A 57,671-nucleotide genomic window follows, 5' to 3' on the forward strand; every position below is an offset into this window, starting at 1 on the left:
TGGCCTATAACTTACTTCGGTTCTTAATGTGCCAAATGGCCTACGACCAAAACAAGGTAATGCCTTACCAGATAGGCTTTAAACAAGCTTCGTTGTTCTTAATAGGACAGTTACAACTCCTTCCTGCCGTCGCACCTGGAAGAATCCCGGAGGTGATGAACTATATCCTAGATATGGCTGAGAGTTTTACGTTGCCAGAAAGGCGAGATAGGAGCTATCCAAGAGCGGTAAAAAGAAGGCCCAGTCGCTATGCGACTAGGCCTTCTAAAAGGTGTTAGCTTCTTAACTTACAAGCATTAAGCTTTTGCTCTGTTTTTTTATTTTTAGCGGATCGTACTGTCCACATGTCCCAAGTCGCGATCTGGCGCGATAATATCTCGCACTTTCTGCTTAAGAACTTTCGCTTCTGGAAAGCCGCCATCACGCTTACGCTCCCAAATTTGAACTTCGTTACAATAGATCTCAAATCGCCCACCGGTGTCTGGGTGTAGACGGATCGTTTCCACTTCTTCGCTAAAAGTGTGCAGCAGTTCTTGGGTCATCCAAGTGGCGCGCAGCATCCAGTTACACTGACGGCAATAGTAAATGTCGATGGTCGGTTTTTGCATATTCATCCCTGTTATCATGATTAAAAAAGGAGGCTTGCGCCTCCTTTGAATACTTCATATCTGAACTAAGTTAGTTTGAAAATAGGATTGAAGAACCTTGGTTTAAACTGGTCAGCAGCAGTGTGTTCTCGTTTACAATATCGATACGGCGACTTTGCTGCGCTTCCATTTTCAGAAATTGCTTAATCATCGCAAGTTGCTCATGAGTAAACTCATCAGATTGTGCGGTTGCTGTGTCTTTAAACTCGCGTGGCGAAATCAGAAGATAGTTATCACTGATTGTCCACGTGCCCATTTCAGAAATTTTAATCAGCGTGTGAGTCTCTGGATCGTCACCAAAAAGACGCATCGAAGACTCACGAATATACTCACCGCCTGGTAAGTACTTCACGTTTGCTGACATTTCTAGACGGCTCAATGGACCGATATCCGTATCTGGATAATGCCTTGCGGCAATAATGCCAACCATGTTCGATTGCCATTCGTTGGAGGTCAGCACTTGCTCCAGCTTGAGATCGCTTCCCCAATATAGCCAGGCACTCAACGCAGTTGAGATTGCCAGTAAGATAGCGGCGTATTTCATTTTCATCGGTTACGACTCCTTACTGGCACACTTTAGACAAATCAGACTGTTCAGTGAAGATACGCATTGTGCTGTTCTCACTTGAATGATCGACAGTGTGAATGAAGTTGAGAGCGATTTGATCGGTTTGATCGCCAGTGACAATCACTTGTGCCGGTAGCATGTCACCAGTGTGTGTTTCCACGTATTTCGCTACGCATTGCTCAATTTTTGGCAACCAGCTTGTCACGTCAGGGTGACTTTCTGGCGTCACAATTTGAACTTCATTGACTACGCTCAGTGGTTTAAAGGTCGATTGTGCAGGGTTGGTGACCATTAAGACTACTATCGGTAACAAGATAGCTACCGCAATCATCGCCCAAACACTGGGTGGTGTTTTTGGTTTTTGTGCGATAGCAACAGTGGCTGCTGTTGGTGCAGTTGCAATAGTTACTGCTTCCAGTTTATCTGCTGGAAGTTCGGCAACCGGTGCTTCATCTAGTGTGTCAGAGGACGCTTTGGGTGCAGAGCGTTCAACGGCTGAGATCAACTGGTAGCCACGTTTCGGCACCGTTTTGACAAACTGCGGAGATTTTGTTGGATCTTTTAGCATTTTACGCAGCGTAGAGATAGCTTGCGTAAGGCTAGAGTCGTCAACCTCGAAGCCTTGTTCACGCCAAACGAAATCATGCAGTTCGTTTCGAGTGATTACTTCATTCGGTCTTTCAGCAAGTAGAAGTAGGATGCGACTTTCATTACTACCAAGACGAACGACTTCATCGTTATTGGTTTGGTCGACCAACGAATTGCTGTTTGGGTCAAAAATGTACCTCTGGCCGAGTATAAACTTAGTGCCTATGTTACTCATTGCATTCTTCTTTTTAATGCCGCAACGCGACGAAACAGATATTCAGGCGCTGCATGTCTTCAGAGCCAATTATAGAATTTTAGGATTTTTTTATAGTCAGGTGCAGTAGGATAATAAAAACAAATCAAAAAAACAGTATTTTTATTTATCTTTACCTTGAATTTACAATCTTCATCCTCATCTCTTTAATCAACTAATCGTAGCGATATCGAGTATGACTTTAGCGAAACTCGGTATGAAATGTGTAAATGGAGATAGCATGAGCACCGTTGAGACTAAGAACAAAGAGACCCGTGGCTTTCAGTCTGAGGTAAAGCAACTTCTTCACCTTATGATCCACTCTCTGTATTCAAACAAAGAAATTTTTCTAAGAGAGCTGATTTCAAACGCATCAGACGCCGCCGACAAGCTGCGTTTTCAAGCCCTATCTAATACAGAGCTATATCAAGGCGATGCTGACCTGGGCGTTAAGTTATCGTTTGATGAAAAGAACAATACTTTGACCGTTTCGGACAACGGTATTGGTATGACTCGTGACGATGTGATTGAGCATCTTGGAACGATCGCTAAATCTGGAACCAAAGAGTTTTTTGCCAAACTGTCTGAAGAGCAGAGTAAGGACTCACAGCTTATTGGCCAGTTTGGTGTTGGTTTCTACTCTGCCTTTATTGTGGCTGATGCAGTGACCGTGCGCACTCGTGCTGCAGGCACGTCAGCGGATCAAGCTGTGCAATGGCACTCTGCTGGTGAAGGTGATTACACCATCGAAGACATCACCAAAGAGACTCGCGGTACGGACATCGTGCTTCACATGCGTGAAGAAGGTAAAGAGTTCCTATCAGAATGGCGCCTGCGTGATGTTATCAGTAAGTACTCTGATCATATCGGTATTCCAGTGTCTATCTGGACCCTTGAGCGTGACGAAGAAGGTAAAGAGACCGACCAAGGTAAGTGGGAGCAAATCAATAAAGCTCAAGCGCTTTGGACTCGTAATAAATCTGATATCAAAGACGAAGAATATCAAGAGTTCTACAAACACGTTTCTCACGATTTCGCGGATCCACTGGTGTGGAGCCACAACCGTGTTGAAGGCAAAAACGACTACACCAGCCTGCTTTACATCCCAGCAAAAGCACCATGGGATATGATGAACCGTGACCACAAGAGCGGTCTAAAGCTTTACGTGCAACGCGTGTTTATTATGGATGACGCTGAGCAGTTTATGCCGTCTTACCTGCGTTTTGTGCGCGGTTTGATAGATTCAAATGATCTCCCACTAAACGTTTCTCGCGAAATCCTTCAAGACAACAAAGTGACTCAATCGCTGCGTGGTGCCTGTACTAAGCGCGTGCTCACTATGCTTGAGCGCATGGCGAAGAATGACGAAGAGAAATATCAGTCTTTCTGGAAAGAGTTTGGCCTAGTGCTAAAAGAAGGTCCTGCCGAAGACATGGCGAACAAAGAGAAAATCGCTGGTCTAATGCGCTTTGCTTCGACGGAAGTGGATTCAGCTGAGCAGACGATTTCTCTAGCGTCTTATGTTGAGCGCATGAAAGAAGGCCAAGATAAGATCTATTATCTAACAGCAGACAGCTACGCAGCCGCGAAGAATAGCCCTCACCTTGAGCAGTTTAAAGCGAAAGGCATTGAAGTTGTCTTGATGTATGACCGTATCGACGAATGGCTAATGAACTACCTCACTGAGTTTGATGGTAAGCAGTTCCAGTCAATCACTAAAGCGGGTCTTGATCTGAGCAAGTTCGAAGGCGAAGAAGAGAAAGAGAAGCAAAAAGAGACGGAAGAAGAGTTCAAGTCAGTGGTTGAGCGCACGCAAACTTACCTAGGTGAGCGCGTTAAAGAAGTTCGCACCACGTTCAAGCTAGCAAGCACACCAGCGGTAGTCGTCACTGATGATTTCGAAATGGGTACACAAATGGCGAAGCTGCTAGAAGCGGCGGGTCAAGAAGTACCAGAGGTGAAGTACATCTTTGAGATTAACCCTGAGCATGAGCTGGTTAAGCGCATGGCAGATGAAGCCGATGAAGAAGCATTCGGCCGTTGGGTTGAAGTGCTACTTGGTCAAGCGATGCTCGCAGAGCGTGGCTCAATGACCGACCCTTCGCAATTCTTGGGTGCGATCAACAAGCTTTTGGCTAAAGTCTAATTCCCTTGCAGAGTTTGACACCCTAGTCTAATTCAAGAGCTCGAGGATTCGAGCTCTTGTTTTCCCAGGGCTAAACGCACACTTTTAGGTAACTTTAGAGTGCAAAGCAGGATCTTTAGACACTTTTGGCGTCAAGCAAGCGATTTCTATGATAGAATGCGCGCCAAGTAAAAGATTCAACTATTTTTGAATAAACCGTTTATACCGAAACGTATCGCAGCAAACATGCCCATTGGGCATCAAAGCAGTAGGCTTCGGTATAAATCTTTTTTTATATAAGAGGACAAGTCATGCGCATCATTCTTTTAGGTGCTCCAGGTGCAGGTAAAGGCACACAAGCTCAATTCATCATGGAAAAATATGGTATCCCACAAATTTCTACTGGTGACATGCTACGTGCAGCAATCAAAGCAGGCACTGAGCTTGGTAAGAAAGCGAAAGCAGTTATCGATGCAGGTCAACTTGTATCTGACGACATCATTCTTGGTCTAATCAAAGAGCGTATCGCTCAAGACGATTGCGAGAAAGGTTTCCTACTTGACGGCTTCCCACGCACGATCCCTCAGGCTGATGGCCTAAAAGAGATGGGCGTAGATGTAGACTACGTGATCGAATTTGACGTTGCTGACGACGTAATCGTAGAGCGTATGGCTGGCCGTCGTGCTCACCTAGCTTCTGGTCGTACTTACCACGTTGTTTACAACCCACCTAAAGTGGAAGGTAAAGATGACGTAACAGGTGAAGACCTAGTGGTACGTGATGACGACAAAGAAGAAACCGTTCGTGCTCGTCTAGGTGTATACCACGATCAAACTGCACCACTAATCTCTTACTACGGTAAAGAAGCAGAAGCAGGCAGCACTAAGTACCTAAAATTTGACGGTACTAAGCAAGTGGCTGACGTTAGCGCAGACATCGAAAAAGCACTGTCTTAATCGACATTTGTGAATTCGCTAAAAAAACGACCTTTCGAGGTCGTTTTTTTTGATCCAAGAAAAGCGCACATAGGTATATAATTCGCTTAGAAATACTATTAAAAACAAAGGAAGTCTATGAGCGATTCGTCAAAAATGGGTGTGTTGTTGGTTAACCTTGGCACGCCAGATGAACCGACAGCAAAAGGGGTGAGACGCTTTTTAGAGCAGTTTCTGCACGATCATCGCGTCGTAGATATGACCCGCTGGATTTGGTGTCCGGTGCTGCACGGTATCATTCTTCCTATTCGCTCTCCTAAGGTCGCTAAAGCTTATCAATCGGTATGGATGGACGAGGGCTCACCGCTGATGGTGTACTCTAAGCGTCAGGCCGATAAGCTGGCTCAATCAATCAACCTCCCTGTTGAACTTGGCATGAGTTACGGCAATCCATCGCTGCAAAGCGGGATCACTAAACTGCTCGACCAAGGTGTAGAAAAGATAGTGGTACTGCCGCTTTATCCGCAGTACTCGGGCACCACAACAGCAGCCGCGTTTGATGGTATCGCGAAGGTGTGTAAGTCGATTTCAACCTTACCGGCCTTTTCTATGATTCGTGACTATCACGATCATCCAATGTACATCAAAGCGCTCGCTGACAAGGTCAGAGTTCACTGGGAGCAAAATGGCCGTGCTGATTACCTGTTATGTTCCTACCACGGCATACCAAAGCGCTATGCAGACAACGGGGATGTGTACCCACTGCATTGTCAGGCAACCACTGACCTGCTGCGCCAAGAGCTCGGTTTGGATGAATCGCAGATGGGAATGAGCTATCAATCGATATTCGGTCGTGAAGAGTGGCTGCAGCCATACACTGACAAAACCCTAGAGAAGATGCCAGGCGAGGGTATCAAAACCATCGATGTTATGACGCCAGCATTCTCGGTCGACTGTTTGGAAACTCTGGAAGAAATCGCTATAGAGGCCAAAGAGACCTTTATTGAAGCTGGAGGTGAGCGCTTTAGTTACATCGAGTGTCTTAACGACTCAGATGCCCATGTCGCCATGATGGCAGAGTTGGTGAACAACGCTTAGCGCGTCAAATTAAACGAGTTTAAACAAATAAGGCCAGTCATGTTGACTGGCCTTTGTCATTTCTATTCGATCCAACGAATAAACAATTAAGCGATTTGAGCTTGCTGCTCTTCTACTTGTTCTGCATTGCTCACTGAGCTTTGCTCTGCGCCGTGCATCCATTTTACTAAGGTGTTAGCAAACAACAGTAGGATAACGCCACAGATAACAGCTGTGATAGCGATACCACTAAAGATTGCCATAGCACCTAGCTCGCCTACGTGTGAGCCGACTACACCTGCGACGTAGTTCGCAATGGCGTTGAAACCAAACCATGCACCCATCATCAAAGATGCAAGGCGCAGTGGCGCAAGCTTAGTCACCAGTGATAGACCAATTGGAGATAGACACAGTTCACCTAGTGTGTGGAAGAAGAATGCGCCGACTAACCATAGCATTGAGGTTTTAACGCTGGTGTCGCCACCTTGCTCAAGTACGGCGCCAACCATGCAAAGGAAGCCTACTGCAAGGAAAAACAGTGCAAGTGCAAATTTAACCGGAGAGTTTGGTTCACGCTTGCCCAGTTTCACCCAGATAGCGGCAAGTACTGGTGCAAGAGTGATGATGAAAAATGGGTTTAGAGACTGGAACCAGGCTGCTGGTACTTCAAAGTCGCCAATCATGCGATCGGTGTACTGCTGGGTGTAGATGTTCATCAAACCACCCGCTTGCTCGAAGCCCGCCCAGAAAACGATAACGAACAGACCCATAATTAGGATAACCTTCAAGCGATCCATCTCTTCTCGAGTGAGTGGTGCTTTAGTTTTTGATGGGTTCAGTTCACGAGCACGTGCAGCTGCAGGTACGTTACCAATGTCGCCTAGCCATGAGTTTGCCATGGTCATTTGCATTATTAGGCTGATTACCATGCCGACACCTGCCACGATAAAACCTGCTGACCAACCGAACGAGTTGGTTGCTGAGCCAACAACGATACCCGCTAATAGTGCACCGAGGTTGATACCCATGTAGAAGATAGTGAATGCGCCATCACGACGGTTGTCGCCTTCAGCGTAAAGGTCACCTACCATGGTCGAAATGTTTGGCTTAAACATACCGTTACCAGCAATAAGCAGTGCTAGACCACCGTAGAACATCTCGGCACTTGGTGCACCAGATGCCGCAGCAGCTAACACAAACTGGCCTGCAGCCATTAGTACGCCACCGATGATGATGGACTTACGTTGACCTAGGTAGTTGTCGGCAATGTAACCACCGATAAGCGGAGTGATGTAAACAAGTCCAGTATAGATACCATAGAGATCTAGAGCATCTTTAGTAGACCAGCCCATACCACCATTGATTGTGGTGTCTGTTAGGAACAAAACTAATATTGCGCGCATAGCATAATATGAGAAACGTTCCCAAAGTTCGGTACCGAACAGTAGGAATAGGCCGCGAGGGTGGCCGAAGATGTTGCGTTGTGCTGTCATAAGTTTTACTAATTTTTATCATCAAAGAATTTAATGTGCCAAATGGTATACATGACAATATTAATGTCCGCAAGGGGCGTATTTTGTGGAGTTTGTGGAATAAATGTTTAACACAATGAAATGTAAGAAAATTTTTCAGCAATGGTACGTAATCTTCGTGCTGCAATCTAACTTTTCATTTTTACCGTTCACCATCTATTCGGATTTTTCATCGGTTTGATCGCAGACAAGAGAGGGTTATACGGGCACAGTGTTGGGTTTAGTGGTACGATGCAGACAAACAAAAACATCGAATAATCAAATTAAATAGTTAAATCGAACAGTTAAAATGAAACGTTGGTATTTGCTTTATTGTAAGCGCGGTGAACAAGGCCGAGCGAAAATGCACCTCGAGAATCAAGGCTTATCCTGCTACTACCCTGAAGTAGAAGTAGAAAAGATCCTCAGAGGAAAAAGACAGAAGGTGAAAGAGCCGCTCTTTCCTTCTTATGTGTTTGTAGAATTTGATTACGAACAAGGTCCATCTTTCACCACAGTGCGCTCTACGCGCGGTGTGGTCGATTTCATCCGTTTTGGCTCTCATCCCAAAGAGGTCGACTCTGCACTTATTGACGAGTTGCAGCTGTTAGCGGAGCTTCCGGATGAACCGGAAACAGACAGCTTACCAAAGCACGGTGAGACAGTTCGCGTAACGGGTGGTCAGTTCGCGGGTATCGAAGCGATTTTCCAAGAAGCTGACGGAGAAGCGCGTTCGATCATGTTAGTGAATATGATAAGTCGCCCGGTTGCCGTGAGCATCGAGAACAAAGATCTGGATATCTAGCGCGCTCAATAACTTAGTGTTTGGGCGTTAGTTGATATAAAAAACCTCAGTACCAAAAGATGGACTGAGGTTTTCTGTTTTGGGGTATTAACCCTTCAGCAACCGAGAATTAGTTGTTGCTGTGAAGCTCGCTGTTCAGTTCAACGGCTGTTTTGTTCGTCAGGCATTCAATCTGACCGGTTACTGAGTTGCGACGGAACAGAAGATCCGGCTTGCCAGCGAGGTCGCGAGCTTTAACAATTTCAACTTCTGCGCCAGACGCGTCCAGCATACGTACTTTAGAACCTGCCGTTACATAAAGACCAGACTCAACAGTACAACGATCGCCTAGTGGGAAACCAAGACCCGCGTTTGCACCTAGTAGTGAGTTTTCGCCGATAGAGACAACAACCGTGCCGCCACCAGATAGCGTACCCATGATAGACGCGCCGCCGCCGATGTCTGAGCCATTACCAACTACAACACCTGCAGAGATACGACCTTCAACCATGCTCACGCCAGTTGTACCCGCGTTGAAGTTGATGAAACCTTCATGCATAACCGTTGTGCCTTCGCCAACGTGAGCACCAAGACGTACGCGAGACGTATCTGCGATACGAACGCCAGTTGGAACCACGTAATCAACCATTTTAGGGAACTTGTCTACGCAATCGACAGTGAGTGTTTCGCCTGCTAGACGTGCTTCGATTTGACGCTCAGCCAGCTCTGGAAGGTCGATTGCACCTTGGTTAGTCCAAGCGATGTTGTGAAGTAGACCGAAGATGCCATCAAGTACTGTACCGTGAGGCTGTACTAGGCGGTTTGAGATAAGTTGCAGTTTTAGGAAGCCTTCTGCAACAGATTGAGGCTTCTCGTCTGTCGCCAGTACAACCAGTACTAGCGGCTGTGAAGAGCTTGCTGCTTTTTCGGCAAATGCGGCGTTTTTTGCATCATCATTGCTAGAGAATGCGGTTGCTAGAGCCGCGCTTTGCGCCGCAGAAATTTCGATAGCTTGGTTGCCTTCCGCATAACCAGATACCTCTGCCACTGCTGCGATAAGCGCATCAGATGGGTTTAGGCGTGGGTGAGGAAAGAATGCTTCGATGATTTTACCGTCGCGGTTTTTGGTTGCAGTACCAAAAGCGATTGAGAATGCTGCCATGACTCTATGTCTCCATGTATAGATTTGTCTCAAAGCCGCAGCGATTGGCGGCGACCTTGACTGATTTGTTAGCAATCATCTTAAAGAGACGTGATGGCAGATGAAAGGGCAAAAACGACAAAAGTCTGTAAAACGATACCCTTTGTCTTTTCAGCGATGTTTTTTCCTAATAAGAAATTTTAGCGGCTTGCATTCGCTTATTCGCTCGCAAATACTTACTCAGGCGCAAAAAGCAAAATAGCCAGTAAAACTCTGCGTTCTACTGGCTATTTGATTTACTTTTGCAATTTTAGCAAGTTAACGCATTAGGCTGCGTCTTCTGCATCTTGCTCTTCAACAGGCTTAACCACTTTTGGCTTTTTTGGCGTTGGCTTGCGCTTCGCACCAAGAGCGTAAAGCACTTCTTCTTTACGCTGTGCAAGATATAGCGATAGCTCTTCTTGCTTCTCTTCATCTTCGATAAGCTTGCTTTCACTTAGCAGAGAAAACAGCTCATCCGCCATATCCAACATTTTGTCATAAGCGTCAGCTTCTGCTTTAGAGGTAAAAGTCATCTTTTCTTCTCCGTTGCGTTCCACCACGTACTTGACGATTACAGCCATGGTTAATCCTCTAGTTAAATTTAAGATTCTAATACTGTCTGTTTATACAGAGGGTCAAAGTTAATGTCCAGTCGAGGGCGCAAAAGTGAGAGCTGTTTGCCTAATTCCTACTCGTATTGCGGCGCGTTTTTTTGGCTATAGTCGTCGCACGCCATTGCTGGCAAAACAAGATAAAGCGTTCCAGTAGGGGGCTTTGGTACTTCTCCTTATGAACCAGCAGCCAAAAGCGGCGTTTCATGTCGAGCGAAACTGATATAGGCACTAAGCGACCATCATCAATGGCGCTTTGTGTCGCTAAAGTCGAGAGGCAGGCCAAGCCAAGATTGGCGGATACGCTGTTAATAATGGCTTCGGTGGTATTGAGCTCAAAGGCTTCATGCCAAATCTCAATTCTGGGGGCAACGGTTCTTAGGAAAAACTCCCTTGTGCCAGAACCTGGTTCTCGTAGAATCCAGTCGCTATTTTCCAAGTCCTCTAGGGTGACACACGATTTTTTAGCAAGAGGATGCTTGGGAGACACCACTATGCACATTTCATCTTCACTAAAAGGGTAGCTATCAAGTTCAGGGTGCAAGGTTTTACCCTCTACTAGGCCGATATCGAGTTGATAGTCGATGAGCTTTTGACAGATCAAAGCGGTGTTGGATATAAACAGTTGCTGGGACTTATGCTGATGCTCGTCGCGAAAATCACTGAGCAGAAATGGTGCGACTTGGTTGCCTACCGTATCACTGGCACCGATACGCAGTACGCCGCGATAACTCTGCTCATCACCAAACAGCGATTCAATATCTCGGCTTCGGCTGAGCAGTTCATCGGCAAGGGGCAGCAGTTTTTGTCCCTCTTGATTGATGACCAAGCGGTTGTTGACCCGATCAAACAGGGCGTGACCTATCTGTTTTTCTAGCTCACTCAGCGACATGCTGACCGCCGCTTTAGAGAGAAAAAGCGTGTCCGAAGCTGCAGTAAGCGTTTGGTGCTGAGTCACCGCAACAAAGACCTTGAGCTGTTTTAACGAGATATGTGGTTTCATGTTCAGTTTAACTTAACGAGTAGATTGAATAATTGAATATATATAAACATAAGCAAGGTTTACAATCACCGCAACTGAAGAATTGAGGTGATTGTGATGATTGCGAGAGTGACAAAAGCACATAACAGAGTAAAAGCGGCGCCAACCCCAATGGCTGGATTGGCTCTAGGTATCGCCAGCCTTGGCTGGAGCTGGGAAAATGCGCTTCCGCTTGATCATGTTGCCCAGTGGACAGGTGCTGCTATTGCCAGTGTGCTACTCATTATCCTTGCCTACAAATACTTGTTCCATAATCACGTATTGCGTCAGGAACTTGCACACCCTGTGGTAGGCAGTGTTGCCCCAACGTTTGCGATGGCAACCATGGTTGTGTCTCACTCAGTCGGTCAATTTGCACCTAATGTTGGTGACGCACTATGGCTTGGCGCTGTGGCGCTGCACATCGTGTTCTTGGCAAGCTTTACTTACCACCGCATGCGCGACTTCGAGTTGCACCACATGGTACCAAGTTGGTTTGTACCACCAGTCGGCATTATCGTTGCGGATGTGGCTTTCTCGGGTAACCCAGATTTAGCATGGATTGCCAACAGTGCTCTAGTATTTGGCCTTGTTGCTTACGCGGTCATGCTGCCAACCATGATTTACCGTTTGGTGTTTACTCATGAGATCCCAGATGCAGCAAAACCAACCATGGCAATTATGGCAGCGCCAGCGAGCTTATCGCTTGCCGGTTACCTAACGGTTGCGTCAGAGCCATCTGCTATCATTATTGCGCTGCTATTCGGTATTGGTGTGTTGATGACACTGTTCATCTACCTTGCGTTTATCAAATTGATGCGCTTGCCATTCAGCCCGGGCTACGCTGCTTTTACCTTCCCAATGGTGATCAGCGCAACGGCGCAATACAAACTCGCGGCTTGGATGAGCGCACAACACGCCCCAGTTGAGATGGTGAAACAGATCACCGCGCTTGCCAATATTGAGCTTGTTGTGGCGACGATTGTTGTTAGCTACGTTGCGATTCGTTACCTCGTTGCTTATTTACCCAAACAAGCAAATATCACGGCGTAAAAGGTCTTAGATACACAGGGACTGTGTTAACCTTGAGGGAGGAAAATTAGCGAAAGGCGCGCCGTCACGTGTTCACCGTTTACCACTCAAATCAGATAGATGTGCTTAAATCCTTGTTGGTTCAGCTCATCAAACTCGACCCTATTGAAAACCCGTTTGAGAAAGAACAAATTCTCGTCCAAAGCCCAGGCATGTCTCAATGGCTGAAAATGGCGTTGGCACAAGAGTTTGGTATTGCGGCCAACATTGACTTCCCACTTCCAGCCACCTTTATATGGGATCGCTTTGTTCAAGTGTTAGATGATGTGCCTGCGCGCAGTGCATTCAACAAAGAAGCGATGACGTGGAAGATCATGCACCTTTTGCCTGAGCACTTAAACGACCCGGACTTTGCGCCGCTCGCCCAATATTTAACCGATGACCAAGATGCATCGAAACGCTATCAACTGGCAGAAAAAATCGCCGATATCTACGATGGATACTTGGTATATCGTCCCGAATGGATAGCCGCGTGGGAAGCCGGTTTACCGGTTTTTGAGCTTGAAGACGAGCAGCCGTGGCAGCCAAAACTTTGGCAAGCACTGTACGATCATACTGTGGCGCTTGGTCAGTCTCCGTATCACCGTGCCAACTTATATGAGCACTTCATTGACGTACTTACCAACAATCAAGATATCAAAGCTCAAGGGCTCAATCAGCTTCCCAAGCGTCTATTCGTGTTTGGTATCTCTTCACTGCCGCCTCGTTATCTCGATGCGTTAAAAGCCCTAGGTGAGCATATTGATGTTCATCTGATGTTTACCAATCCGTGCCGATTCTATTGGGGTGAGGTGCGCGATCGTAAATACTTAGCAAAGCTTGCCGCGGCCAAGCGCAAGCAGCTTAATGATATCGATGCCTTTGCCGACAGCCAGCAGTGGCAAGAAGGCGAGTGGGAGATGGCGCCGCAGCTCAAAGGCGATGTGGAAGCGAACGTAGACGACGAGCTGCATCTCTCTGAAGTGGGCAACAGCTTGCTTGCGTCGATGGGTAAACTCGGCAGGGATAACTTGTATCTATTGTCACAACTTGAATCTAACGAGATTGAAGCCTTTGTTGATGTCGATAGAGCCACCCTGCTTGGCAACCTTCAGGCAGATATTCTTAATCTGGAAGAGCATCAAGATGATGCCTTACTGCTCTCATCAAGCCACAAGCCAGCGATTGCCGCTGAAGATACCTCGCTATCGGTGCATGTTTGTCATAGCCCAATGCGCGAGGTGGAAGTGCTGCACGATAATTTGCTGGCGATGTTCGACCGCAATCCGGAATTGAAGCCGCGTGACATCATCGTCATGGTGGCTGATATCAATGCCTACAGCCCGGCGATTCAAGCGGTGTTCGGCAATGCCTCTGGTGAGCGTTACATTCCGTTCTCTATTTCTGATCGCACGGCCGATAAAGAAAGCCCGCTACTCAACGCCTTTAACCAGCTTTTGCAACTGCCTGACTTACGCTGCACCAGCAGTGAAGTGCTTGAGCTGTTGGAAGTGCCAGCAATCATGGCGCGATTTGATATCAGTGAACAAGAGTTTTCGCTGCTGCGTGCTTGGGTGGAAGAGGCGCAGATCCGCTGGGGCATTGATAACCAAACGGCAAGCGAATTTGATTTGCCTGAATTTGGTCAAAACTCTTGGATGTTTGGTATTTCTCGTATGTTGGCGGGTTATGCGGTGAGTGAGCACGCAGGCCTACTAATGGTCGGCGACGAGAGCATTTCTCCTTACGAGCAAACTCAAGGCATGCAAGCAGAGACTGCCGGTAAACTGGCGCAGTTTATCGATAAGCTGGCGCATTATCGCAAGGTGTTAAATCACACCATGGGTATCGAGCAGTGGCAGCGCGGCATCAATCAATTGGTTGATGACTTTTTTGCCGTGGATATTGAAGGTGAGGTCGTTGTTAAGTCGATTCGCGATACTTTGTCGGCACTTGGCGATCAGTTATTGGATGCGCGATACGACGAGGCACTGGCACCGCGCATCGTGCGTCAGTACTTCATTGATAAGCTTTCTGGCTCACGCGTTAGTCAGCGCTTTTTGGCAGGACAAGTCAATTTTTGTACCCTAATGCCAATGCGCTCTATCCCGTTCAATACCGTGTGCCTGCTTGGTATGAACGACGGTGTATACCCGCGGAGTGTGCCGCCTGAGAGCTTTGACCTCATGGTAGGACGAACCAAGCCAGGCGATCGCTCAAGACGCGACGATGACCGTTATCTATTCCTAGAAGCGCTGCTTTCAGCGCAGCAAAGCCTCTACATCAGTTACGTTGGGCGTTCCATTCAAGACAATACTGAGCGCGTGCCATCGGTGTTGGTTTCAGAGCTTTTAGAATACTGTGAGCAAAACTACTGTTTGCAAGGTGATGAAGCGTTAGACGTTGATAGCTCTGGCGCCAAGCTCACTCAATCACTGCTGCGTGAATACCCTATGGTGCCATTCAGCGCTGCTCACTTTGATGCTACGAGTGCACTACAAAGTTACGCCGCTGAGTGGTTGCCATCGGCGCAGCAAACAACGCTTGAGGCGACGCAAAGCTTATCGCTGCCGTTTAATTTAGAGCCCATTGCCCGAGCGCAAGGTGAAAAGGTCGAATTGGAGTTGACCGAGTTACAGCGCTTCTGGCGCTTGCCGGTGCAGTATCTGTTTAATCGACGTCTGCAAGTTAACTTTGAGGAAAGCCTTCTCGGACTAGAAGATGAAGAGCCATTTGCGCTGAGTGGATTGGAAAGTTTTGGTCTTCGTAAATCTTTATTAGATGCCATGATAGAGGCCAAAGGTCACATTGAAGGCGATAAACTGAACGCATTTAAAGCGGAACAAAAAGCCAAGGGCTATTTGCCCGTCAATGAGTTTGGCGAGCTGGAGTTTGCCGCAAACGTGTCGCAAACCCAAGAGTTGGCGCAGGCTACTGCGCCGTTAGTGAGCCAAGAAGCTGAAGATGTCGAAGTCGACTTGACCTTAGACATTGATGATTGTCATGTCGCGCTGCAAGGCTGGGTAACCGGGTGTTATCAAAGCGGTGTGGTGCGCTATCGAAGCGGTAGGCTGCGCGCTACCGACTATCTCGCCGCATGGATAGATCATCTGTTGGTGGCCGTGGCAGGCAGACAAAGTAAAACTCATATGCTGGCTTACGATAAAAAAGAAGGCGTAGTGCATCGCATTTATCCAGCGCTTAGTGCTGAGAGTGCCAAGGATTATTTAACCCAGCTAGTCAGCTTGTATCTGCAAGGTCTAGATAAGCCGCTTTGCTATTTCCCTGAAACGGCACTGGCGGGTATTGAGGCTAACTACAGCCGCGGCCAGTGGACACCGAGTGATGAAAAAATGCTCAGTAAAATGGCTGGCCGTTTCCAGGGGGGCTTCATGCAGATCGGTGAAGGAGACAACCCTTATATCTCTCGGGTTTGGAATGAATGGAGTGAAGCATTGGCTAGTGAAGCTAAAACACTCGCGCACTTAGTATTGGAAGCGCCGCGAACAATGAGTATCAGTGCAGAAGAGTACTACTCGGCAAGCTCAACGGGCTGAAGCCTTTATCCTTGAGAGCCTTTCTAATCGAAAGAAAGGCCTTTGAAAGGGAGTGGCCGCCAGTCTTAATTATAGTGTGTAGGGAGAGTGCTGGACGGCCGGGGAGGGTCAGAGGGACCCGTATTTCTGAGCGGAATAGTAGAGTGTGAGGGTGATTAATTCCGTGAATGGGATCGCAACTTACATAGTTATTAATTATATCCGATTGTTTTAAATTAGATTTTAAGCGTTAGATCACAGTAGAGTTCAGACATGAAGCCAAATGAGCACTCTTCAGACAACCCATTTTTGGATAGCGATTCGCCACAGTATTCAGAGAATGCGGCAGGCCAAGCGTTAGCTAGTGCATCGGTATCGAAACCGACTGCGCTGAACACCATGACCTTTCCATTGCATGGTGCCCGGCTGATTGAAGCATCCGCGGGTACGGGTAAAACCTTTACTATCGCAGGTCTCTATCTAAGATTGCTGCTCGGTCATGGCAAAGATGGCAGTGGTCATCGTCAACCGCTAACGGTTGACCAGATCTTGGTGGTGACCTTTACCGAAGCGGCGACGGCAGAGCTTCGCGACCGTATTCGCGCCCGTATCCATCAGGCACGTATTGCTTTTGCCCGAGGAGAAAGTGACGATCCGGTTATTCAGCCACTGCTTTTGGAAGTGAGTGATCATCGCTACGCCACAGAAACCTTGCTTCAGGCTGAGCGCCAAATGGATGAAGCGGCGGTATACACCATTCACGGCTTCTGTCAGCGCATGCTGACCCAAAATGCGTTCGAATCAGGCTCTCGTTTTAACAACGAGTTCGTGACGGATGAAAGCCGGTTAAAAGCGCAGGTCGCCGCAGATTTTTGGCGCAGTCAGTTTTATCCGCTAAACCTTGCGATGGCGTCTGAAATCCGCAAAATTTGGGCAACGCCAAGTGCGCTACTAAGTGATATCGGTCGATACCTGACAGGCCCTGCGATCACCTTGCAAGATATTGACTCAGCCACGGATAGCGATGGTCAAGGTGTCGACATTGCCGCTCTACATCAAGCCAATTTAGATACAATTAAAACCCTAAAAGCTAGCTGGTTGGCAGTCAGTGACGACGTGGTGACTTGCATCGCCCAGTCTGATGTGAATAAACGCAGTTACACCAAAAAATCCCTGCCGACTTGGGTGGCAAGCATTACTGAATGGGCTCAGCAAGAGACGCTAGATTACAGCTTACCAAGCGCACTTGAAAAGTTCTCCCAAGCGGTACTGATTGAAAAAACGCCCAAAGGCGAGCCGCCAACGATGGCAAATTTTGCCGAGATTGAAGCCTTTCTAGCCACGCCTCCTGAGCTGAAAACCCCGTTACTCGCAATGGCGATTAAAGCGTGTCGACAGCGATTAGCGTTAGCCAAACAGCAAAAGCAGTGGCTCTCTTTTGATGATCTGCTGACTCAGCTTAGCGCGGCTTTAGAGCTGGAATCCGGCGAGCGCTTAGCCGAAAAAATTCGCAGCCAATTTCCAGTGGCGATGATCGATGAATTCCAAGATACCGATCCACTTCAGTACCAAATATTCAGCTCAGTGTATTTGGATAATCCCGAGTGTGGCTGGTTTATGATTGGCGATCCTAAACAGGCGATTTACGGTTTTCGTGGCGCGGATATCTTCACCTATATCCAAGCCAGAAATCAGGTTGTGGATCACTACACCTTGGGCACCAACTGGCGATCCAGTGAACGTATGGTCAGCAGCGTCAATGCGCTGTTTGAACAGGCAGATTCGCCGTTCTTGTACGACAGCGACATACCCTTTTATCCGGTCAATGCCAGCCCTAAAGCTGGAAAACGTCAGTGGCTACAACATGGTGAGAGTCAACCTGCGCTGCAGTTTTGGCTCCAAGACGCCGATGCGCCTGTCGCTAAAGGTGACTATCAGCAGCATATGGCTGCTGCCACGGCTCAGCACATCAAAACGGTGCTGATGGAATCGCAAACCAAACAGGTAGTGCTTGCCGATGGTGATAGCGAACATCCGGTTGAAGCGGGTGATATTGCTGTGCTGGTTCGAACCGGAAGTGAAGGGCAACTGATCAAACAAGCGCTGGCTGAGCGCGGCATTGCCAGTGTTTATCTGTCGAATCGAGATAGTGTTTTCTCCAGCGCGGTAGCAGAAGATATGCTGCGCCTGCTACAAGCGATTTGGTATCAAGACGATGAACGACTACTAAAAAGTGCGCTCGCCTCAGAGTTGTTTGCGCTACCCGCTGACGTGCTTGATGGCCTGAACAACGATGAGAATTTGTGGGAGCAAGTGATTGCTGAGTTTCGCGATTACCGTCAGTTGTGGCAGTCGCGCGGTGTATTGCCCATGCTGCGCTCGGTGCTGTTTAAGCGAGAAATGTCGAATCGGCTATTGGCTACCGTAGGTGGAGAGCGTTTACTGACCGACTATTTGCATTTGGGTGAGCTATTGCAAGCCGCTAGGCAAGATGTGGAAAGTGACACCGCATTGCTACGTTGGTTTGCCCAGTCTATCGAAGATGCTAAGCAAGGGTTAGGTGCATCCGATGAGCACATTCAGCGTTTGGAGTCGGAGCGAAATCTAGTGCAAATCATCACGATTCATAAGTCGAAAGGCCTTGAATATGATTTGGTTTACTTGCCGTTTGTGGTCAGCTATCGCGAGGCGATGGAAGCGAAATACTATGATGCTACAAATCAGGAATCGGTGCTGGATCTTAGAAAGTCCAAAGCTGCACTGGCTCAGGCAGACAAAGAACGCCTAGCGGAAGACTTACGTCTTATCTATGTAGCGCTGACTCGATCTGTGTATGGCTGTTTTATCGGTATTGCGTCGCTTCGCAACGGCCGCTCTACTAAAGAGCCCACCGGCGTGCACCACAGTGCGCTAGGCTTCTTGGTGCAAAATGGCCAAGAGCTGGGCGTCAGCGAGCTAGAAACCATGCTGAACCAATTAGCTAAATCTTGCAGTGATATTGCCATCACTGCGCCACCAGAGCCCGATGGTGAGTCGTATCGTTTACCGTTAGCATCCACGCCTGAGCTCGGCGCGAAAATTCAGCGTCACACCATTGACCGTGATTGGCGTCTGACGAGCTATTCGGCCTTGGTAAAACAGAGTCACCATGGCAATAGTGATGAGGTGTTTATTGAAGAGTCGGGTTTAGATATCGACTCTTCAGACGAACAGCAGCTTGACCCGCTGTTGGAGCCGGAGAAAACCATCTTCCATTTTCCAAAAGGCGCTCGTCCAGGCACCTTCCTTCACACGGTATTTGAAGAAATCGAGTTTACCGAGCCCGCTGGCTCTGAGCATAACGCAAAGGTCATCGCCGAGCTGCTAGCCAAAGAGCAGTATGACGCAGAGTGGCTGCCAGTGATTGTTTTGCTGGTGGATCAGGTGATGAACACAGCGCTAGACGGTGAGAACCTATATCTTAGAGATAAAAGCCCCGTGCAGCGCTTGGTGGAGATGGAGTTTCTATTGCCGGTAGATGTGCTGGATGCCCCTTCGCTTAATCGAGTGATTCAGCGCCACGACAGCTTATCTGCCAAGGCTCATGAGTTGGGCTTTTATACGGTCAAAGGCATGTTGAAAGGCTTTATTGACTTGGTGTTCGAGCATCAAGGCAAGTACTACGTCCTCGACTGGAAATCGAATCATCTTGGTGAAGATAGCAGCAGTTACCAGCGAGCTCAGCTCGAACATGCCATGGTCGATCATCGCTATGACTTGCAATACCAACTTTATGCGTTGGCGCTGCATCGCTTCTTAAAAACGCGTATTCGCGATTACGACTATGAGCAGCATTTTGGCGGCGTCTACTATCTGTTCTTACGCGGCATTGAGCCGAACTCCGACGCGGGAATTTTCAACGCGCGTCCTACAAAGGCAATGATTGAAAACCTTGATGCGCTTATTTCCGGTGAACTATCGGCGAATGCCATCGATACTGATAACAGTGATACCGGCGACGGAGAGAATCAACAAATGGGGCTTGGATTTTAATGACTGCACAGCGCGCTTTTTCACATTGGATTGCCGATCTGGTTGATAAAAAATGTTTGCGACCGCTGGATCATCAGTTCGCCAAGTTTGTCGCATCTATTGAAACTGAGTTTCCCGATGAAGTGATGTGGCTGGCGGCACTCGCAAGTAGCCAGCTTGGTCAAGGCCACATTTGTGTCAACTTAGATAGTGACTTAGCTGAGCAGGATCTACCACCTTTACCAAGCCTGATTGGACTCTATGGCGCCGCTGCTGCGCCGTTGGAAGATAAGGTCAATCAGGTTAATTGGCAGCAGGTCATGGAAAGTGCGTCAACGATCAGTGTGTTGGCGCCTGGTGCATCCTTAGAAGGCACGGTCACACCTCTAGTCTGGCAGCAAAATCGGCTCTATTTGCAGCGCTATTTTTACTATGAGCAAACCATCGCAGAGCGCCTGTTGTCGATGGCGACGCCGATTGAGTTGCCGAACTCTCAACTTAAGCAAGCGGCGCAGATCCTTGATCAGCTGTTTGCCCGAGAGTATCACTATCTGTACTCGGCAATCGCTTTGATCCCTGCAGAACAAAACAACCAAGTTTCACGACAGCAATTGGTGTGTGATTTCCTAGACGTTGTTGATGATGGCTCGATCGATTGGGATCAGGTGGATCGCATTGTGACGTCAGCGAACTCCGCCAGTGAGCTTCAATTGTTGGATGTTGCAATTCCGCTCACTGCCTGCTTGAACTGGCAAAAGGTAGCGGCTGCGGTAGCGCTCACGCGTCGTTTTGCCGTCATTTCCGGAGGCCCTGGTACCGGTAAAACCACGACAGTCACCAAACTGCTCGCGGCAATGGTGCATCAGGCGAGCGCGCAAGGAGAAACGCCCACCATTAAGTTGGTTGCGCCAACGGGGAAAGCGGCGGCGCGTCTGACTGAATCGATTGGTAAAGCGGTGGATGTCTTGGCGCTGTCACCGGATCTTAAACAGCGCATTCCAACCGATTCGAGTACCCTGCATCGATTGCTTGGTGCCATTCCTGGCCGTGTTGAGTTTAGGCACGATAAAACCAATCCTTTGCATTTGGATGTGTTGGTGCTCGATGAAGCCTCTATGGTCGATTTGCCTATGATGCACCGATTACTCGATGCCCTGCCAAGCCACGCGCGGCTTATCTTATTAGGTGATAAAGATCAGCTCGCCTCAGTAGAAGCGGGTGCGGTGCTATCCGATATCTGTGACTTCTCGTCTCAAGGTTACAGCCAAAAACAAAACGAACGGGTGAAAGCACTCACTCAGTTTGATTGTCAGTTTGGGCGTACTGCCAAGCAGTTGGTATCGCCACTCGCTGATAGTCTTTGCGTTCTGCAAAAAAGCTACCGTTTTGACGCGCGCTCCGGCATTGGCCAACTGGCTAAACAGGTTAACGCTGCAAGTAGCCGAGGCTTCGAACAAGTTTGGATCAAAGGGTTTGAGGATATTGAATGGCTGCCACTCAGTGGTGATAGCTATCAAAAACTGATTGATTCTATGGTGCGGGCTTACAAGCCGTATTTGACCGAATCCAGAGCAGCGTCACCACAAGGTGAATCGTTGCAAAGCGCGGATGCTTTGGTGAATTGGCAGCACGGCGTGGCGCGTCAAGTCTTAGGCCTATTCGCACAAAACCGATTGCTGTGTGCAGTGCGAGAGGGCGATTTTGGCGTGACCGGACTCAACCAGAGAATAGAGTCGCGTCTTAAGCAGCGCGGTTTGATTTCGCGCGGTGAGGAGCTTTGGTATGTGGGCCGACCATTAATGGTGACGAAAAACGATCATGGGCTTGGGCTTTACAACGGTGATATTGGAATTTGTCTATGGGATCATAGTGCGCAAACACCAAGGCTGAAGGTCTTCTTTGAGCTCCCTGATGGCAGCATAAAGTCGGTATTGCCGAGTCGAATGCCAGAGCATGAAACGGCTTATGCCATGACGATTCATAAATCTCAAGGCAGTGAGTTTGCCCATACCTTTATGATATTGCCGGGCGAATTTAGCCCGCTGCTCACCAAAGAGCTGATTTACACCGGAATTACCCGCGCAAAAACTCGTTTCACCTTAGTGGCCGATGGCAAAGTCTTGGGTAAGGGGATACGTCATAAAACGCTGCGTCACAGTGGGCTGTCATTGCGTTTGGCGTAATAGAGGTTGGTTTAATAAATAGTTTTGGGAAAGATAATTGTGTGGCTAAATCGGAAAGTGGCTAAGGGAGAAGCTCTACCGTCCTTGGCAGTACCTATTCTGGTAATAATTTGGTCTGGGAATAATTAGGCCGCGTTAGGCTGGATTAAAGACCTCAGAGTAGGTGATTTGCTTGATCCGATACTGCTGCTGGTAAATCGCCATTAACGATTTGACTTTTTCGGATACAGGAAAAACACAGTGGACGTTGAGTCCCTCTAGGAAGTGGTTTTCCGCCATATCCCAGAAACTTTGAATCGAATTACAAATAACCGTTCGCATAGATGTCACTCTTGAATGTGGTGTTCACCTAGCATTCCTTGCACTGCCCGCCAGCACGTTGCTTTTTGGGAGTCCTGTCACATAAATAGCTGTGATTTGGGTGAATTTTAAACAGGAGTTGACCTTTTGTAAAACGATTTGTGCTAATTCATGACTGCAATCGATTTCATAAATTGAAAGTCGCCATGAATGTTTCTGTAAAAGCTACACCGAGACCGATAGGATCTTTGAGCGCCTTTGTAAATTATAGAGGTCTTGTTTCGCCATCGGCAGCGATTCTACTCCTACTTCGAGAAAACCTTGCTCTCTAAACCAGTGCAGGCTGTGTGTGGTGAGTACGAAAATATGCTCAATCCCCATCATTTTTGATTGCTGCTTCATATGATTCAGGAGCAGGACGCCGCGATTGCCATCGCGATAATCAGGATGGATCGCCACACAAGCCATTTCGGCCATCTTTTCTTGCTGGTAGGGATAAAGTGCTGCGCAGCCAATGACCAGACCATCTTTTTCGATCAAGGTGAACTGGTGGATCTCTTGCTCAAGCTGCTCTCTAGAGCGGCGAACCAGAATCCCTTTTTCTTCCAAAGGTCGAATCAGCTCAAAAATGCCGCCAATATCATCAATGTCAGCCTGTCTGACTTGCTCAGCACTGGCCATTACGATCTGTGTGCCGATACCATCAATAGAGAACAGCTCCTGAATCAGAGCGCCATCGATTTTATAACTAATTAAGTGGCAACGTGGAATCCCTGCACGGCAAGCAGATTGCGCACCGCGTAAGAAACGCAGAGTCCCGCTACTATGGCCTTCATCAGACAGCTCTTTGGCTTCAAGCTGTTCAATCAGTTGATTGACCTCAGAAGGGAACAGCTCAGCGATGGCATTGCCGGCTTCATCGAGCACCCCTTGCTCTGAACAAAAGCCAATTAACTTATCTGCATTTAATTTTATAGCAACTTGGGTCGCCACTTCTTCAGAGAGAAGATTGAAGGTCTCACCGGTTACCGAGCCCGCTACCGGACCGAGTAGAGCGATTGAACCTTGCTCAAGAACGCGATTGATACCCTGAATATCAATGCGGCGTACGCGACCACTGTGGCAGTAGTCTATGCCATCATCAATGCCGAGCGGTTGGGCAATGACAAAGTTGCCACTAATAACATTGAGCTGGTTGCCCGCCATGGGGGTGTTATTCAGGCTCATAGAGAGACGTGCAGTGATATCCAGTTGCAGACGCCCCGTTGCCTGCATCACGTAATCTAAGCACTTTTCTGTCGTGACGCGAATGCCCTTGTGATACGGACAGTGACAATCATTGTGTTCAAGAAGTTGGTTTATTTGCGGCCTTGCGCCATGCACCAGCACTAACTTGACGCCCAAACTGTGTAGCAACGCGATGTCACTCACAATATTGGTGAAGTTCTTGTCGGTGAATGCTTCTCCACCCAGCATGATGACCATGGTTTTGTTGCGGTGAGCATTAACATACGGAGTGGACTGCCGAAATCCTTTTACTAGGGCGGTACTGCGGATCTTCACAATGATTACTCGTGGTTTATTTATGTTGAAATAATGACTTTTTATTCAATAATGCGCAAGGGAAATTTAGCATGGAGCGATGGAGAGACTTGCCCCGTTATGAATCAAGTGACACACTGATCCAGAATAGCGAAGAAGGCGAACTATGAGTGAAGGCAAAGAGAGTGGTATTGTCAGTAACGTGGATGTCACGTTAACGCCTCGCAGTACGATTAGACCCAATAAATGGTTGGAACGAGCACTAATTTTGTTGGCATTAGTGGGCACAGCCTCTGTGGTTGGCCTATACAACGATTTATATGGCCGAGTTCAAGACCACATTAACCCCAAAGCCGAGGTGTTTGGGGTGTGGGTAGAGAAAGATGTAGCTCCTTATGCGAGAGCGTCGTTTGAGCTTGGTGACAACAAGGTGGTGATCAATAACCGAGTGGTCGCCACCTCTTTTGAACTGTCCGCGACAGAGCTTTGGTTTACCGTTGGGGTGACCGAGTATCGTTATCAATTTCTTAACCGCAACAAGACCGAGATTCGACAGCTTTCACCAACTCATTACAACCCAACGTTTGTTTTGTCAGGAAAACACAAAAAAGACCTGAGATAAGCGTCGGTTTTATTGCGCTTTTTTATAGAGTTTGCCATCCTGATTGCACGAACCATAAGGGATGACTAACTTGATCAAACGTATATTGCCTCTTGCTTCTGTTTTATTGGTGTTTGGCTGCGCGCAAAGCGATCGCGCTCAGCAGAAACACGATGGTGATTTCACTAGGCTACTCAATAAAACAGAGCAAATTGAATCCAACAAACCTCGCAACTTTCATACATTTGCTGCCCAAGCGAATGAGGTGGTCACTGCCTCGCCATCTATGGCGAAAACCTATCAACCATTATACGAACAGCTAGAAGTATGGGCTGTTCAAAGTGGTGATCCTAAACAGTTGGCAAATTACGGAGTTCAAGCGGCGCAACTTGGCGGTGGTGATAACAAAGGTAATGTACTTTTCACTGGCTATTTCTCACCTGTAATGGAGCTTCGTCACGAGCCGGATGAGAAGTTCCGCTATCCGGTGTACTCGATGCCAGATTGTCAGCAAGAATGTCCAACTCGCGCAGAAATTTATGGCGGTGCACTCAATGGCCAGGGACTTGAACTAGGTTATGCCGAAAACCTCATCGATCCATTTATTATGGAAGTGCAAGGCAGTGGCTTCGTTCACTTTGAAGATGACGACACCTTAGAGTATTTTGCCTACGCAGGAAAAAACAATAAAGCGTACGTGAGTATTGGCCGTGTGTTGATAGAACGCGGTGAAGTGCCAAAAGAGAAAATGTCACTCAAAGCGATCAAAGATTGGGTGATGGCACAAGATGAGAAAACGGTTCAGGCATTGTTAGAGGAAAACCCATCGTTTGTATTCTTCCAGCCTCAAAACGCAGCGCCAGTAAGAGGTACTGCAGGTATTCCACTATTACCGATGGCATCGGTTGCGGGCGATCGCTCTGCATTTCCAATGGGGACTCCGATACTGGCGGAAGTGCCACTGCTTAACGCCGATGGTACTTGGAGTGGTGCACATGAGTTAAGACTGCTAATCGTGCTCGATACTGGTGGCGCAGTGAAGGGTAACCACTTCGATCTCTATCATGGTATGGGCGAGTTTGCCGGCACTCAAGCTGGTCACTACAAGCATTTTGGCCGCGTGTGGAAATTGGGTTTAGAAAACTCGACAACGGCAGACCCTTGGTTGATGCCAGGAGAGAAGACCACTCCAGCAAACCTGCCTGAAGCGTCGGCTAAATCTTCTACCTCTTCGCAAGACAAGCCTGATACCGAAGCGGATAGCAAAAGCAAATAGGCCATTGCAATTAGCGGCTGCTTCGCCGACAGAGTTGACCTTTTTAGTAAGAGTGCGTATAAATCGCACTCTTCTTTTTTACTTGGACAATGCAAGGTAACCCATGCGCGAATTGAACCAACTTGCCTCTGACAGCTACAACCAACGTTTTGGTGGCACACGCCGACTTTATGGTCATAGTGAGGTCGACATTTTACGTGCAGCTCACGTGTGTGTGGTCGGCATTGGTGGTGTGGGATCGTGGGCAGTAGAAGCGCTAGCGAGAACCGGCGTGGGTGAATTAACACTCATAGATATGGATGACGTTTGCGTGACTAACATTAACCGTCAAATCCATGCGATGTCGGGTACCGTAGGTCAAAGTAAAATCGAAGTGATGGCAGAGCGCGTTAAGCTCATTAACCCTGAGTGCAAAGTGAATCTGGTGGATGACTTTATTACTCCAGACAATGTAGCCGAGTACATCAGCAAAAATTTTGATTACGTGCTGGATGCGATTGATAGCATCAAGCCGAAAGCTGCATTACTGGCCTATTGCCGCAGTAACAAAATTAAGGTCATCACGACCGGCGGTGCGGGCGGTCAGGTTGACCCAACGCAAATCATGGTGGCGGATTTGACCAAGACGATTCAAGATCCGCTAGCTAAAAAGCTTAAAGATACCTTGCGTCGTCATCATAACTTCACTAAGAACCCGGCTCGTAAGTTTGGTATCGATTGTGTGTTCTCGACCGAGCAGCTTAAATACCCTCAAGCGGACGGTAGCGTGTGTGGCGTGAAATCCACAGCAGAAGGTCCAAAACGTATGGATTGTGCCAGCGGTTTTGGCGCGGCAACGGTTGTGACTGCGACATTTGGTTTTGTCGCGGTATCGCGCATTGTTGAAAAAATTCTGCAAAAGTACGCAGCGAAGTAATAGGCAGTCGAGATGAGTAATAGCTATCCATTTGGCATTGAAATCCAAGCGCAGCAAATTGTCGATACGATGACTCAGTTGAAAGGCTGGGAAGATCGTTACCGCCAAGTCATTCAGTGGGGTAAGAAATTACCCATCATGGATGACGCTGATAAACAAGAGCAAGTGCTGGTGGCGGGCTGTGAAAGTTCAGTGTGGCTAGTGCTTGAACAGGTTGATGAGGCTTGGGTAATTAAAGCGGATTCTGATGCACGTATCGTTCGTGGTTTGATTGCGATTGTGTTGGCCGCCTTCAATGGCAAAACCTCACAGCAAATCGTTGAGTTCGATCTCGAAGGCTATTTCGAGCAGTTGAACCTCATCAACCACCTTAGCCCTTCACGCGGGAATGGCCTCAAGGCCATCGTGAATACAATTCGCGAACAGGCGCAGCGCACACTCTAACAGCGTTTAGCAGCCGCATCGAATGCAGTGATTATAAAAAGGCCATTGGCGGGCATTCCTACCAGTGGCCTTTTGCGTTTAAAGCATATCAACGGCTTTTTCTACCGCCGCAATAAAGCGGTCAACATCTTGCTCAGAGTTGTAGATTGCGAACGAGGCTCGCACGGTACCTTTCACGCCTAGCGCGTCCATAAGCGGATGAGCGCAGTGGTGTCCAGCCCGTACGGCTACATTTTGCTGGTCGAGTAGCGTGGCCAAATCTTGATGATGCACGCCATCCATGACAAAGGTGATGACGCTAGCACCAGGCTGATAGCCGATGATTTGAATATCATCGAGTTGGTTAAGGGCGTCGTAGGCGCGTTTTTGTAGCGCACAGATGTGCTTTTCAAGATCGGTATGGCTGTATTGACTTAGCCATTCAATAGAGCAGGCAAGCGCCAAAGCGCCGGCAACATTGGGTGTTCCAGCTTCAAACTTACCTGGCAACTCACTAAATGTTGTCCCCTCAAACGAGACCTTCTCGACCATTTTTCCGCCGCCATGCCAGGGTGGCATTGCTTCGAGCAGAGCGAGTTTTCCATACAGCACGCCAATACCTGCAGGTGCATAGAGTTTATGTCCCGAAAAGACGTAGAAATCGGCATCCAGCGCTTGAACGTCAGTCGGTTGATGTACCACGCCTTGCGCGCCATCGACTACTACGATGGCTTGGCTATTGGTGCGAGTAATGGCGATGATGTCGTTGAGTGGCAGCACGGTTCCAGTCACATTGGTGACTTGAGCCACGGCGACGATTTTAGTTTGGCTGCTTACCAATGTTCGGAATACATTGAGGTCAAACTGACAACCTTGACCCATTGGTACCTTGACCACTTTGGCTCCGGTTTGCTCGGCGACAATTTGCCACGGAACGATGTTAGCGTGGTGCTCCATTTCAGAGACCAAGATCTCGTCACCTGGCTGTAATTGATTACGAGCGTAAGTTTGAGCGATGAGGTTAAGCGCCTCGGTCGCTCCCCTTGTCCAGATGATCTCTTTCTCGCTGCTGGCGTTAATAAAACGCGCGACCGTTTCACGTGCCGCTTCAAAACGCGATGTCGCCAGTGCAGTCAGCGAGTGGGTACCACGATGGACGTTGGCGTTTTGATTGCGATAGTAGTTGGTAATGCAATCGATCACCGCTTGCGGCTTTTGTGTCGTCGCCGCGCTGTCTAGATAAACTGTCTCGCCATCAATCGCTGGGAACTGGTCACGAATTGCTTGCAAATCAGTCATCGTACTTTCCCATCTTGTGGTAGTGCAGAGTTGGGTTGGTAACCATTGGTTCAGCCACTTCCCATGCTTTTTCTTTACCGCAGAGTGCAATGATGATCTCGATGGCAAATTCAAGCGCAGTACCTGGTCCTTGGCTGGTGATTAGGTTGTGGTTGATATCCATGGTGACGCGCTTATCGCGCCAACGATTTTCAGAGATATGAGACTTAAAACTTGGGTGGCAAGTCATTAGGGCATCTGGATATAGCTGATGATGCTGTAACACAAGAGCAGGCGCTGCGCAAATGGCTGCCAAGAGTTTGCCATCGTATTTGTGTTGGCGAACCATCTCTACCAATAGTGTGCTATCACGGAATACTTCCGAACCACCGACACCGCCAGGCAGTGCGATAACGTCGAACTCGTCGTCTGCAATATCTACCAATTTACAATCGGCCGTTAAGGTTACCCCACGGGAGGCTTTCATCGTCAATGCGCCATCGAAGTCAGCGCTCGCCACGGTGACGTCAAAACCTGCTCTCACCATAATATCTATGATGGTAATGGCTTCCATTTCTTCCGTGCCTGGGGCGATAGGGACAAGTACCTTTTTAGTCATGCTGGCTCCAGCTTGCTTCTATTTGCTTAATTTTTTGATACAGGGATAAGTTATTCGGTATATCGACATGGTGTTTAGTAGCAATATTGACCACGTAACCGTTGATAAAATCGATTTCACTTTGCCTTTTATTATAAATGTCTTGGTGCATAGACGAGTAGTTTTGTGCCGTAGATTTAGCCACATTCACTACGGTGTCGAGTAAAACCGGTGCATCTAACTCGACCCCATCGAACCTTGCGCAAGTAACCGCTTCTTTTACGATACTAAATAGTTGCTCTCGATACTCATGGTTTGCCAGTTGACCATTGCGACAGTCGAGGATGGCGGTCAACGGGTTGATTGCGCAGTTGATTACCAGCTTAGTCCATAACGCTTGTTGGATAATGCTGTGCCACTGTGCCGGAGAGAAACCATGATCAAAGACCTCGGCGACAAATTCGCACTGCTGACCTTTTTTGTTCCATGCGCCGATGAGTGTTTGTCCGATACCTGTATGGTGGACGGTAGAGCTGTTTACCTTGAGAGCACCGTGTGTGCTCGTACCCAGCAGCACAGGCCGATGTGCTAGCTGCTCCGATAGGCTATCAACGGTTCCCATTCCATTGTGCAAAAACAGAATGATAGCGTCTGGGTGAAGATGAGTCAGGAGCGGCAGTAGCGCGCTTTTCACTTGCCACGCTTTTACAGTCACAACCAACAGGTCACATCGTTCCAAATCTTCAAGGCTTTGATTGTTGAACGCAATGCTTTCCCCATCATCGAGAGTTACCTCGATTTTGCTAGATGAAGTACGTCCCCAAAGAGAAATAGAATGACCAGCGAGATGAAGTTTGTAAGCGTATAAGGAACCAACGGCACCAGGGCCTAGAATGGTAATGTTCACAATTATCTACGGGTAGTGAATGAAGCGAGAAGGATAGCAAAGTTAGCTAAGTTGGTCGAAAGCTTAGTGCGCGAATTTTAGATACAAAAAATGGCGCGAGAGCGCCATTTTTTCGAACTTCTAACATTCTGAGAATTAGAAGTTGTACTGCATACGGTAGATGATAGCGTCAGCGTAATGTTGCTGGTTGCTACCTGATGAACCGTAAACACCAAGTTTGTTGTTGAAGTAACGGTATTGAATAGCAGCAGTTAGGTGCTTAGTTGCGTGCCAGTTGAATAGCAACGCACCGTTTAGGCCGTTTTTACCGCCTTGGTTTTGAGCGTATTCGTCGTTGCGATCGAACTCGATCTCGTTCCAGTTAACGAATGAGAAGTTTTGACCAAATGCTTCGAAGCCGTAGCGTGCGGTCCAACCAGCCATGTAACCGTTGCTACCGTTAACGCGTTGGTTTGGTGAGAAAGAATCCCAAGACGTGATGTCGTGAACACCAACCCATGGTTTGAAGAACCAGTTATCGCCTTTAAGCGCTGTGTAACCAAGACCAAGAACGCGGTTAGTTTCGCTTTGGTTAGGGTTATCGTGGTGGTAAACCTGACCGTATAGAGAAACGCCAGAGTCACCTAGGTAAACGTGCGCAGTACCTTTCATCGAGTTTTTCTGCTCAGAAGAGCTTTTCTCTACGCTCTCGCGGTCGTAGAAACCATATAGCTCACCCCAAGTGAAACCTGCACCACCTTCGATACCTAGTACGAATTGGTTACGACCTTTGCCGTCTTGGCCATCTTGGATTGCGTTTGGACCGTGATCCCAGCTCTGGTGATCAAGGTAAACACCACCAAAACCGTATAGATATTCTGCAGATGCTGGCACTGCAGCAACTGCTGCAACAACGCCAAGAGCTAAAAGTGATTTACGCATAGTGTGAAAACTCTTCAAGTTGTACTGTAAATTGGCCGCTGTCCGTGCGAACTCATCCGATGGGTGGGCATGATAGCGATTTATATCCCAAAGTAAATGTGCAACACCGCAAACGTTTACTAAAGTTTGTGAGACCCATCACAAAACAAAAAGGATTAAGGGAACTTCTATAAAACGTACACAAATCGATCAATTTTTTTTGGCTGGAAGTTAACATTCAATTGCACTTGTTAACAATGTGGTGCTGATCGTATTTTAATTACAGGCGTAAACACTGATGTAGTAACAAAGGGAACAATCATGTCACAGATTATGCTTTTTCCACTGCGCTCAGTGGTTTTGCCAGAAGGAAAAATGAGGCTGAGGATATTTGAGCCTCGCTACAAAAGAATGGTCACCGAATGCCTCAAGAACGAAACAGGCTTTGGTGTCTGTCTTATAAGTGGAGACTCAAGCACCATTCCAAAGAATGTCTCGGAGATCGGGACATTCGTTAGCATTGTCGATTTTGAAACGCTTGACGACGGTATGTTGGGAATTACGGTATCCGGTATCAAGAAGTTTCGGGTGACCGATGTGGGGGCATATGACGACGGCCTTAGATTTGCCTCGGTAAATTGGTTAGAAGGGTGGGCTACAGAAGAGCTCAGCGATGAGAACCAAATTCTCGGAGAACGCTTGCAAGACGTCTATAAGAAATTCCCTCAAATTGGCGACTTATATCCTCATCGTTTTTTTGATGACGCTGCTTGGGTCAGTCAGCGATGGCTTGAAGTCTTGCCGCTGGAGTGCAACCACTTCGAACATTTAGTGACGCAACCTGATTGCAGTACCGCGGTCAGTTTTCTCACCGAAGCGTTCAAGTCGGGGGATATTCAAGAGGAAACGCGGCACTGAGCTGACTAATTAGTGATCCAATTCGTTTAACATAGCGTATTATGATCTGGTAAGGCAGTAATGTTGCGATATCAACTTTAGGGACATAAGCATGATAGTAGAGAGTCCAGAGGCGCTCACCAAGCAAGAGTGGGCAGAGTGTATGGAGAAGGTAAAACAGCGCGATAAGCGCGCCTTTGCCACTGTGTTCAGTTACTTCTCTCCTCGCCTCAAGCAGTTCACTTACAAGCACATGGGCAACGAGCAAGTAGCGATCGAAATGGTTCAAGAGGCAATGGCTACGGTTTGGCAGAAAGCACACCTTTTTGACGGTAGTAAGAGCTCGCTGTCGACTTGGATTTACACCATCGCACGAAACTTGTGTTACGACATGCTTCGCAAACAGAAGGGTAGAGAGTTGCACGTGCATGCTGACGATATCTGGCCAACAGATTATTGTCCGCCAGATTTTGTTGAGCATTATTCGCCTGAGACTGATCGTTTAAAAGAGCAAATTTTGAAGTTTTTGGAGGATTTGCCAAAAGCACAAAGAGAGGTTGTCAGAGCTGTGTACTTAGAGGAGCTTCCTCACCAGCAAGTGGCCGATATGTTCGATATCCCGCTGGGGACTGTTAAGTCCCGTCTCAGATTAGCTGTAGAAAAATTAAGACATTCAATGGAGGCGGAGTAATATGAGTTACCACCCAGATAAACAAGTTTTGAAGTGCTACGCGACTGGGGAGATCGATTCGGCTCATGGAGCTGCCGTCGCTACGCATTTAGAAACATGCTCTCACTGCCGTCAATTGGTGGCTAAGTACGAGGAAGAGGCTGCTGAGGATTTGGTCGCCAGCGGTACTGAGGGCGCCATCTCTGATACTGAGCTCGCTCTAGTGTTCGATACCATGATGAACGACATCATGACGTTAGATGCCGACTTTAGTAAACCGAAGGTTAGGACGGCAGCAACCGTTGAGGTGAATGGCAAGTCGTTTAAGGTGCCTGCAACGCTCAAACCTTTCGTAGAGCGAATGGGAGAGTGGAAGAGTTATGGCGGTAAAGTGTTTACCTCAAACATTGAGATTGACGAAGACTGCAGAGTGAGTTTGTTGTATATCACTGAAGGCGTACAAGTACCTCAACATACGCACAAAGGTTTTGAGTCGACTCTGGTTCTCCATGGCAGTTTCAGTGACGAGAATGGTGAATATCACGAAGGCGATTTCATTCGCGAAGACGGCGACACCAAGCACGCGCCTCAGACAGCATCCGGACAAGATTGTTTGTGTTTGTCAGTTCTGACCGAGCCTATGATCTTCACCCAAGGGGTGGCGAGAGTCTTTAACCGCTTCGGAAAAGGGATGTATCCTTAGAGCTTGATATGAAAGCTTCAACCAAATGAAAGGCTCGCACTGATGCGAGCCTTTTTCGTTGTAATGGCAGTGCTACTGAGACAGGTTTTCTTGCTCTTTAGATGCTGGGCTCTCGTCTCTATGTCTCGCTTTTTCAAGTAGGTCATTAAAATAATGACGTAGTGAATACAGCATGATAAGGCTAGGGATCACCATCAGCGATGTAATAATAAAGAACAAGCTCCAGTCATTGAGGGCGTCTACCATTTCACCGCTGAACGATGCCAATGTGGTCCTACCGAAGTTACCCAGAGACGCGAGTAGCGCGTACTGAGTAGCAGAAAATGCTTGGCCGGTAAGGATGGTCAGGAAGGAAACAAATGCTACGGTCGAAAATGCCGTTGTGAAGTTATCAACAATGATTGTAGCTAAGAACAAAGTTTCGTTTGGTCCAACTTTTGCTATCCATGCAAACATCAGATTACTGGCACTCATTGCAATGCCGCCGATCATCAATCCTTTTACAATGCCAAAGCGAACGTTGACCATACTGCCTAGTAGTGTAAAGACGATGGTCGCCCCCCAACCAATAAGCTTAGAGTAGTAGCCAATTTGCTCGTTACTAAAGCCAATTTCTTTGTAGAAGGTAATCGACATGCGCCCTAAGAAGGCTTCCCCAATCTTAAACAAGAACACGAACAGCAGTAAGGTGATCGCAACTTGAACGCCATTGCGACGAAAGAAGTCCAAAAATGGCTCTACGACCGTGACGGAAATCCAGCTGGTAAAGCGACTGCCGACCACTTTGTTGTGACGAGCTTCGGCTTGTGCTTGCAGTGCTTCGCGATCAGTTTTAGGTTCACTAACGAATAGAGTAAACAGCATAAGGATGACAACGATGCCTGCCATGCCATAGTAAACGCCATTCCATCCCATAGAGTCAGCATTAACAAACGCTAAGTAGCCAGGTAATGAGTAACCCGTCCACCAACCGATAACAGCCATTGCAGAAGCTTGTGGTAGTTTATTGGACTCTGATTTTGGAAAAGTATCGATACGATAAGCATCAATCGCAATGTCTTGCGTCGCTGATGAAATGGCGATGCACAGTGCCAACATAGATGTAAACATCAGGTTGTTCGCTGGGTTTACGCCTGCAATAAACAGTGTCCCGACCAAAATAAAGCTCTGGCAAAGGAAAATCCAGCTGCGGCGCTGACCAAGTGTACTATGCAGAATAGGAAGCTTTACCCTGTCGACCAAAGGTGCCCAAAGAAAGTTGATGGCATAAACCGCAAACACAGAACCAAAGTAACCGATAGCAGCGCGAGTGAGTCCAGCATCTTTTAGCCAGCCAGACATATTCGATCCAATCAAAACCCATGGGAAGCCGCTTGAGCACCCCATCATAAAGACCCAAAGTAGCCTTTTATCCCAGTAACTTTTGACCGTATCAAGCCAATTCATTTGTTGTTCCACAGGTGTGCTCCTTGCGAGTGCAGCGAAAAGGAATGGATACGCATAACAAGCAAAGAGAGGCGAACCTCTCTCTTTTTGGTGTTAATCGCTGATTTTTTCCATTTTAGTGATAATGATGGGATCGAGTGGCACATCGCTCATTCCGCGGGTGCTGCGAGTTGGTTTTTGCCCCATTTTTTGTACTACGTCAAAACCTTCAACAACCTTACCGAATACGGCATAGCCAGGGTTAGTCACGCTGTAGTTGAGGAAATCATTGTCAATGAAGTTGATAAAGAACTGGCGCGTCGCTGAGTTTGGATCGCGGGTACGCGCCATTGCAATGGTTGCTGCATCGTTATCCAAGCCGTTTGATGCTTCATTTTCAATAGGCGCATAGGTTGGTAGACGTTTAAAGTCTTTAGCAAAGCCACCGCCTTGTGCCATAAAGCCTGGGATCACACGGTGGAACTGGCTGTTAACGTAGCTGCCGTCATCCACGTACTTTAGAAAGTTCTCAACGCTTACCGGCGCTTTTTCTTGATTAAGTTCAACCACAAAGCGGCCTAAGTTGGTATCCACGGCAACTTTAGGGCCAGCGAATACGCTCGTTGCAACAAGCGCTAGGGTAGCAATAGCCGTTTTTAGCATTAGAAACGCTCCTTCATGTAGTCTTGCAGCTCTTTGTCGTTAGCGATCTCTTTGAGTACCAAGTTAACAGTGTCGTTCAGTACGGTTTCGATATCGTCGTTAGATGCGCTCATAAGGCCTGAGCGCTTCGCCGTACCCGTGTAAGTTTTTACCAGCTTACCTTTGGCATTCTCGGCGGTAACTTCGAGCACAACATTTGCAGTCATGTCATTTTCCATCACGGTATGTTTAACCGAGACTAATGCCTCCTGCACTTCAACTTGAAGCGCATTTTCGCTGTTGACGGTGACTTGGTAGCCCTGCGATGAAAATTGATTCACTAGCGCATTTTCAATGCCGATACGAAGATTTTGACGAGTATGTACTGGCGTAATGTTAGAGCGGCCATTGTCGAGCAGTGCGACGTATTGAGCTGTTCGTACGTCTTTACTAGAGAGTGACATCGATTTGTTTTCGACGACTTTAGCGGCACTAGTTGTCGCTTTAGGCGCAAAATTGACTTGTTCTTGTTGAGGGCTTGCACATGCAGCAAGCAATACGACGGAAGCCGCTAAAACGAGCTTTTTCATTAATGATTCCTTTTCACACTCTAATACTATTGAAGCCAAACCGAGCGATGGCTGGCATCATAGCGAATTCTTATTTTTATGCACGTTGCCTAGAGACAACTATGACTCAATCTTTACTTAGTTGCCTGTAAAATAACAAATTTGGCATTGGAGGCGACAAGCTTAACATTGTGCTTGCCAAAGAGACGCGTCAGTTTTTTATCGTAGCCTAGGTGACGATTGCCGATAACCATTAATTCGCCTTTAGGGCGAAGAACATGCTTTGCATCACAGAACATTTGCCAAGCGATGTGATCGGTGACGGCTTGCTGTTGATGGAAGGGTGGGTTGCAGATGACACGATCTTGTGAGGCCGCTTCAAAGCCATCCAAGCAATTGTTCGTGATGAACTTGCATTGAGCGTCGTCTAACTGATTAAGTTTAAAGTTATGTTTTGCCGAGGCTGATGCCATAAAACTCTCATCGACCGCAGTAATGCGAGCGATTGGGGAAAGCTGCTTGAGTTTTATCGATAAAACGCCATTGCCACAGCCAAGGTCGACGACATCTTTATTGTCCGCATCGAGTTTGGATAGATGCTCTAACATGAAGCGAGCGCCCAAATCCAAGCTTTCACCGGAGTAAACATTGGGTAAGTTCGCAAGAGTTAGCTCGTGTCCTTCAACCGGCCAAGTCGTATAGGCCTCCACAGCGGGTTTTTGTGCAGCACGAGATAGCTCAGTAAACACTAGGCGGTGTTTTTTCCACGCCAGCGAGGTCGTGGTGGAGCCTGCAAACTTCTCAAACAGTTTCAGTGTTGAGGAGTGGATCTCTTTCGCTTTATTCACCGCAATTAGCTGGCAGCGGCCTGCGTACTTTTGGGCAAGTTGGTCTAACTGCCAAGTTAAGTAGCGATTATTGCGTGGGATTTGCATCAGCACGAGGTCGATGTCACTTGGCCATGCATCCGTAGAATTGAGAAGGGTCACTCCACTGAGTTGGTTGGCCGACAAGTTGCTTTTGATACCTTGCAGGGAAACAAAAGAATCCGTGACGGTAGTCACCTTATGCTCTTTACTAAACCAACAGCTAAGGGCTCCAAAGTTATCGTTGAGGATCAGAATATTCGATGATTTGGGCAAAGCGAGCTCTTCAACGTGTTGAATCAGATACTCGTCACCCGCATCCCATGCTTGGAGCTGCTCATTGGCAAGTTTTGGGTAGCGAAAAAGCGAGTAGCTGCGCTCAAGTAGGTTCAGTTCAGTTTTCATAATTTCTTGAATTGGTGACAATGGTTGTATTTTGACAAAATCCTCTCAACTAAGCCAAGCAGAATGTGATTTAAGGGAAGATTATTGATTAAGTAAAGTATATACTTTACCGACAATATAAAAATAAATGTCGGTTTCAGCCCAAGGAAGTAAGATGATTCAACAATCTATCGAGCACAAGCTCCATCAAGCTTTCCATCCAACACATCTCGATGTTCGCAATGAAAGTCACACGCATAATGTCCCGCCAGGCTCAGAAAGTCACTTTAAGGTCATTATCGTCAGTGAAGATTTTTCTAGCGAGCGTCTTATTACTCGGCATCGTAAGGTCAATACTGTGCTTGCCGAAGAGCTCGCAGGTTCGGTGCATGCCTTAGCGATTCACACCTACACTCCTGAAGAGTGGAACGAAGAGAACCAACTTGCCCCCGCTAGTCCAAATTGTGCTGGTGGCGGTAAGTAACGGCATACCTGTTTAGTGATGCGGTACCAACAATAGATACTTAGGACACAGTTTAGCAACAAGGTAAGGGTTTACTGATAATCACCGTCAATTTGTTCTGGTAAAGTCGCGACTTTGCCTACCTCTTTGGGGGTAAATAATTAACAGCGTATCAACATATAATGTTATGTGATTTTGATGATGGTGAATGTTTCAGATTGTGAAAAAGCCAATTGCTTATTTTTAAAAGCATTAATAGCAGTTTGTGCGTTTGGTCAAAGTTACACATATTCGCAACCCCAGATGTAGCAAAAGTTTCCAAATAAAGCGGCTATTGCTGGGATTGGTCGTGGCATACCCTTTGTAAAAGATGCTAAACTACCGCTCCAGAAAAATCTCGCATCGATCCCATGACGAGATTGTTAAAGTGATGTTGCTGCTTTGGCCAAAAAAGAAGCCAGAGCCAGACACTCAATGTCGTGTCTAAATGTTACGCAATTTAAAAGAATCTTTTTCCCGATAAAAGTAGTGCAAGTGCGTATGATTACAATAAAGAAGGGTTTGGATCTTCCTATCGCAGGAACTCCTTCCCAGGTGATTAATGATGGTAAGTCCATCACTAAAGTCGCCTTGCTTGGCGAAGAGTACGTGGGTATGCGTCCAACGATGCATGTTCGCGTTGGTGATGAAGTGAAAAAAGGTCAGGTTGTTTTTGAAGACAAAAAGAACCCAGGCGTTAAGTTTACTTCTCCAGCAAGCGGTAAGGTTATTGAAGTTAACCGTGGCGCGAAGCGTGTCCTACAATCCGTTGTGATTGAAGTGGCAGGCGACGAGCAAGTTACTTTCGATAGCTACACAGCTGACCAACTAGCGGGTCTTGATCGCGACGTGATCAAAACTCAATTGGTTGAGTCTGGTATGTGGACTGCGTTGCGTACTCGTCCGTTCAGCAAGGTTCCGGCGATCGATTCTACGACTCAAGCGATTTTCGTGACTGCTATGGATACGAATCCACTAGCAGCAGAGCCTGAATTGATTATCAACGAGCAAAAAGACGCGTTTGTTGCAGGTCTTGACCTACTGTCGAAACTGACAGACGGTAAAGTGTATGTCTGCAAATCAGGCACTAGTCTTCCTCGCTCAACTCAATCCAATGTCGAAGAGCATGTCTTCAATGGTCCGCATCCAGCAGGCCTAGTAGGCACTCACATGCATTTCCTATATCCAGTCGGCGCGAACAACGTTGCTTGGAGCATCAATTATCAAGATGTGATTGCATTCGGTAAGCTTTTCACTACAGGTGAATTGTATACGGATCGCGTTGTGTCTCTAGCTGGCCCTGTAGTCAATAACCCTCGTTTGGTTAGAACTCAGATTGGCGCTAGCCTAGAAGATGTAACAGATAACGAGTTGATGCCTGGTGAAGTTCGAATCATTTCTGGTTCTGTGCTTTCTGGTACTCATGCTACTGGTCCACACGCCTATCTAGGTCGTTACCACCAGCAAGTGTCTGTACTTCGTGAAGGTCGTGAGAAGGAACTATTTGGCTGGGCAACGCCTGGTAAGAACAAGTTCTCAATCACCAAATCATTCCTTGGTCACCTATTCAAAGGTCAGTTGTTTAACATGACAACCACAACCAATGGTAGTGATCGTGCAATGGTTCCAATCGGCAACTACGAAAAAGTAATGCCTCTAGATATGGAGCCTACGTTATTACTTCGTGATCTATGTGCAGGTGACCTAGACAGCGCTCAGCGTCTTGGTGCTCTTGAACTGGATGAAGAAGATATGGCGCTATGCACCTTTGTTTGTCCAGGTAAGTACGAATACGGTCTACTCCTACGTGAGTGCCTAGACAAGATTGAGAAGGAAGGGTAATCCCATGCTTAAGAAATTCATCGAGGATATCGAGCATCATTTCGAGCCAGGTGGCAAACATGAAAGATGGTTTGCACTGTACGAAGCAGCGGCAACGCTATTCTACACGCCGGGTCTTGTCACGAAGCGCAGCTCGCATGTCCGTGATAGCGTTGACCTAAAACGCATCATGATCATGGTTTGGTTCGCAGTATTCCCAGCAATGTTCTGGGGTATGTACAATGCGGGTAACCAAGCGGTTATGGCACTTAACCATCTTTACACTGGCGCAGAGCTTGCGGGTGTTATCGATGGTAACTGGCACTACTGGCTAACTCAAGGTATTGGCGGCACGCTAGGTACCGACGCGGGTTGGGGCAGTAAGATGATTCTAGGTGCAACTTACTTCCTGCCTATCTACGCAACAGTGTTTATTGTTGGTGGTTTCTGGGAAGTGTTGTTCTGTATGGTGCGTAAGCACGAAGTTAACGAAGGTTTCTTTGTAACTTCTATTCTTTTCGCATTGATCGTTCCACCAACACTTCCACTTTGGCAAGCTGCACTAGGTATTACCTTTGGTGTTGTTGTTGCAAAAGAAATCTTTGGTGGTACGGGTCGTAACTTCCTTAACCCAGCACTTGCTGGTCGTGCTTTCTTATTCTTCGCTTACCCAGCGCAAATCTCGGGTGACGTGGTATGGGTTGCAGCTGACGGCTTCTCTGGTGCAACGGCTCTTAGCCAATGGGCACAAGGCGGCGAAGGCGCACTAATCAACAACATCACCGGCCAAACAATCACTTGGATGGACGCGTTCATCGGTAACATTCCTGGTTCTATTGGTGAAGTATCAACGCTAGCACTTATGATTGGTGCGGCAATGATCGTGTACATGGGCATAGCGTCTTGGCGCATTATTGCGGGTGTAATGATCGGCATGGTTGCGGTAGCAACGCTGTTTAATGTTGTTGGTTCTGACACAAATGCTCTGTTTGCTATGCCTTGGCACTGGCACCTAGTACTGGGTGGTTTTGCATTCGGTATGTTCTTTATGGCAACAGACCCAGTATCGGCATCGTTTACTAACAATGGTAAATGGGCATACGGTATTTTGATTGGCGCAATGTGTGTCATGATCCGTGTAGTCAACCCGGCTTACCCAGAAGGTATGATGCTAGCAATTCTATTTGCTAACCTGTTCGCACCTCTATTCGACCACTTCGTGATCGAGAAGAACATCAAACGGAGAGAAGCTCGCTATGGCAAGTAATAACGATAGCATTAAAAAGACGCTGTTTGTTGTTATCGCGTTGAGCCTAGTTTGCTCAATCGTTGTATCGACCGCTGCAGTCTTTCTAAAAGATAAACAGGTTGCTAATGCGAAATTAGATAAGCAGTCTAAAATTGTCGACGTAGCTGGTATTACCGCTGAAGGCTCTGTTGCAGACTTATATCATGAGTTCATCGAACCTCGTTTGGTTGATTTTGAAACAGGTGAGTTCGTTGACGGTAACGCTGAAGCATATGACCAGCGTCGCGCTGCTAAAGATCCAGATCAGTCAGTTCGTCTTACCGCAGATGAAGACAAAGCGAAAATTCTTCGTCGTGCAAACGTTGGTACTGTTTACCTAGTTAAACAGGGTGGCGAAGTCACGAGTGTGATTCTACCGGTACATGGCAACGGCCTTTGGTCAATGATGTACGCGTTCGTAGCAGTACAAACTGATGGTAATACTGTTAACGGTATTACTTACTACGAGCAAGGCGAAACCCCTGGACTTGGTGGTGAAGTTGAGAACCCAACGTGGCGTTCACAATTTGTTGGTAAGAAACTCTTCGATGAGAACTTCAAACCAGCAATTAAGATCGTTAAAGGTGGTGCTCCAGAAGGTTCTGAGCACGGTGTTGATGGCCTATCTGGTGCAACACTGACTGCAAATGGCGTTCAAGGTACTTTCGACTTCTGGTTGGGTGACATGGGCTTTGGTCCTTTCCTAGCAAACGTTCGTGACGGAGGTCTAAACTAATGGCTGATGCTAAAGAAATGAAGAAGAGCTTGCTCGCACCGGTGTTGGATAACAACCCGATTGCGCTTCAGGTTCTTGGTGTTTGTTCTGCATTGGCAGTGACCACCAAACTTGAGACAGCATTTGTTATGACGGTTGCGGTTATTTTTGTAACTGCATTGTCTAACCTGTTTGTTTCTCTTATTCGTAACCACATGCCAAATAGTGTGCGTATCATCGTGCAGATGGCGATTATCGCTTCACTGGTAATCGTGGTTGACCAGGTGTTGAAAGCGTATCTTTACGACATTTCAAAGCAGCTTTCAGTATTCGTTAGCTTGATCATTACTAACTGTATTGTAATGGGTCGTGCTGAAGCGTACGCAATGAAGTCTGCACCTCTACCGTCATTCATTGATGGCATCGGTAATGGTCTAGGTTATGGTTTTGTGCTGCTAACTGTTGCGTTTTTCCGCGAACTTCTAGGTTCTGGTAAGCTATTTGGCATGGAAGTATTGCCACTAGTGAGTAACGGAGGTTGGTATCAGCCAAACGGTATGATGCTTCTAGCACCTTCAGCGTTCTTCCTAATCGGCTTTATGATTTGGGCAATTCGTATCTTTAAGCCAGCACAAGTAGAAGCGAAGGAGTAAGGTAGTCATGGAACATTATATTAGTCTACTCGTTAAATCGATCTTCATTGAAAACTTGGCGCTTTCTTTCTTCTTAGGTATGTGTACATTTTTGGCCGTATCTAAGAAAGTTAAGACCTCTTTTGGTCTAGGTGTAGCAGTTATCGTTGTTCTTACCGTTGCGGTTCCAGTGAACAACCTATTGTACAACCTAGTTCTAAGAGAAAATGCTTTAGTAGCTGGTGTCGATCTTAGCTTCTTGAACTTTATTACCTTTATCGGTGTAATCGCAGCGCTAGTACAAATCCTAGAGATGGTACTAGACCGCTTCTTCCCACCTTTGTATAACGCACTGGGTATCTTCCTACCGCTAATCACGGTGAACTGTGCGATCTTTGGTGGCGTATCATTCATGGTACAGCGTGATTACAACTTTGCAGAATCTGTCGTATACGGCTTTGGTTCTGGTGTGGGTTGGATGCTAGCTATCGTTGCGCTAGCAGGTATCCGAGAGAAGATGAAGTACTCTGACGTTCCTCCTGGTCTTCGTGGTCTTGGTATCACGTTCATCACGGTAGGTCTGATGGCACTGGGCTTCATGTCATTCTCTGGTGTTCAACTGTAAGGTATAAGGAATAGTCAATGGACATTATTCTTGGTGTAGTGATGTTTACGCTGATTGTTCTAGCCCTAGTTTTGGTGATTTTGTTCGCCAAATCTAAGCTAGTACCAACAGGCGACATCACGATCTCTGTAAACGAAAACCCTGATCTCGCGATCACCACACAACCAGGTGGCAAACTGTTGAATGCACTAGCCGGCGCTGGCGTATTCGTATCATCTGCTTGTGGTGGCGGTGGCTCTTGTGGTCAGTGTCGCGTAAAAGTGAAATCTGGCGGTGGTGACATTCTACCAACCGAGCTTGACCATATCTCTAAAGGTGAAGCACGTGAAGGTGAGCGTCTAGCGTGTCAGGTAGCAATGAAGACTGACATGGACATCGAGCTTCCAGAAGAGATCTTCGGCGTTAAAAAGTGGGAATGTTCTGTTATCTCTAACGATAACAAAGCGACATTCATCAAAGAGCTTAAGCTACAAATCCCTGATGGCGAATCGGTACCTTTCCGTGCTGGTGGTTACATCCAGATTGAAGCGCCTGCTCACCACGTTAAATACTCTGACTTCGACGTACCAGAAGAGTACCGTGAAGATTGGGACAAGTTTAACCTGTTCCGCTATGAGTCTGTCGTTAACGAAGAGTGCATTCGTGCATACTCAATGGCTAACTACCCAGAAGAAGAAGGTATTATTATGCTGAACGTGCGTATCGCTACGCCGCCGCCTAATAATCCTGATGTACCACCTGGTATCATGTCTTCGTTCATCTGGTCACTGAAAGAAGGTGACAAGTGTACGATTTCTGGACCATTTGGTGAGTTCTTCGCGAAAGAGACTGACAACGAGATGGTCTTCATCGGTGGTGGTGCTGGTATGGCACCAATGCGTTCGCACATCTTTGACCAGCTTAAGCGTCTGAACTCTAAGCGTAAGATGTCATTCTGGTATGGTGCTCGTTCTCGCCGTGAAATGTTCTACGTAGAAGATTTCGATGGCCTACAAGCTGAGAACGATAACTTCCAGTGGCACGTAGCACTGTCTGACCCAATGCCAGAAGATAACTGGGATGGTTACACAGGCTTCATCCACAACGTAATCTATGAGAACTACCTCAAAGATCACGAAGCGCCAGAAGATTGTGAATACTACATGTGTGGTCCACCAATGATGAACGCGGCTGTAATCGGCATGCTGAAAGATCTTGGTGTAGAAGATGAAAACATCCTTCTAGATGACTTCGGTGGTTAATCTTTATTGAAGTAAAGAACATGGCTGGTTCATGGGAGCCGGCCATTTGTTTTTAAATCGATATAGACAGAGTGCTTTCATTTGCGACAACATCAATAGCTGTGGCAAACGTAAGTATTTTAAATTCATTAGGTGAGTAAAGGCATGTTTCATCTAACTAAGTTTCATCTAACGAAACAGTTGAAATTAGTGCTAGCCGTAATGCTAGCTGCGGTACTTCTAACCGCTTGTGGTAACAATCGTGAGCAAGTGCATTTGAGCGGCCCGACAATGGGGACGATTTATAATGTGAAATACATTGCGACCGACCATAGCCCAAAACCGGAAAGCATTCAGGCAGAGCTTAATCGCTTACTAGAACAGGTGAACGACCAAATGTCGACTTATCGCCAAGATTCTGAGTTGAGCCGCTTCAACCGTTTCTACGGCACAGAGGCATTTCCTGTATCGAAACAAACCGCGATTGTGGTGAAAGAAGCTATTCGTCTCAATGAAGTAACATTAGGTGCTTTGGACGTTACGGTAGGACCTTTGGTTAACCTTTGGGGCTTTGGACCGGAGGCGCGTCCAGAAGTCGTGCCAACGGCTAAGCAGCTTGCAGAGCGCAAAGCGCAAACGGGCATTCAGCATCTCTCTGCAACTGACACGACGTTAAAGAAAAATCTGCATGGTCTGTATGTGGATTTGTCGACGATTGCAAAAGGCTGGGGAGTCGATGTTCTCGCTGAATATCTAGAGCGTATCGGCGTTCAAGATTATATGGTTGAAGTCGGTGGTGAGATGCGCTTGAAAGGTCTTAACCGTGAAGGCGTGAAATGGCGTATCGCGATTGAAAAACCAGCGACGGATGAACGTAGTGTTCAAGAAATCATTGAGCCAGGTGATATGGCGATCGCTACATCAGGCGACTACCGTAATTACTTTGAGCAAGACGGTGTTCGCTACTCACACATTATCGACCCGAAAACGGGCAAGCCTATCAACAACAAAGTGGTGTCAGTGACGGTTCTTGATAAGTCTTCTATGACAGCAGACGGCTTAGCGACGGGCTTGATGGTACTGGGTGAAGAGCAAGCACTGGAAGTTGCCGAGCAAAATGGTATTCCAGCGTTTATTATTGTAAAAACAGAAGATGGGTTTGATGAAATCGCATCAAGCGCGTTCAAGCCTTACCTCAACAAGTAACGGGTGACAACTATGAGTACATTTCTAATTACTTTCGGCGTTTTTCTTGCGGTGATTGTTGCCATGTCTGTTGGTTACATCTTCCAAAAGAAAGTGGTCAAAGGCAGCTGTGGTGGTCTCGGTGCGCTAAGCATTGATAAAGTTTGTAACTGCCCAGAGCCATGTGATGCTCGTAAAAAGCGTGAAGCACGTGAGCAAGCCCGAGCAGAGAAGCTGGCCGCTTGGGAAAAAGATCGCATTGCATAATCAATAAGCCAGCTGATAGCTGAATAAAAAAGACCAGAGCAACGCTCTGGTCTTTTTGTTTGGTTCTCACTCAAAATCGGCGTATACTTTTGACTGTATAAATAAACAGTTCAATGCCGTGTCTGACTCTATTCGAAAATTCATCCACGTTGATATGGATTGCTTCTAAACTAGCAGGTGTTAATTGTTGGGGAAAGTTGTAATTGAATTAATGCCTACTACACTTCAACCAAAAGGTTGCAATTTTGGGGTTGAAAGTGTATGCAGCGTATTCATGATAAATCACATAATGGTCATTGGATTTATCTTTACGATAATGATGTTCCTATTCTTCTACCTTGTTTATATTGTCGATACACTTATGTGACTGGTCTTTCGGTTGTTCATGAAAAAAAACGTATTGAAGGCAAAGGCGATTTCGAGTTCTTACTCAAAGAGGATGAGATTGGAGGTGATGCTCAATATGTACGTGGGCATCAACTTGGCCTGTTCTTAGAATGGATAGAAGATTATAACCACCCTTCAGTTACCCTTGCGTGGCATACCGCACTTCCTGCCGAGTTCATTAATGAATATATAAATGAATACCTCATTGTAGAAATGCAAAAAAGCGAAGTCGTTGTGAACAAAGCCATCACTTCCCTTTGTAGCTATTACCACTGGTTGACTTACTTTTTCGATACAAACTTTAAAAAGATATTTATTTTCTCTGAATACAGAGCATTAGCTAGAGGAAATAATAAGTCTAATCTCATTGTCAAATACCTTCTTCCTGCTACAAGGGAGCTCCTTTATCGACATACAGACAGTTTGCTAGAGGAAATTGTTCTTCGAAATGGTGGGGAGTTAGGATGCAGGACTTCTGAGAACCGAGGGTTTTATTTGGCTGATTTTAAAGCTGACGGCAAAATCCGTCTGGGTTTACAGAGCTTATTTAAGCAATTGAAAGAATCACCTGAAAAGGAAGAGTTTGAGTACCACCTCTCTTCTTTGGATGCGAAATACGGCTCTGCCCGAACACTCTATATTCCTCGTACTCACCTAGAATTGATGGAGCGTTACTGCAATACGGAGCGCCCAGAGTCAGCGTCGAATCATTTGCTTGTTTCTAACTCTAGCAATTATACGAAAGGAGAAGGGGTTAGCAGAAGGTACGGAAGTGCTACTTTTTCTAAGACACTGAAGAAGCTGTTAAAGGTAATGAGTGAAAACCCAGAGGCTTATTCAGGTTATCAAACGTTAGATGAGGGCAATGTTTACCATCATTTAAGGCATTCGTTTGGAACAGATATTTTCCACGATTTATGTGTTACTGCTAAAAAAAATTACGAGTCAATCACAACGGAATCAAGAGTTTATATTGAAACCGCTCGGTGTCTTGGCCATAAGGTAGATGGTAAGCACGCTAACCAAACAACAAAAATCTACATTCATGCTTGTGGAGAGCGAGAAGCTCTATTAATGGAGGTGGTTAATGGATAAAGCACTTTCAAGTTCTGAGATAGAAGAGCGACTAAAGCATGACTTTAAAAAAGAACAACCAGTTACTGCATTTGAATTACCTTTTACAGCTACTTCAATAATAGTGCCTAAAACGGAACAATATGCTTCGCACATACTATTATTCGATGATATTAACACGTCTGACAAGGTGATTATATATAAAGCAATGATTGCTGTTTATAATTATGTGTTCTTTGATAAAAGTGCAGCTGTAACAGCTAAAGATGTTTTCTCATCAGCAGTAAAACCCTTCATTTCATGGTTAAACTCTTACAAAATTAATAATCGTTACGAAATTTTAAAGCATTATGAATCTGATCGTATGGATGAGCTTGATAATCATGGTGGTTATAGCCCACTAAGAGCCCTCAATTGTATTATTGGATATGCAATTGAATCGGAAGCTCTTAGTAAAGAGTTGAGTAGCGAAGATTATACATTTCTTATTGAACTAAGAAAGACGAAACCTGCACCTAACTTAAACAAATCACAAAAATCCATAGCGAGTTATTTCGGTTCGTTAGACTGGTTGAGAAGAGAAGATATTGGCATTGGGGGGGAGTTATATTCGGCTTTAGCTTCACCGAAGTTAGCCATCAATTCATTAAGTTTGACAGCTGCAACTTTGATTATTGAACTTAAAGAGTATAAAAATGAACTTCAAACATTGATCAAGAGTATCGAACCTCAGTTAGCACCTTTATTAGATTTGAATTTTAAAACTCTTTCACGGAGTAAAAAACAATGTCTAATTGGGGAGATGATTTATTTAATTGTGTGTGCTTATCATCGACTAGATAAACCATCATATACTATTAAATCCGCTCTAGGAGTTTTAATATTGTCGAATGCATCTAGTCAAAGTAGCTACTTCAATCTATTAAATGTATTAAAGAGTCAGACTGAATGCGATAGTTTATTTTTAAATAAAAAATTTAACACGGATAAAGTTAATTCTGAATCTTGTAGAGATAATTTCACCGCTATGAGAGATGGAACTCTTTTCTCAATTGATGTAGTTAAAAACTTATTGCGTAATGAAGTATCAAAAGCTGTCACAAAAATAGAAGAAGTTATGTTTGCGTGGTTAATGGCAGGGTTAACGGTACAGCCGACAGATATACCTAAACTTACTCATTCTGACTTCAGGTTAGTGAAAGTTGGTGGTCGAGTGACGCATATCGAATGTGAATACTTTAAAGGGAGGTCAAAGCTTTTTCACGCTACACGCTCCCTTTCAACTCGAACGCGAGAAGGAAAGGCATTATTGGTTGTAATGGGGCAACAAGAAGAAAGCCTACCTTTTTATACTAAGGTGGACCTTTTTATAAGTAATGGTATTAACTCACTTTTAGGGAGTTTAAATATACTGCTTCAATCAAGTAATATTTCTATGGTGTTAAAAACTGTACACTCAAAGCAAAATATACCTTGTCTAATGCCCCTAACACTTTGCTCTCTGATATCGAATGGGATTCATACTAATAATTGTGTTGAAAACGCTAATAAAGTGGCATTAGAAGACAGACAAAAATTGGTAAGGCAATCACAATCTCCTTGTCAGTCAAATTTGTTTGGTTTTCAATTAATAAAAAATAGCGCAGTTCATGCCTTTAGCGATCCTTATACTCTAGAGTACCTCATTAACCGCAACTCTCATTCAAACCAGACAGAGAAAGTTAACTACCTGACTGAAGATAATGAAGCGTGGATTAATAACTCAGGAAGAATTACTCGTGAGGTAATGTTTGATTTAATTCAGAATGTCTTTAATTTGGGCTTTGAGCGTGATGATGCAGAACAATTAAAACGGTTTAACAGCGAATTTATGGCGGTGACAGAAAGTATCTCTTATAGGTATGAAGAAATGAACTCAAGACTTCGTATGATAACTGGACAGGAAAAAGGAAAAGTGAATGAAGTAGGAGTTCTCTCATTGAATGATAAAAATGAAAGCGAACCTTTATCTCCTATTTATGTAGTTGATAGCTCAATCACAGTTCTAAAGATGTATAACTACCTCCATGAATTTAAAAAAAATTACAAAAAGATACTTGGGAATAATCCGGATTTTTTGTTTAAGACTGTTATACCAACCGTTGAATGGATCGAGGGTACGCTCAAAAAGATGAGTAAACCATCACTACGAAAGGGTAGAGACCAATTTGATTTGATGATTAAGAATGGTGTAGTGATTAGCGTCTTTAATTCTATGTAGTTGGAGGTTATATGACATTAAGTGTACTAAATTATCCAATTGATAATTTTTGGCATGAGAAAAATCTAAAATTAAAGGCGAATCCGTTCTTTATAAATGAAAGAGGTGATTTTTACTCTGATGTTTGGAGTTTTAGAATAAAACAACATGGCAATATAACAACGATTGATTTTTCATGGTTTGATTCACCTGTATATAGCTTAAGTTCAATTGCAACTTATATCAAAGATAATTGTGAGTATTTGTTAAGCAGTAAAGCATATGCGAAGTTGGCCTGTCTGGAAATGTTGACGCCATCTAATATTGCGTATGTCCAACCGACCTACCAAATGATGCTTCATTTATTTGCCTTTTTTAAAGAGAATAATGTTTCTATCCTAAATATATCACTAATGGAACCTTTCTGGACATCATTCATGGGACGAACGATAAGCCCACATGGTTTAGTGAATCGTGTATCAACACCTTCATATCGTGCCTCTATCAGACGAGTGTCTTTTCATAAAATAAGAAATTCACTAAAAGCATTAGGTGTGGTGGGGGTGATTGAACCTAAACTTACACCTAAAATAGTGGAAAAAAGTTTAGATGATGTATGCCAAACGCAGTATAGCATTACGCTAGCTGAGTATAAAAAAGGAGGTAGCTTTAACTTTCTTGGCTTAGAGCTTGGACAATATTATGTCGATTACTTGAATGGTGTTTATCAGCAGAATTTTCTTTATGTCTTAGTGTGTAAAAAAACCTTTGAACATTGCATTAATAAGTACTCTATCGGAAGTTTTGAATCAAAAACGAATAACCGTCTATTTAATGTAATGCTTTCTTCTGTGTTTGGCGGCGAGGATTATGCACCTAATTCTCATACTAGAGGTATCAATCATATAGCACTTAAAGTTAATGCTGAAAATATCCTGTTTAATGAATATCTGAAGCATTTTGAAGCAGTGATGTCGTTAAAAGATAGTAATATTGAAGCTTTGGTCTACGAACTAGGTTTATCTACTCGAAGCGATGCAATGGAATTAATTCGAGTCCTGATGTTACAAAAGCATTTAGGGTTGGATGGGCATAAGACACCAGATGAGGTATGGCAAGGCTATTTATTGTCACTGGATAAGACTTTCTTAGGAAGTGAGTCCCTGAATGAAACTTTGGTGGAAGATCTGTATAAAAAAATGCAATTAATCATCGACAAGAAGAAATTAGAAAAAACTCAGTTCTTAGTAGATATTCAAAAGTGGGCAATAGAGCAAATCTCCTATTCGGAGAATAAAACGTATGACAAATTTAAAACGGCACTCGACATTACACTATATGCAATGACAAGTTTAGTGGTTGCATGGACTGGTTATCGAAGATCAGAATTTGGATTTCCATTGAGTGCGATACGCACAGAACCTAACCTAGATATTTTAGATAATGCTCATGTACCATTTCGTTTTAAATTAAAATGGCTTGTTCCTAAAACGAGTGGGTCAACTAAAATTAATCGAGAAATCACATCGCAGTGCTATCAAATTGCGGCACAATTGAATGATGTGTTTGGGAGTTCAAGTAATGAACCTTGCTTGTTTAGGTTTGCAAATAATAATTTTAAAAAAGAAAAGTTAAATAATTATGATATTTGTATTAGTAATAGAGTTATCGCTAATTGGGAAGGGTTTGTAGATTCTTATTCACCCTTTAATGACGTAGTTTTGTTAGACAGATTAATTCAAAAAGAGATTTGTCAGTTAACGAACACAGAACAAGAAAGGCTTAGGAAATTATCTTTGATGTATGAGGTCGGTAGCGCGCGTTATGAGAACTTATTAACTTGTGCCAAAGAGGTGAAAAAAGATTGGCTTCGTCTATCAAATTCCTCATTCAATGGATCTAGAGCGCAAGAGCGTTTTAAATCTTCTTTAATTCAATATACGAAAGATAATGAAGTCGATAACATTGAACATCAGCAAATAATAGATAATTATCTTTCTGATGAAACTAAAAAGCTATTGACGAGTAATTCGATAGACTTAAATGATAGAAAAACAGTTATGGATATAACCTCTGAAATATTAAAGGAGGTTCGCTATCCATCTGCTCATGCTTTTCGTCACATTTGGGCTGAAGCGGTATTAACGCGCTATCAGGGTGATGTAGGGGCAGTAATTCGCCACCAATTTGCTCATTTAGACAATTCATTCTTCATGGCGTACTTGAGAGAGAAAGACGCACGGGGGCTGATGGCATCGGCAAAACAACGCTATTTAAATACCATTGTTGAAACGCTGATTATCGAATCAAACCACATTGGTGAGCGGTATATCGGCGGGATAGCCCAGTTTGTCAAAAAGGCTGTCCACTTAACACAGGTTAGAGATGAGAACGAGCTCACTGAGAGTGAACGGCGTGCATTGAGCGAGGCGATTGCTGGGAGGATCATTGATATTCAACCGAGTCGATTTGCTACGTGTATTCCTCGTGATGGTGGCGAGAGCCGTGCCAAGTGCGCCCAAATGGGAAGCTTAAATCCACAGGATGCAAAACTCGAATTTTGTCTAAATTGTATGAATGCTTATATTTCGGAGGGGAATATCCGGGGAATTTGGCAAACAGTTCAACCAATGGTTAAAGAGGCAATGCAACCAAATGGGATCGGCTTTTTACTGGAATCTCATCTTCCTGCTTTAACATCGAGTTGGAAACGGATCAAAGATCTTCGTAATAGTAAGAATGGGGAAAGCGTAGACAAAATATTGTCAGCGATAGAGGACGCGGTTGATTCCATTAAGCGAAAAATTGCAGCGGAGGCAAAACAGTATGGCTACGAATGATCTGGATGATTTGATTTCCGATGACTTCCTTGATGCGTTGGGTGATGATACAACGGTTGAGCAGAGCGCCCCTGCATCATGGGTGGTTCATAATAAAGACCATACCACTTATAAAGCGTACCATGCGATTCTTGAACTGAAGGCACAGGCAGAGAAGGCAATTGATAATTTTGGTGAAGTCGAAACAAACAAAACACCGAAATTCTACCAGTTGAAGAAATCACAGGTGGCTAGAAAAGTGGGCATATCAGCACAAAGTATTTTTAATACATCCTCTTTCAGCCCTCATATTCGAGTGTTCTTCGATGATATTAATGATGAGCTTCTAAAGCGGCATCAAACCCAACAGAAGAAGCAATTAAAACGAAAAAACACGGGGATTAGGAGAAAGAAAAAGGAAGAGTTGGTGGTCAGGCACCAAAGCATTGAGAAGAGGTACAACGACCTCAAGGCACTCAAAACAGCAGAGGTGCTTAACCTTTCAATTGAGATGATGCCTATAGATCTAAAGGCGAAACTAGGTTTGTGAATTAAATCAGGAACTACAGGGGCTAATATGGCAAGAACGCCTACAGCAACAAAAAGATAGCGATATTCCTATGACAAAATGAAGCCACCTAGTCGTACAGACTGTCCCTTGTGCATGCAGCCTGTCATCACAGGCGACCAGTGGTTACAGTAACTCGCTATTGTCGGATAGGCGACACCTGTTACCAGATGCCGCCCTCCTAAGAACCGTACGTGCAACTTTCACTGCATACGGCTCAAGCCTCCACTAAGGCGTTATTGTTACCCAGCAACTCACAAAGCAGTGGCAACAGGGTCAAGCCATGAGTTACGACCTGTATTTTTCACCTTACGTTCATTGAGAAAACCTTCCCAAAAAGGATCAAACGGATTCGCTTGACTCATGATTTTAACCCGTCATTCCGCAGCCAATTCAGGAATTTACATAATGTGATCCAGTGATCATTTACAAGCCTTAGTAGCCTAGACCGCTTGACCGCGATCCCCAGTTTTGATCTATTACTGTCATTTAACGGTCGCTTATTATGTCTGCTCCTCAACCTGTTATTAAACGTCTAGATCACTTAGGGCTTATCGCTGCTTTCTGTCACGAGGTCGACCTGCCGGGCATTATCGACCGCATAATTCCTAAGTACTCGGAGCATAACGTTTCACATGGTGATGCTGTGTTGGCAATGCTCCTTAATGGGTTGGGTTTTCATAGCCGAACGCTGCACATGTTCTCTGATTTTTTCGAGACCAAGCCGATTGCTAAGTTACTAGCTAAAGACATTGAGGCGAAGCACTTAACTGATGATGTTCTTGGGCGTACATTGGATGCTCTATATGAAGCCGATGTATCTGCTCTTTATCAAGCGATTGCCGAGCATGTCGTTGATAAACTTGGGCTTAAAACCGACTCCGTTCATCTCGATATCACGAGTTTTCATGTCGATGGTGACTACGCACAAGACGAAGATATTAATGCTATTAAACTAGTCAAAGGCTATAGCCGAGACCACCGTCCAGAGTTAAACCAAGTCGTCCTTGAGCTGATTTGTGAGAACCAAGCTGGCTTACCCGTTTACATGCAGGCGCTCAGTGGCAAGACCAATGATGCTAAAGCCTTTTCTGAAGTGACGAAGAAGCACATCCATTGTCTAAAAGCAGCCCAAAATAGTCGCTACTTCATCGCTGACGCTGCGTTATATACCGAAGACAGTATTCGTTCACTGGATGAGCAACAGCAAAAATTCATTACTCGAGTGCCAATGACTATCAAGTTAGCCAAAGAAGCGCTATTGGCTCTAGAGCCAGAGCTGAATCTAGACAGAAGTGATTTCTTCACGAAAATGACTTCAAAGGCGGGTCAACTTTCTAACTGAAATCGCCATATTTAAGGCTATTTAATAACTGCGTTAGCTGATCATGATCTAAGTCGCTTGGTTTACATCCTGACAGAGCTGGAATGGGTTTTTGCAACCATTCTTCAGCCAACGAGTCACTTCCAAAAACTTCAAGTGCTAATGTTCGAATGTCGCTATTTTCAGACGAGAGTGTTTTGTCCATGCTAGCTTACCTCAACAAATAACTATGATTCAAAAGTATACCTGATAGATAAAGTGCTGACACAATTGAGGCTGAGGCAAGTCAGTAAATCAAATTCTAACGTGCCCCAGAGTGGGCGAAGGCCGATACCAAAGGTCTCCAACATTAGACTGTTTGAAACGCTGAAATAATACGCTGCTTGAACCCACCAAACTGAACCTCGTCAGGAAGGCTCGTGAAGTCAGCTACCGTGCGACCACGCTTTGCGACATCATTCCATCTTAATTCTGTATTGCTGCTTGCTGAATCGGAATTATAGTCGTTAGCAGCCACCTTTCGCCCTGAATCACTTGCTGTAAATATTTCGGGAGTGTCCGCTCTAACAAACATACAAGACTCTGGAATATCTTGTTCTATCCGTTCGGCAAAATCTATCAAGCTCTGCTCTGCGAAAGTGAGTAACCAAGCCTGTTGGTTCAAGGCATGATTCACTCGCAGAATCCGTCCTAGCACTTGCCTGAAGTAGAGCTCTGTCTTAACCGAGCTCATATGGCAGCAGACTTGAAGCCTAGGAATATCAGTACCCTCACTAATCATCCCGACACTGACTATCCACTGGGTATTATCTTTCCGATAGCGTTCAATCTCAGCCAAGGGCTCCTCGTGACGATAGGTCACGATGGAGACGGTTTGTTGATACTTTTCCAAAAGTATCCTTTTAAGCTCTTGAGCGTGTTGAACAGAAGAGGCAACGACTAGTCCTCCTGCATCCTGATTTTGAGTACGTATCTCTGCAAGCTTTCGACATCCAAGCCCTAGCAGATATTCCATTGCCTCTTGACTGTGTATTACGCTCTGATAAGAGGCCTTAGTTTGCTTTAGCATCTCTAGAATCGATGAGAACGACTCTGCTTTTCCATCGTTAGTTACCGACAAGTGCTCATTGTCTACGAGTACTATCCGTGGTGCTCTACAAACATGGTCAGCGACTGCTTGCTTGAGAGTGTATTGATAGTCGACCAAGATCTGCCCCTCAGGGTCGCTATACTGCGCCATTACTATCGGTAACGCATCTGAACGCCAAGGTGTACCAGAAAGCGCTAAGGTGTAGGTAGCCAGTCCCTGAATCTTGGTTAGGATCTGTTGCCCCCAAACATTCGCTTTTTCATACTCAGAACCAGAGCAATGATGTATCTCATCGAACACTACAAATACTCGATAGTTACGTAGCGTCTGCCAAAACTCTTCGCTGAGAAACTGAATAGATTGGTAGGTTAGCGACTGTCCAATCGAGCCTAAACCACCATTAAAAGTGCAATTGAGAACTTTTGAAAAGGTTCTTTTTATCCCATCTGATACCGTTAACGACGGTGAAAAACACAAAACAAGGTCAACCATATCATCCTCCAACAACCTAGAGGCAATAGTTGCTGCCAATACCGTTTTCCCTGCCCCTGGAGTAGCTTGGCAAAAAAAGTGGTACTGCCCGTTCTTGTAGTTTTGTATCGCTCTTTCAGAGCATTCTTGCTGCCATGTTCTCAACATTCGGTGACATCCGAAGAGATGGAGTTAATCACGTTGGTGAGCACGTTCACTTTACCAAATAGATGTGCAGAGCGATCTCTCGCTTGTTGCAACATAGGGTTGAGCCTTGATTCCAGTTCAGGGAAACGACGATTAAGCGATTGGTATTCATCGATCTCACCCAGAACAATCTCTAACTCAGCTTTGTACTGGTTTCGCTCATGGCGCAATATTGAGTAATCTGGAGAGGGCTGCACTGGAGAGGTGACAATCTCACCTCCTACTTTGGGCTTCACATTAAGAGAGCGGAACAGTTCCGTTTGAAAGTATCTTTTATCTCGCCCTTCTCCTTCACTTTGAAGCCAACCGTTTCTCACAAAGCGAAGGATCTGTCTGTAGAGTCTTTTTCTTGCCTCATCAGGCTCCTTCCTAAGATCACTTACAGAAAGCGAGGCGTCGCGTAGTTCAATAACCGAAAAACCATCCATGCCTTTTTCAATCAATAACTTGTGCATAATCGCACTGATTTTCGTCGAACGTTTCATTTACAACTCATGCAAAACCAAAAAACTAAGGATTGCTTAGTATACAGAAATCGACAAAACTAAGAAAATCTTAGTTACCGTAGGTTTTCACACATGAACCGAAAATGTCATTTACTAGCCCAATCCCGTCGCGACTTAAAGAAGCACGCAAAAAAGCCAAACTCTCCCAGAAAGCCTTGGGGGTGCAGATAGGTATGGATGAAGGCTCGGCAAGTGCCAGAATGAATCAGTATGAGAAAGGCAAACACACTCCTGATATACAGACTCTAAAACTCATTGCTGACGAGCTTGGTGTTCCTTTGAACTATTTCTTTTGTGAGGAAGAAAGCTCCGCCAAGTTAGCTTGCTTGATTGCGAGATTGAGCGAAGAGGAGAGGCAAGAGCTTATCAATAAGTTGAGCGGTTCCGAGTATAGTTAGGTGTAGTAACTCACACTCGATCATACACTTCCGCTGGCTAGTCACGACTAGATCGTACAAGTCAACCTGTTGGTATTGTCAACCTGTTGGTATCGCAACTCACAATTGGACAGAAATCAGTTACCACCTAGCCCACACCAGAACCGAATAGGCATTAGCAAATGTATGCCTAGCTACCCTAATCGAATTAATGAAGTAAAACTCGACGGTAATGCAAAAGTGGACGAGAAAAGAGAAGCTAGCAGTTGCTGACTAATTGTGTTGAATTGCGATATCCCTATTGGCTTGAGACCGCTACTTATCGGTTTCACTTGCAACTTCAGCAGCCAGATTTCCCCCGCTGACTGAGACTTTCTTTACTGCTTCATGCTAAACTTAGCTTCGGCGTTAGATTGCTGCTTAACTCAAAACTTCCAAAGACATGGAGTCATTTTTATGGGTGTATATCATTTCAGGTTACTAATAACTGTGGTGTTAGCTTTATTGCTAACTGGTTGTCCTACAGAAGGAGATAATGGTTCTTCAGGAATTAACTGTTGGGATCTCAATGGAAATCGCCTCAACGATGATGATGAAGACAAAAACAATGATGGTCTATGGGATGCAAGTGATTGCACCATAGTTATAAATGAAGGCAGACTTCTTCAATCTTCAGAGGTAGAGTTTAATCATCAGCATATTTGTGAAGCACTAGCAAATTTAGGACAGTACCCAGAAGGTTGTCCATCTCCAACTCATAACGTTCCTACAGGCACTCTAACGAGAATAACCCCAGCCCAACTCTTCGATGATGGCAATGGTGGCTTTGACACATGCAATCCGTCCAATAGCGGTTTGTTGAGTATTGAGTCAAGACCTGATTTGGATAAACCAGGCCAAAGTTTAGGCTGGTTTGTGTTGGAGGGGGGGTACATAGCGAAAACTTTAACCATGCCATACAGCGACGCTGTAAACGGTGTTTGCCGAAATGAATGTGACGGTGATAGTAAATGCGTCGCAGCTCTCGCACTGGAGAGTGGTTCTAGTGCTGACTGTAAAATATTCTATCATTCAGACACTGTTTCTGCTTATGAGAGGATATGCGGCCCTTCAGGTGTCCCTGGTTATACTCCCGCAGAATTGTGTGTTGTTTCTCTTCGTGGTCAATCACTTTGGGATGCGAAATGCCCTTAAATTAAGCCTCATGGGCGCAATCAACCGCGTCCATTTTTAACTGGTTGTAAATATCGAGTTTGATATGGAATCTCTTATTGAAAAAGCAATTTGTCTACGCCAAGAAACTAGATATGCTGAATCTCGTGCGCTACTAAAGCCATTATTAAATGATGAGAA

The 57,671-nt window shown here is 45.7% G+C and carries 50 protein-coding genes and 3 pseudogenes (1 of these 53 running past the window's edge); 33 read left to right on the forward strand and 20 right to left on the reverse strand.

From position 1 onward, the window contains the following. Positions 1-278, forward strand: a pseudogene (locus tag L4C42_RS19445) (IS4 family transposase); the annotation flags it as partial. A gap of 45 nt (positions 279-323) precedes the next feature. Here L4C42_RS19445 and L4C42_RS19450 read toward each other — a convergent pair. The 3 genes from L4C42_RS19450 to L4C42_RS19460 form a co-directional block, all read right to left on the reverse strand. Beyond that, a complete protein-coding gene (locus L4C42_RS19450) occupies positions 324-608 on the reverse strand; it encodes an Rdx family protein (RefSeq protein ID WP_353496850.1) in 285 nt (94 codons plus the stop codon). A 70-nt stretch (positions 609-678) separates the two neighbouring features. Continuing rightward, positions 679-1,197, reverse strand: a complete 519-nt coding sequence (locus L4C42_RS19455; RefSeq protein ID WP_353496849.1) for a regulatory protein ToxS — start codon at positions 1,195-1,197, stop codon at positions 679-681. A gap of 13 nt (positions 1,198-1,210) precedes the next feature. After that, positions 1,211-2,038 carry a transcriptional regulator gene (locus L4C42_RS19460; RefSeq protein ID WP_353496848.1) on the reverse strand — a complete coding sequence of 276 codons (828 nt, stop codon included), beginning with the start codon at positions 2,036-2,038 and terminating at the stop codon, positions 1,211-1,213. 259 nt (positions 2,039-2,297) lie between these two features. On the opposite strand from L4C42_RS19460, the gene htpG reads away from it, so the two are divergent. From htpG to hemH, 3 genes are all read left to right on the forward strand, one after another. Next, a complete protein-coding gene (gene htpG, locus L4C42_RS19465; RefSeq protein WP_353496847.1) occupies positions 2,298-4,202 on the forward strand; it encodes a molecular chaperone HtpG in 1,905 nt (634 codons plus the stop codon). Between the two features lie 290 nt (positions 4,203-4,492). Next, a complete protein-coding gene (gene adk / locus L4C42_RS19470) occupies positions 4,493-5,137 on the forward strand; it encodes an adenylate kinase (protein WP_042497123.1) in 645 nt (214 codons plus the stop codon). Positions 5,138-5,254: 117 nt separating this feature from the next. After that, entirely contained in the window at positions 5,255-6,214 is a 960-nt protein-coding gene (hemH, locus tag L4C42_RS19475) for a ferrochelatase (protein WP_353496846.1), read from the forward strand. A gap of 86 nt (positions 6,215-6,300) precedes the next feature. Here hemH and L4C42_RS19480 read toward each other — a convergent pair whose 3' ends face one another. Next, a complete protein-coding gene (locus tag L4C42_RS19480) occupies positions 6,301-7,686 on the reverse strand; it encodes a peptide MFS transporter (RefSeq protein ID WP_353496845.1) in 1,386 nt (461 codons plus the stop codon). Positions 7,687-8,014: 328 nt separating this feature from the next. Here L4C42_RS19480 and rfaH point away from each other — a divergent pair, with 328 nt between their 5' ends. Next, positions 8,015-8,509, forward strand: a complete 495-nt coding sequence (rfaH, locus tag L4C42_RS19485) for a transcription/translation regulatory transformer protein RfaH (protein WP_353496844.1) — start codon at positions 8,015-8,017, stop codon at positions 8,507-8,509. 109 nt (positions 8,510-8,618) lie between these two features. Here rfaH and dapD read toward each other — a convergent pair whose 3' ends face one another. The 3 genes from dapD to L4C42_RS19500 form a co-directional block, all read right to left on the reverse strand. Continuing rightward, positions 8,619-9,650, reverse strand: a complete 1,032-nt coding sequence (dapD, locus tag L4C42_RS19490) for a 2,3,4,5-tetrahydropyridine-2,6-dicarboxylate N-succinyltransferase (RefSeq protein ID WP_429761637.1) — start codon at positions 9,648-9,650, stop codon at positions 8,619-8,621. Between the two features lie 305 nt (positions 9,651-9,955). Further along, positions 9,956-10,252, reverse strand: a complete 297-nt coding sequence (locus L4C42_RS19495) for a YebG family protein (RefSeq protein WP_353496842.1) — start codon at positions 10,250-10,252, stop codon at positions 9,956-9,958. Positions 10,253-10,352: 100 nt separating this feature from the next. Then, entirely contained in the window at positions 10,353-11,285 is a 933-nt protein-coding gene (locus L4C42_RS19500; protein ID WP_353496841.1) for a LysR family transcriptional regulator, read from the reverse strand. A gap of 96 nt (positions 11,286-11,381) precedes the next feature. Between L4C42_RS19500 and L4C42_RS19505 the strand changes: the two genes are divergently transcribed. The 4 genes from L4C42_RS19505 to recD all read left to right on the forward strand — a co-directional run bounded on the left by L4C42_RS19505 (position 11,382) and on the right by recD (position 22,104). Beyond that, a complete protein-coding gene (locus tag L4C42_RS19505; protein ID WP_418642008.1) occupies positions 11,382-12,356 on the forward strand; it encodes a TDT family transporter in 975 nt (324 codons plus the stop codon). A gap of 68 nt (positions 12,357-12,424) precedes the next feature. Next, positions 12,425-15,931 (forward strand): exodeoxyribonuclease V subunit gamma, encoded by a 3,507-nt coding sequence (gene recC / locus L4C42_RS19510; protein WP_418642009.1) that lies wholly within the window; start codon positions 12,425-12,427, stop codon positions 15,929-15,931. 378 nt (positions 15,932-16,309) lie between these two features. Continuing rightward, positions 16,310-19,942 (forward strand): exodeoxyribonuclease V subunit beta, encoded by a 3,633-nt coding sequence (recB, locus tag L4C42_RS19515; RefSeq protein WP_429761654.1) that lies wholly within the window; start codon positions 16,310-16,312, stop codon positions 19,940-19,942. Beyond that, entirely contained in the window at positions 19,942-22,104 is a 2,163-nt protein-coding gene (gene recD / locus L4C42_RS19520) for an exodeoxyribonuclease V subunit alpha (protein WP_429761638.1), read from the forward strand. The genes recB and recD overlap by 1 nt, the downstream gene beginning before the upstream one ends. A gap of 135 nt (positions 22,105-22,239) precedes the next feature. Here the strand turns inward: recD and L4C42_RS19525 are convergent, their stop codons facing one another. Then, complete coding sequence (locus tag L4C42_RS19525) at positions 22,240-22,425, reverse strand: hypothetical protein (RefSeq protein ID WP_353496838.1); 186 nt, start codon at positions 22,423-22,425, stop codon at positions 22,240-22,242. A gap of 204 nt (positions 22,426-22,629) precedes the next feature. Further along, complete coding sequence (gene argA / locus L4C42_RS19530; RefSeq protein ID WP_353496837.1) at positions 22,630-23,967, reverse strand: amino-acid N-acetyltransferase; 1,338 nt, start codon at positions 23,965-23,967, stop codon at positions 22,630-22,632. Positions 23,968-24,112: 145 nt separating this feature from the next. Here argA and L4C42_RS19535 point away from each other — a divergent pair, with 145 nt between their 5' ends. From L4C42_RS19535 to L4C42_RS19550, 4 genes and pseudogenes are all read left to right on the forward strand, one after another. Then, complete coding sequence (locus L4C42_RS19535; RefSeq protein WP_353496836.1) at positions 24,113-24,568, forward strand: DUF2850 domain-containing protein; 456 nt, start codon at positions 24,113-24,115, stop codon at positions 24,566-24,568. 70 nt (positions 24,569-24,638) lie between these two features. After that, positions 24,639-25,736: pseudogene (mltA, locus tag L4C42_RS19540) on the forward strand (murein transglycosylase A); the annotation flags it as partial. A 190-nt stretch (positions 25,737-25,926) separates the two neighbouring features. Next, positions 25,927-26,739 (forward strand): tRNA cyclic N6-threonylcarbamoyladenosine(37) synthase TcdA, encoded by an 813-nt coding sequence (tcdA, locus tag L4C42_RS19545; RefSeq protein WP_353496835.1) that lies wholly within the window; start codon positions 25,927-25,929, stop codon positions 26,737-26,739. A 12-nt stretch (positions 26,740-26,751) separates the two neighbouring features. Continuing rightward, the gene (locus tag L4C42_RS19550) at positions 26,752-27,183 is read left to right on the forward strand and encodes a SufE family protein (RefSeq protein WP_429761639.1); all 432 of its coding nucleotides are present in this window, start codon (positions 26,752-26,754) and stop codon (positions 27,181-27,183) included. Between the two features lie 78 nt (positions 27,184-27,261). Here L4C42_RS19550 and csdA read toward each other — a convergent pair whose 3' ends face one another. From csdA to L4C42_RS19570, 4 genes are all read right to left on the reverse strand, one after another. Next, complete coding sequence (gene csdA / locus L4C42_RS19555) at positions 27,262-28,461, reverse strand: cysteine desulfurase CsdA (RefSeq protein ID WP_353496833.1); 1,200 nt, start codon at positions 28,459-28,461, stop codon at positions 27,262-27,264. Beyond that, positions 28,454-29,059: a DJ-1 family glyoxalase III gene (locus L4C42_RS19560; RefSeq protein ID WP_353496832.1), complete on the reverse strand. Its 606-nt coding sequence runs from the start codon at positions 29,057-29,059 to the stop codon at positions 28,454-28,456. The genes csdA and L4C42_RS19560 overlap by 8 nt, the downstream gene beginning before the upstream one ends. Further along, positions 29,052-29,945, reverse strand: coding sequence for a 2-dehydropantoate 2-reductase (locus L4C42_RS19565; protein ID WP_353496831.1), 894 nt, complete (start codon positions 29,943-29,945; stop codon positions 29,052-29,054). Before L4C42_RS19565 ends, L4C42_RS19560 begins: the two co-directional genes overlap by 8 nt. A 135-nt stretch (positions 29,946-30,080) precedes the next feature. Further along, positions 30,081-30,866, reverse strand: a complete 786-nt coding sequence (locus L4C42_RS19570) for an outer membrane protein OmpK (RefSeq protein WP_429761640.1) — start codon at positions 30,864-30,866, stop codon at positions 30,081-30,083. Positions 30,867-31,166: 300 nt separating this feature from the next. Between L4C42_RS19570 and L4C42_RS19575 the strand changes: the two genes are divergently transcribed. The 3 genes from L4C42_RS19575 (at position 31,167) to L4C42_RS19585 (ending at position 33,115) form a co-directional block, all read left to right on the forward strand. After that, positions 31,167-31,763 carry an LON peptidase substrate-binding domain-containing protein gene (locus tag L4C42_RS19575; protein WP_429761642.1) on the forward strand — a complete coding sequence of 199 codons (597 nt, stop codon included), beginning with the start codon at positions 31,167-31,169 and terminating at the stop codon, positions 31,761-31,763. 91 nt (positions 31,764-31,854) lie between these two features. Further along, positions 31,855-32,433 carry an RNA polymerase sigma factor gene (locus L4C42_RS19580; protein WP_418642015.1) on the forward strand — a complete coding sequence of 193 codons (579 nt, stop codon included), beginning with the start codon at positions 31,855-31,857 and terminating at the stop codon, positions 32,431-32,433. A gap of 1 nt (position 32,434) precedes the next feature. Beyond that, complete coding sequence (locus tag L4C42_RS19585; protein ID WP_418642016.1) at positions 32,435-33,115, forward strand: ChrR family anti-sigma-E factor; 681 nt, start codon at positions 32,435-32,437, stop codon at positions 33,113-33,115. A gap of 72 nt (positions 33,116-33,187) precedes the next feature. On the opposite strand, the gene L4C42_RS19590 is transcribed toward L4C42_RS19585, so the two are convergent. The 4 genes from L4C42_RS19590 to L4C42_RS19605 all read right to left on the reverse strand — a co-directional run bounded on the left by L4C42_RS19590 (position 33,188) and on the right by L4C42_RS19605 (position 37,022). After that, positions 33,188-34,561 (reverse strand): AmpG family muropeptide MFS transporter, encoded by a 1,374-nt coding sequence (locus L4C42_RS19590; RefSeq protein ID WP_353498723.1) that lies wholly within the window; start codon positions 34,559-34,561, stop codon positions 33,188-33,190. A 93-nt stretch (positions 34,562-34,654) separates the two neighbouring features. Continuing rightward, positions 34,655-35,203, reverse strand: a complete 549-nt coding sequence (locus L4C42_RS19595; RefSeq protein ID WP_353496826.1) for a peptidylprolyl isomerase — start codon at positions 35,201-35,203, stop codon at positions 34,655-34,657. Further along, entirely contained in the window at positions 35,203-35,772 is a 570-nt protein-coding gene (locus L4C42_RS19600; RefSeq protein ID WP_353496825.1) for a YajG family lipoprotein, read from the reverse strand. The genes L4C42_RS19595 and L4C42_RS19600 overlap by 1 nt, the downstream gene beginning before the upstream one ends. Positions 35,773-35,885: 113 nt before the next feature. Further along, positions 35,886-37,022 carry a methyltransferase gene (locus tag L4C42_RS19605; RefSeq protein WP_429761643.1) on the reverse strand — a complete coding sequence of 379 codons (1,137 nt, stop codon included), beginning with the start codon at positions 37,020-37,022 and terminating at the stop codon, positions 35,886-35,888. Between the two features lie 154 nt (positions 37,023-37,176). Between L4C42_RS19605 and bolA the strand changes: the two genes are divergently transcribed. The 14 genes and pseudogenes from bolA to L4C42_RS19675 all read left to right on the forward strand — a co-directional run. Beyond that, positions 37,177-37,485 (forward strand): transcriptional regulator BolA, encoded by a 309-nt coding sequence (gene bolA, locus L4C42_RS19610; RefSeq protein WP_418642018.1) that lies wholly within the window; start codon positions 37,177-37,179, stop codon positions 37,483-37,485. Positions 37,486-38,004: 519 nt separating this feature from the next. Further along, positions 38,005-39,345 (forward strand): Na(+)-translocating NADH-quinone reductase subunit A, encoded by a 1,341-nt coding sequence (locus tag L4C42_RS19615; protein WP_353496822.1) that lies wholly within the window; start codon positions 38,005-38,007, stop codon positions 39,343-39,345. 4 nt (positions 39,346-39,349) lie between these two features. Continuing rightward, positions 39,350-40,591 carry an NADH:ubiquinone reductase (Na(+)-transporting) subunit B gene (locus tag L4C42_RS19620; protein WP_353496821.1) on the forward strand — a complete coding sequence of 414 codons (1,242 nt, stop codon included), beginning with the start codon at positions 39,350-39,352 and terminating at the stop codon, positions 40,589-40,591. Next, positions 40,581-41,348 (forward strand): Na(+)-translocating NADH-quinone reductase subunit C, encoded by a 768-nt coding sequence (locus tag L4C42_RS19625; RefSeq protein ID WP_353496820.1) that lies wholly within the window; start codon positions 40,581-40,583, stop codon positions 41,346-41,348. Before L4C42_RS19620 ends, L4C42_RS19625 begins: the two co-directional genes overlap by 11 nt. After that, positions 41,348-41,980, forward strand: coding sequence for an NADH:ubiquinone reductase (Na(+)-transporting) subunit D (locus L4C42_RS19630; protein WP_112462091.1), 633 nt, complete (start codon positions 41,348-41,350; stop codon positions 41,978-41,980). The genes L4C42_RS19625 and L4C42_RS19630 overlap by 1 nt, the downstream gene beginning before the upstream one ends. A gap of 7 nt (positions 41,981-41,987) precedes the next feature. After that, complete coding sequence (gene nqrE / locus L4C42_RS19635; RefSeq protein ID WP_038229250.1) at positions 41,988-42,584, forward strand: NADH:ubiquinone reductase (Na(+)-transporting) subunit E; 597 nt, start codon at positions 41,988-41,990, stop codon at positions 42,582-42,584. A gap of 17 nt (positions 42,585-42,601) precedes the next feature. After that, a complete protein-coding gene (nqrF, locus tag L4C42_RS19640; protein WP_353496819.1) occupies positions 42,602-43,825 on the forward strand; it encodes an NADH:ubiquinone reductase (Na(+)-transporting) subunit F in 1,224 nt (407 codons plus the stop codon). 201 nt (positions 43,826-44,026) lie between these two features. Continuing rightward, on the forward strand, positions 44,027-45,010 hold the full coding sequence (locus L4C42_RS19645; RefSeq protein ID WP_429761655.1) for an FAD:protein FMN transferase: 984 nt from the start codon (positions 44,027-44,029) through the stop codon (positions 45,008-45,010). Between the two features lie 12 nt (positions 45,011-45,022). Then, positions 45,023-45,256 (forward strand): (Na+)-NQR maturation NqrM, encoded by a 234-nt coding sequence (gene nqrM / locus L4C42_RS19650; RefSeq protein WP_353496818.1) that lies wholly within the window; start codon positions 45,023-45,025, stop codon positions 45,254-45,256. Between the two features lie 261 nt (positions 45,257-45,517). Then, on the forward strand, positions 45,518-46,738 hold the full coding sequence (locus L4C42_RS19655; RefSeq protein WP_429761644.1) for a site-specific integrase: 1,221 nt from the start codon (positions 45,518-45,520) through the stop codon (positions 46,736-46,738). Next, complete coding sequence (locus L4C42_RS19660) at positions 46,731-48,977, forward strand: hypothetical protein (protein ID WP_429761645.1); 2,247 nt, start codon at positions 46,731-46,733, stop codon at positions 48,975-48,977. Before L4C42_RS19655 ends, L4C42_RS19660 begins: the two co-directional genes overlap by 8 nt. Before the next feature lie 11 nt (positions 48,978-48,988). Further along, entirely contained in the window at positions 48,989-51,796 is a 2,808-nt protein-coding gene (locus tag L4C42_RS19665; protein WP_429761646.1) for a hypothetical protein, read from the forward strand. Further along, positions 51,783-52,325 carry a hypothetical protein gene (locus L4C42_RS19670; protein WP_429761647.1) on the forward strand — a complete coding sequence of 181 codons (543 nt, stop codon included), beginning with the start codon at positions 51,783-51,785 and terminating at the stop codon, positions 52,323-52,325. Before L4C42_RS19665 ends, L4C42_RS19670 begins: the two co-directional genes overlap by 14 nt. 523 nt (positions 52,326-52,848) lie before the next feature. Continuing rightward, a pseudogene (locus L4C42_RS19675) lies at positions 52,849-53,622 on the forward strand (IS1634 family transposase); the annotation flags it as partial. Between the two features lie 58 nt (positions 53,623-53,680). On the opposite strand, the gene L4C42_RS19680 reads toward L4C42_RS19675, so the two are convergent. The 3 genes from L4C42_RS19680 to L4C42_RS19690 form a co-directional block, all read right to left on the reverse strand. Continuing rightward, positions 53,681-53,872, reverse strand: coding sequence for an MbcA/ParS/Xre antitoxin family protein (locus L4C42_RS19680; protein WP_255898014.1), 192 nt, complete (start codon positions 53,870-53,872; stop codon positions 53,681-53,683). 144 nt (positions 53,873-54,016) lie between these two features. Continuing rightward, positions 54,017-55,396 (reverse strand): DEAD/DEAH box helicase, encoded by a 1,380-nt coding sequence (locus L4C42_RS19685; RefSeq protein WP_429761648.1) that lies wholly within the window; start codon positions 55,394-55,396, stop codon positions 54,017-54,019. Then, on the reverse strand, positions 55,390-55,920 hold the full coding sequence (locus tag L4C42_RS19690; RefSeq protein WP_429761649.1) for a hypothetical protein: 531 nt from the start codon (positions 55,918-55,920) through the stop codon (positions 55,390-55,392). Before L4C42_RS19690 ends, L4C42_RS19685 begins: the two co-directional genes overlap by 7 nt. 104 nt (positions 55,921-56,024) lie before the next feature. Here L4C42_RS19690 and L4C42_RS19695 point away from each other — a divergent pair, with 104 nt between their 5' ends. From L4C42_RS19695 to L4C42_RS19705, 3 genes are all read left to right on the forward strand, one after another. Further along, complete coding sequence (locus tag L4C42_RS19695; RefSeq protein ID WP_255898017.1) at positions 56,025-56,339, forward strand: helix-turn-helix domain-containing protein; 315 nt, start codon at positions 56,025-56,027, stop codon at positions 56,337-56,339. A gap of 435 nt (positions 56,340-56,774) precedes the next feature. After that, on the forward strand, positions 56,775-57,512 hold the full coding sequence (locus L4C42_RS19700) for a hypothetical protein (protein ID WP_429761650.1): 738 nt from the start codon (positions 56,775-56,777) through the stop codon (positions 57,510-57,512). 64 nt (positions 57,513-57,576) lie between these two features. After that, positions 57,577-57,671 carry the 5' end (the start) of a tetratricopeptide repeat protein gene (locus L4C42_RS19705; protein WP_429761651.1) on the forward strand. The gene runs 388 nt beyond the window's last position, so the window shows 95 of its 483 coding nt (coding positions 1-95); it begins with the start codon at positions 57,577-57,579; the stop codon falls past the right edge of the window.

This window comes from Vibrio wakamikoensis (assembly GCF_050337275.1).
Taxonomy (GTDB): Bacteria; Pseudomonadota; Gammaproteobacteria; order Enterobacterales; family Vibrionaceae; genus Vibrio; species Vibrio chaetopteri.

Excerpts from the sequence above, each read along its gene's own strand:
- L4C42_RS19630 (WP_112462091.1), top strand. The coding sequence starts at position 41,348 with ATGGCTGATGCTAAAGAAATGAAGAAGAGCTTGCTCGCACCGGTGTTG.
- L4C42_RS19595 (WP_353496826.1), bottom strand. The coding sequence starts at position 35,203 with ATGCTAAAAACGGCTATTGCTACCCTAGCGCTTGTTGCAACGAGCGTA.
- L4C42_RS19575 (WP_429761642.1), top strand. The coding sequence starts at position 31,167 with ATGTCACAGATTATGCTTTTTCCACTGCGCTCAGTGGTTTTGCCAGAA.
- L4C42_RS19450 (WP_353496850.1), bottom strand. The coding sequence starts at position 608 with ATGCAAAAACCGACCATCGACATTTACTATTGCCGTCAGTGTAACTGG.
- L4C42_RS19585 (WP_418642016.1), top strand. The coding sequence starts at position 32,435 with ATGAGTTACCACCCAGATAAACAAGTTTTGAAGTGCTACGCGACTGGG.
- L4C42_RS19670 (WP_429761647.1), top strand. The coding sequence starts at position 51,783 with ATGGCTACGAATGATCTGGATGATTTGATTTCCGATGACTTCCTTGAT.
- rfaH (WP_353496844.1), top strand. The coding sequence starts at position 8,015 with ATGAAACGTTGGTATTTGCTTTATTGTAAGCGCGGTGAACAAGGCCGA.
- nqrE (WP_038229250.1), top strand. The coding sequence starts at position 41,988 with ATGGAACATTATATTAGTCTACTCGTTAAATCGATCTTCATTGAAAAC.
- recB (WP_429761654.1), top strand. The coding sequence starts at position 16,310 with ATGACCTTTCCATTGCATGGTGCCCGGCTGATTGAAGCATCCGCGGGT.
- dapD (WP_429761637.1), bottom strand. The coding sequence starts at position 9,650 with ATGGCAGCATTCTCAATCGCTTTTGGTACTGCAACCAAAAACCGCGAC.
- L4C42_RS19495 (WP_353496842.1), bottom strand. The coding sequence starts at position 10,252 with ATGGCTGTAATCGTCAAGTACGTGGTGGAACGCAACGGAGAAGAAAAG.
- csdA (WP_353496833.1), bottom strand. The coding sequence starts at position 28,461 with ATGACTGATTTGCAAGCAATTCGTGACCAGTTCCCAGCGATTGATGGC.
- L4C42_RS19560 (WP_353496832.1), bottom strand. The coding sequence starts at position 29,059 with ATGACTAAAAAGGTACTTGTCCCTATCGCCCCAGGCACGGAAGAAATG.
- L4C42_RS19590 (WP_353498723.1), bottom strand. The coding sequence starts at position 34,561 with ATGAATTGGCTTGATACGGTCAAAAGTTACTGGGATAAAAGGCTACTT.
- L4C42_RS19680 (WP_255898014.1), bottom strand. The coding sequence starts at position 53,872 with ATGGACAAAACACTCTCGTCTGAAAATAGCGACATTCGAACATTAGCA.
- L4C42_RS19660 (WP_429761645.1), top strand. The coding sequence starts at position 46,731 with ATGGATAAAGCACTTTCAAGTTCTGAGATAGAAGAGCGACTAAAGCAT.
- L4C42_RS19525 (WP_353496838.1), bottom strand. The coding sequence starts at position 22,425 with ATGCGAACGGTTATTTGTAATTCGATTCAAAGTTTCTGGGATATGGCG.
- L4C42_RS19455 (WP_353496849.1), bottom strand. The coding sequence starts at position 1,197 with ATGAAAATGAAATACGCCGCTATCTTACTGGCAATCTCAACTGCGTTG.
- htpG (WP_353496847.1), top strand. The coding sequence starts at position 2,298 with ATGAGCACCGTTGAGACTAAGAACAAAGAGACCCGTGGCTTTCAGTCT.
- L4C42_RS19535 (WP_353496836.1), top strand. The coding sequence starts at position 24,113 with ATGAGTGAAGGCAAAGAGAGTGGTATTGTCAGTAACGTGGATGTCACG.
- L4C42_RS19580 (WP_418642015.1), top strand. The coding sequence starts at position 31,855 with ATGATAGTAGAGAGTCCAGAGGCGCTCACCAAGCAAGAGTGGGCAGAG.
- L4C42_RS19460 (WP_353496848.1), bottom strand. The coding sequence starts at position 2,038 with ATGAGTAACATAGGCACTAAGTTTATACTCGGCCAGAGGTACATTTTT.
- L4C42_RS19570 (WP_429761640.1), bottom strand. The coding sequence starts at position 30,866 with ATGCGTAAATCACTTTTAGCTCTTGGCGTTGTTGCAGCAGTTGCTGCA.
- recD (WP_429761638.1), top strand. The coding sequence starts at position 19,942 with ATGACTGCACAGCGCGCTTTTTCACATTGGATTGCCGATCTGGTTGAT.
- L4C42_RS19685 (WP_429761648.1), bottom strand. The coding sequence starts at position 55,396 with ATGTTGAGAACATGGCAGCAAGAATGCTCTGAAAGAGCGATACAAAAC.
- L4C42_RS19600 (WP_353496825.1), bottom strand. The coding sequence starts at position 35,772 with ATGAAAAAGCTCGTTTTAGCGGCTTCCGTCGTATTGCTTGCTGCATGT.
- L4C42_RS19480 (WP_353496845.1), bottom strand. The coding sequence starts at position 7,686 with ATGACAGCACAACGCAACATCTTCGGCCACCCTCGCGGCCTATTCCTA.
- L4C42_RS19645 (WP_429761655.1), top strand. The coding sequence starts at position 44,027 with ATGCTAGCTGCGGTACTTCTAACCGCTTGTGGTAACAATCGTGAGCAA.
- L4C42_RS19700 (WP_429761650.1), top strand. The coding sequence starts at position 56,775 with ATGGGTGTATATCATTTCAGGTTACTAATAACTGTGGTGTTAGCTTTA.
- L4C42_RS19550 (WP_429761639.1), top strand. The coding sequence starts at position 26,752 with ATGAGTAATAGCTATCCATTTGGCATTGAAATCCAAGCGCAGCAAATT.
- L4C42_RS19605 (WP_429761643.1), bottom strand. The coding sequence starts at position 37,022 with ATGAAAACTGAACTGAACCTACTTGAGCGCAGCTACTCGCTTTTTCGC.
- bolA (WP_418642018.1), top strand. The coding sequence starts at position 37,177 with ATGATTCAACAATCTATCGAGCACAAGCTCCATCAAGCTTTCCATCCA.
- L4C42_RS19500 (WP_353496841.1), bottom strand. The coding sequence starts at position 11,285 with ATGAAACCACATATCTCGTTAAAACAGCTCAAGGTCTTTGTTGCGGTG.
- nqrF (WP_353496819.1), top strand. The coding sequence starts at position 42,602 with ATGGACATTATTCTTGGTGTAGTGATGTTTACGCTGATTGTTCTAGCC.
- L4C42_RS19620 (WP_353496821.1), top strand. The coding sequence starts at position 39,350 with ATGCTTAAGAAATTCATCGAGGATATCGAGCATCATTTCGAGCCAGGT.
- nqrM (WP_353496818.1), top strand. The coding sequence starts at position 45,023 with ATGAGTACATTTCTAATTACTTTCGGCGTTTTTCTTGCGGTGATTGTT.
- L4C42_RS19625 (WP_353496820.1), top strand. The coding sequence starts at position 40,581 with ATGGCAAGTAATAACGATAGCATTAAAAAGACGCTGTTTGTTGTTATC.
- L4C42_RS19665 (WP_429761646.1), top strand. The coding sequence starts at position 48,989 with ATGACATTAAGTGTACTAAATTATCCAATTGATAATTTTTGGCATGAG.
- L4C42_RS19690 (WP_429761649.1), bottom strand. The coding sequence starts at position 55,920 with ATGAAACGTTCGACGAAAATCAGTGCGATTATGCACAAGTTATTGATT.
- adk (WP_042497123.1), top strand. The coding sequence starts at position 4,493 with ATGCGCATCATTCTTTTAGGTGCTCCAGGTGCAGGTAAAGGCACACAA.
- hemH (WP_353496846.1), top strand. The coding sequence starts at position 5,255 with ATGAGCGATTCGTCAAAAATGGGTGTGTTGTTGGTTAACCTTGGCACG.
- L4C42_RS19655 (WP_429761644.1), top strand. The coding sequence starts at position 45,518 with ATGCAGCGTATTCATGATAAATCACATAATGGTCATTGGATTTATCTT.
- L4C42_RS19505 (WP_418642008.1), top strand. The coding sequence starts at position 11,382 with ATGATTGCGAGAGTGACAAAAGCACATAACAGAGTAAAAGCGGCGCCA.
- L4C42_RS19695 (WP_255898017.1), top strand. The coding sequence starts at position 56,025 with ATGTCATTTACTAGCCCAATCCCGTCGCGACTTAAAGAAGCACGCAAA.
- tcdA (WP_353496835.1), top strand. The coding sequence starts at position 25,927 with ATGCGCGAATTGAACCAACTTGCCTCTGACAGCTACAACCAACGTTTT.
- L4C42_RS19615 (WP_353496822.1), top strand. The coding sequence starts at position 38,005 with ATGATTACAATAAAGAAGGGTTTGGATCTTCCTATCGCAGGAACTCCT.